The organism is Edwardsiella sp. A.80236 (genome assembly GCF_044540725.1).
In the GTDB taxonomy this organism is placed as follows: domain Bacteria; phylum Pseudomonadota; class Gammaproteobacteria; order Enterobacterales; family Enterobacteriaceae; genus Edwardsiella; species Edwardsiella tarda.
The window spans coordinates 1-57,671 of record NZ_JBIUCY010000003.1 but is presented as its reverse complement, the minus strand read 5'-3'; the positions used below and the strand labels follow the sequence as shown (position 1 = coordinate 57,671).

General features: G+C 59.7%; 46 protein-coding genes (1 of these 46 running past the window's edge). 22 read left to right on the top strand and 24 right to left on the bottom strand.

Translation table 11 applies throughout. The features are described from left to right. From pdxH to anmK, 3 genes are all read right to left on the bottom strand, one after another. Positions 1-126: the beginning of a pyridoxamine 5'-phosphate oxidase gene (pdxH, locus tag ACEQFP_RS04210; RefSeq protein ID WP_097364652.1), read on the bottom strand. It extends 528 nt beyond the left edge of the window; only the first 126 of its 654 coding nucleotides appear in the window; it begins with the start codon at positions 124-126; its stop codon lies beyond the left edge, outside the window. A gap of 233 nt (positions 127-359) precedes the next feature. Then, positions 360-680 (bottom strand): MliC family protein, encoded by a 321-nt coding sequence (locus ACEQFP_RS04205; RefSeq protein WP_370547504.1) that lies wholly within the window; start codon positions 678-680, stop codon positions 360-362. Between the two features lie 3 nt (positions 681-683). Next, entirely contained in the window at positions 684-1,820 is a 1,137-nt protein-coding gene (gene anmK / locus ACEQFP_RS04200) for an anhydro-N-acetylmuramic acid kinase (RefSeq protein ID WP_005286137.1), read from the bottom strand. A 385-nt stretch (positions 1,821-2,205) separates the two neighbouring features. Between anmK and ACEQFP_RS04195 the strand changes: the two genes are divergently transcribed. Continuing rightward, positions 2,206-2,673 (top strand): glycine zipper 2TM domain-containing protein, encoded by a 468-nt coding sequence (locus ACEQFP_RS04195; RefSeq protein ID WP_005294289.1) that lies wholly within the window; start codon positions 2,206-2,208, stop codon positions 2,671-2,673. Between the two features lie 73 nt (positions 2,674-2,746). Here ACEQFP_RS04195 and slyA read toward each other — a convergent pair whose 3' ends face one another. Next, positions 2,747-3,178: a transcriptional regulator SlyA gene (gene slyA, locus ACEQFP_RS04190; RefSeq protein WP_035600831.1), complete on the bottom strand. Its 432-nt coding sequence runs from the start codon at positions 3,176-3,178 to the stop codon at positions 2,747-2,749. A 761-nt stretch (positions 3,179-3,939) separates the two neighbouring features. Between slyA and gloA the strand changes: the two genes are divergently transcribed. From gloA to ACEQFP_RS04175, 3 genes are all read left to right on the top strand, one after another. Further along, positions 3,940-4,347, top strand: coding sequence for a lactoylglutathione lyase (gene gloA, locus ACEQFP_RS04185; RefSeq protein ID WP_370547503.1), 408 nt, complete (start codon positions 3,940-3,942; stop codon positions 4,345-4,347). A gap of 129 nt (positions 4,348-4,476) precedes the next feature. Further along, positions 4,477-5,142 carry a ribonuclease T gene (rnt, locus tag ACEQFP_RS04180; RefSeq protein WP_337977886.1) on the top strand — a complete coding sequence of 222 codons (666 nt, stop codon included), beginning with the start codon at positions 4,477-4,479 and terminating at the stop codon, positions 5,140-5,142. A 191-nt stretch (positions 5,143-5,333) separates the two neighbouring features. Then, positions 5,334-6,656: a Na+/H+ antiporter family protein gene (locus ACEQFP_RS04175; protein ID WP_035600834.1), complete on the top strand. Its 1,323-nt coding sequence runs from the start codon at positions 5,334-5,336 to the stop codon at positions 6,654-6,656. Positions 6,657-6,736: 80 nt separating this feature from the next. Here the strand turns inward: ACEQFP_RS04175 and ACEQFP_RS04170 are convergent, their stop codons facing one another. Beyond that, positions 6,737-7,087 (bottom strand): Grx4 family monothiol glutaredoxin, encoded by a 351-nt coding sequence (locus ACEQFP_RS04170; RefSeq protein ID WP_005286163.1) that lies wholly within the window; start codon positions 7,085-7,087, stop codon positions 6,737-6,739. A gap of 450 nt (positions 7,088-7,537) precedes the next feature. Here ACEQFP_RS04170 and ACEQFP_RS04165 point away from each other — a divergent pair, with 450 nt between their 5' ends. Both ACEQFP_RS04165 and sodB read left to right on the top strand, forming a co-directional pair. Then, on the top strand, positions 7,538-8,389 hold the full coding sequence (locus tag ACEQFP_RS04165) for a C40 family peptidase (RefSeq protein ID WP_109610402.1): 852 nt from the start codon (positions 7,538-7,540) through the stop codon (positions 8,387-8,389). 267 nt (positions 8,390-8,656) lie between these two features. Then, on the top strand, positions 8,657-9,235 hold the full coding sequence (gene sodB, locus ACEQFP_RS04160) for a superoxide dismutase [Fe] (RefSeq protein WP_005286175.1): 579 nt from the start codon (positions 8,657-8,659) through the stop codon (positions 9,233-9,235). 86 nt (positions 9,236-9,321) lie between these two features. On the opposite strand, the gene ACEQFP_RS04155 is transcribed toward sodB, so the two are convergent. After that, a complete protein-coding gene (locus ACEQFP_RS04155) occupies positions 9,322-9,411 on the bottom strand; it encodes a YnhF family membrane protein (RefSeq protein WP_097364649.1) in 90 nt (29 codons plus the stop codon). Positions 9,412-9,765: 354 nt separating this feature from the next. On the opposite strand from ACEQFP_RS04155, the gene purR reads away from it, so the two are divergent. Genes purR through ACEQFP_RS04140 form a run of 3 tightly spaced genes read left to right on the top strand, consistent with a single transcriptional unit; the run spans position 9,766 to position 13,023 of the window. Further along, on the top strand, positions 9,766-10,791 hold the full coding sequence (gene purR / locus ACEQFP_RS04150; protein WP_005286181.1) for an HTH-type transcriptional repressor PurR: 1,026 nt from the start codon (positions 9,766-9,768) through the stop codon (positions 10,789-10,791). A gap of 2 nt (positions 10,792-10,793) precedes the next feature. Then, positions 10,794-12,413 (top strand): ABC transporter permease, encoded by a 1,620-nt coding sequence (locus ACEQFP_RS04145; RefSeq protein WP_396463914.1) that lies wholly within the window; start codon positions 10,794-10,796, stop codon positions 12,411-12,413. Then, positions 12,400-13,023 (top strand): ATP-binding cassette domain-containing protein, encoded by a 624-nt coding sequence (locus tag ACEQFP_RS04140; protein ID WP_068871656.1) that lies wholly within the window; start codon positions 12,400-12,402, stop codon positions 13,021-13,023. Before ACEQFP_RS04145 ends, ACEQFP_RS04140 begins: the two co-directional genes overlap by 14 nt. On the opposite strand, the gene punR is transcribed toward ACEQFP_RS04140, so the two are convergent. Then, the gene (punR, locus tag ACEQFP_RS04135) at positions 13,004-13,918 is read right to left on the bottom strand and encodes a DNA-binding transcriptional activator PunR (RefSeq protein ID WP_035598702.1); all 915 of its coding nucleotides are present in this window, start codon (positions 13,916-13,918) and stop codon (positions 13,004-13,006) included. The two genes, ACEQFP_RS04140 and punR, sit on opposite strands and share 20 nt — an antisense overlap. 139 nt (positions 13,919-14,057) lie before the next feature. On the opposite strand from punR, the gene punC reads away from it, so the two are divergent. Together punC and cfa are read left to right on the top strand one after the other, a co-directional pair. Then, complete coding sequence (gene punC / locus ACEQFP_RS04130) at positions 14,058-15,275, top strand: purine nucleoside transporter PunC (protein WP_005294279.1); 1,218 nt, start codon at positions 14,058-14,060, stop codon at positions 15,273-15,275. Between the two features lie 293 nt (positions 15,276-15,568). Beyond that, complete coding sequence (cfa, locus tag ACEQFP_RS04125; protein ID WP_005286194.1) at positions 15,569-16,720, top strand: cyclopropane fatty acyl phospholipid synthase; 1,152 nt, start codon at positions 15,569-15,571, stop codon at positions 16,718-16,720. Positions 16,721-16,778: 58 nt separating this feature from the next. Here cfa and ACEQFP_RS04120 read toward each other — a convergent pair whose 3' ends face one another. The 4 genes from ACEQFP_RS04120 to ACEQFP_RS04105 form a co-directional block, all read right to left on the bottom strand. Beyond that, positions 16,779-19,937 (bottom strand): CusA/CzcA family heavy metal efflux RND transporter, encoded by a 3,159-nt coding sequence (locus ACEQFP_RS04120; protein ID WP_370547499.1) that lies wholly within the window; start codon positions 19,935-19,937, stop codon positions 16,779-16,781. Next, entirely contained in the window at positions 19,930-21,234 is a 1,305-nt protein-coding gene (locus ACEQFP_RS04115) for an efflux RND transporter periplasmic adaptor subunit (RefSeq protein WP_370547498.1), read from the bottom strand. The genes ACEQFP_RS04120 and ACEQFP_RS04115 overlap by 8 nt, the downstream gene beginning before the upstream one ends. Positions 21,235-21,340: 106 nt before the next feature. Continuing rightward, positions 21,341-21,688 carry a copper-binding protein gene (locus ACEQFP_RS04110; RefSeq protein ID WP_005286201.1) on the bottom strand — a complete coding sequence of 116 codons (348 nt, stop codon included), beginning with the start codon at positions 21,686-21,688 and terminating at the stop codon, positions 21,341-21,343. 31 nt (positions 21,689-21,719) lie between these two features. Continuing rightward, positions 21,720-23,102, bottom strand: coding sequence for a Cu(I)/Ag(I) efflux RND transporter outer membrane protein (locus ACEQFP_RS04105; protein ID WP_047059870.1), 1,383 nt, complete (start codon positions 23,100-23,102; stop codon positions 21,720-21,722). Positions 23,103-23,294: 192 nt separating this feature from the next. On the opposite strand from ACEQFP_RS04105, the gene ACEQFP_RS04100 reads away from it, so the two are divergent. From ACEQFP_RS04100 to ACEQFP_RS04090, 3 genes are all read left to right on the top strand, one after another. After that, positions 23,295-23,978, top strand: coding sequence for a copper/silver response regulator transcription factor (locus tag ACEQFP_RS04100; RefSeq protein ID WP_005294272.1), 684 nt, complete (start codon positions 23,295-23,297; stop codon positions 23,976-23,978). Beyond that, positions 23,968-25,419, top strand: a complete 1,452-nt coding sequence (locus ACEQFP_RS04095; protein WP_370547497.1) for a Cu(+)/Ag(+) sensor histidine kinase — start codon at positions 23,968-23,970, stop codon at positions 25,417-25,419. The genes ACEQFP_RS04100 and ACEQFP_RS04095 overlap by 11 nt, the downstream gene beginning before the upstream one ends. A 454-nt stretch (positions 25,420-25,873) precedes the next feature. Further along, positions 25,874-26,176, top strand: coding sequence for a hypothetical protein (locus ACEQFP_RS04090; RefSeq protein ID WP_005286217.1), 303 nt, complete (start codon positions 25,874-25,876; stop codon positions 26,174-26,176). A 77-nt stretch (positions 26,177-26,253) separates the two neighbouring features. Here ACEQFP_RS04090 and putP read toward each other — a convergent pair whose 3' ends face one another. After that, a complete protein-coding gene (gene putP, locus ACEQFP_RS04085) occupies positions 26,254-27,768 on the bottom strand; it encodes a sodium/proline symporter PutP (protein WP_005286219.1) in 1,515 nt (504 codons plus the stop codon). 537 nt (positions 27,769-28,305) lie between these two features. On the opposite strand from putP, the gene putA reads away from it, so the two are divergent. Further along, positions 28,306-32,253: a trifunctional transcriptional regulator/proline dehydrogenase/L-glutamate gamma-semialdehyde dehydrogenase gene (gene putA / locus ACEQFP_RS04080; protein ID WP_370547496.1), complete on the top strand. Its 3,948-nt coding sequence runs from the start codon at positions 28,306-28,308 to the stop codon at positions 32,251-32,253. Positions 32,254-32,621: 368 nt separating this feature from the next. Here putA and htpX read toward each other — a convergent pair whose 3' ends face one another. From htpX to ACEQFP_RS04055, 5 genes are all read right to left on the bottom strand, one after another. Further along, positions 32,622-33,509 carry a protease HtpX gene (htpX, locus tag ACEQFP_RS04075; protein ID WP_005294266.1) on the bottom strand — a complete coding sequence of 296 codons (888 nt, stop codon included), beginning with the start codon at positions 33,507-33,509 and terminating at the stop codon, positions 32,622-32,624. A gap of 225 nt (positions 33,510-33,734) precedes the next feature. Continuing rightward, positions 33,735-35,762, bottom strand: a complete 2,028-nt coding sequence (locus tag ACEQFP_RS04070; protein ID WP_370558348.1) for an alpha-amylase — start codon at positions 35,760-35,762, stop codon at positions 33,735-33,737. A gap of 512 nt (positions 35,763-36,274) precedes the next feature. Further along, positions 36,275-38,317, bottom strand: a complete 2,043-nt coding sequence (gene prc, locus ACEQFP_RS04065; RefSeq protein ID WP_005286247.1) for a carboxy terminal-processing peptidase — start codon at positions 38,315-38,317, stop codon at positions 36,275-36,277. A gap of 19 nt (positions 38,318-38,336) precedes the next feature. Further along, positions 38,337-39,041 (bottom strand): RNA chaperone ProQ, encoded by a 705-nt coding sequence (gene proQ / locus ACEQFP_RS04060; protein WP_005286251.1) that lies wholly within the window; start codon positions 39,039-39,041, stop codon positions 38,337-38,339. Between the two features lie 101 nt (positions 39,042-39,142). Then, positions 39,143-39,634, bottom strand: coding sequence for a GAF domain-containing protein (locus ACEQFP_RS04055; protein WP_005286254.1), 492 nt, complete (start codon positions 39,632-39,634; stop codon positions 39,143-39,145). A 238-nt stretch (positions 39,635-39,872) separates the two neighbouring features. On the opposite strand from ACEQFP_RS04055, the gene yebS reads away from it, so the two are divergent. Together yebS and ACEQFP_RS04045 are read left to right on the top strand one after the other, a co-directional pair. Further along, positions 39,873-41,129, top strand: a complete 1,257-nt coding sequence (gene yebS, locus ACEQFP_RS04050) for a membrane integrity lipid transport subunit YebS (protein WP_035596451.1) — start codon at positions 39,873-39,875, stop codon at positions 41,127-41,129. Then, positions 41,089-43,728, top strand: coding sequence for an MlaD family protein (locus tag ACEQFP_RS04045; RefSeq protein WP_370547495.1), 2,640 nt, complete (start codon positions 41,089-41,091; stop codon positions 43,726-43,728). Before yebS ends, ACEQFP_RS04045 begins: the two co-directional genes overlap by 41 nt. 34 nt (positions 43,729-43,762) lie before the next feature. Here ACEQFP_RS04045 and ACEQFP_RS04040 read toward each other — a convergent pair whose 3' ends face one another. The 3 genes from ACEQFP_RS04040 to dsrO are packed head-to-tail and all read right to left on the bottom strand — an operon-like array spanning position 43,763 to position 48,658. Further along, on the bottom strand, positions 43,763-46,849 hold the full coding sequence (locus tag ACEQFP_RS04040; RefSeq protein WP_370547494.1) for a tetrathionate reductase subunit A: 3,087 nt from the start codon (positions 46,847-46,849) through the stop codon (positions 43,763-43,765). A 1-nt stretch (position 46,850) separates the two neighbouring features. Further along, the gene (nrfD, locus tag ACEQFP_RS04035; RefSeq protein ID WP_370547493.1) at positions 46,851-47,894 is read right to left on the bottom strand and encodes an NrfD/PsrC family molybdoenzyme membrane anchor subunit; all 1,044 of its coding nucleotides are present in this window, start codon (positions 47,892-47,894) and stop codon (positions 46,851-46,853) included. Next, positions 47,891-48,658 (bottom strand): sulfate reduction electron transfer complex DsrMKJOP subunit DsrO, encoded by a 768-nt coding sequence (gene dsrO / locus ACEQFP_RS04030; RefSeq protein WP_370547492.1) that lies wholly within the window; start codon positions 48,656-48,658, stop codon positions 47,891-47,893. The genes nrfD and dsrO overlap by 4 nt, the downstream gene beginning before the upstream one ends. A gap of 191 nt (positions 48,659-48,849) precedes the next feature. On the opposite strand from dsrO, the gene ACEQFP_RS04025 reads away from it, so the two are divergent. The 5 genes from ACEQFP_RS04025 to ACEQFP_RS04005 all read left to right on the top strand — a co-directional run bounded on the left by ACEQFP_RS04025 (position 48,850) and on the right by ACEQFP_RS04005 (position 52,982). Further along, positions 48,850-50,622, top strand: coding sequence for a PhnD/SsuA/transferrin family substrate-binding protein (locus tag ACEQFP_RS04025; RefSeq protein WP_370547491.1), 1,773 nt, complete (start codon positions 48,850-48,852; stop codon positions 50,620-50,622). Continuing rightward, on the top strand, positions 50,619-51,245 hold the full coding sequence (locus ACEQFP_RS04020) for a response regulator transcription factor (RefSeq protein WP_005286281.1): 627 nt from the start codon (positions 50,619-50,621) through the stop codon (positions 51,243-51,245). Before ACEQFP_RS04025 ends, ACEQFP_RS04020 begins: the two co-directional genes overlap by 4 nt. A gap of 68 nt (positions 51,246-51,313) precedes the next feature. Next, positions 51,314-51,592, top strand: a complete 279-nt coding sequence (locus tag ACEQFP_RS04015) for a DUF134 domain-containing protein (protein WP_005286287.1) — start codon at positions 51,314-51,316, stop codon at positions 51,590-51,592. Positions 51,593-51,604: 12 nt separating this feature from the next. Further along, positions 51,605-52,069 carry a NifB/NifX family molybdenum-iron cluster-binding protein gene (locus tag ACEQFP_RS04010; protein ID WP_005294255.1) on the top strand — a complete coding sequence of 155 codons (465 nt, stop codon included), beginning with the start codon at positions 51,605-51,607 and terminating at the stop codon, positions 52,067-52,069. A gap of 187 nt (positions 52,070-52,256) precedes the next feature. Beyond that, positions 52,257-52,982, top strand: coding sequence for a hypothetical protein (locus ACEQFP_RS04005; RefSeq protein ID WP_370547490.1), 726 nt, complete (start codon positions 52,257-52,259; stop codon positions 52,980-52,982). Positions 52,983-53,089: 107 nt separating this feature from the next. Here the strand turns inward: ACEQFP_RS04005 and ACEQFP_RS04000 are convergent, their stop codons facing one another. The 4 genes from ACEQFP_RS04000 to ACEQFP_RS03985 all read right to left on the bottom strand — a co-directional run. Further along, entirely contained in the window at positions 53,090-53,536 is a 447-nt protein-coding gene (locus ACEQFP_RS04000; protein WP_242431436.1) for a YcgJ family protein, read from the bottom strand. Positions 53,537-53,663: 127 nt separating this feature from the next. Then, positions 53,664-55,235 (bottom strand): EAL domain-containing protein, encoded by a 1,572-nt coding sequence (locus ACEQFP_RS03995; protein ID WP_370547488.1) that lies wholly within the window; start codon positions 55,233-55,235, stop codon positions 53,664-53,666. Positions 55,236-56,086: 851 nt separating this feature from the next. Then, positions 56,087-56,704: a tail fiber assembly protein gene (locus tag ACEQFP_RS03990; protein WP_370547487.1), complete on the bottom strand. Its 618-nt coding sequence runs from the start codon at positions 56,702-56,704 to the stop codon at positions 56,087-56,089. Continuing rightward, positions 56,705-57,671 (bottom strand): tail fiber protein (locus ACEQFP_RS03985; protein ID WP_396463908.1); only part of this gene is annotated, 967 nt, incomplete at its 5' end.

The following is a 57,671-nucleotide window of genomic DNA, read 5'->3' as shown; positions in this document are numbered from 1 at the left end:
GCATGCCTGGCGCAGCCAACGCTCGAACAGATCCAGCGGATTGGCGGTTAAATCCTGGCGACGCAGGCCACCACGCATATACTCGCGGCGCAAGTCGGCAATATCAAACTCGTTGTTTTCACTCATATTCAACCTCCCGACAGCGTAACTATCTTTATTCTGCCCCTTGATCGTCACGATCTCAATCGTCGCCCATCGTGACGCCGGCGCATCCGGCCTCACCGCGTGTTATTTGCCTGACAAATGACACCGTCCCACACACTTATCAGGTGCATAAAGTATTTTATTCTATTGATTTATATAGAGATAAAAACACCGTCCTCCCGAAGCCCGGGAGGACGGTGACAGCGGAGGGGAAACTATAGGGACAGTACTGGCGCGGGCTGGAGGAGACAATCATTCACGATGATGTGACCATCGCGCTCCACAAAAGCCCCATCGCCCTTCGACCAGAAGGTATACTGCCCATCGCTGTAACGCCCCCCCGAGGCCGACACGGTTTGGCGCAGGGTCAGTGCCCGACCATCCAGTACCATGCGTACCTGGCGCTGGGCATTATCCTGTTGCACCGTCAATGGCAGGGTGCCACACCGGTAGTGCAAGGTCTGCGGCGCGCCCACGCCAAACAACTGACAACCGCCGAGCAACAGCGCCGCGCCGACTAGCATCATAATACGCATCACTCACCTCCCGCTCGCCAGATGGTCATCATCGGGGTTAGCCGGATAAATCGCGCCTAACAGGGTTGCGCGATCGGCACCCGTCACCGATGGCAGATTCCCCGGTAAGCCGGAGAGCGTCCGGTAGGCCAACCAGGCGAAGGCCAAGGCCTCCATATCATCCGCGCTGACGCCATACTTGTCGCTGCGTGCCACCTCGGTGCCGGGTAACAACGCGGCTAGCCGTGCCATCACCAGTGGATTATGAGCACCGCCACCACAGACCAATAGACGCTCACAGCCACCGGCCAACTCGACCTGATCGGCGATGCTACGCGCCGTCAGCTCGGCTAGCGTCGCCTGCACATCCTGCGGCGCAATCGCCGGCCAGCGCTGCAATTGACGCTCCAGCCACCCCAGATTAAACCACTCGCGTCCGGTACTCTTCGGCGCCGGACGCGCAAAATAGGGATCGGCCAGCATCTGCGCCAGTAATGCCGCATGCACTCGCCCCTCTCGTCCCCACGCGGCGTCAGCATCATAGGGGCGGCCGCATTGGCGCCAGATCCAGGCATCCATCAACATGTTACCCGGCCCGGTGTCAAAGCCACGTACCGCTTGCCCCGGCAGCAACAGCGACAGATTGGCAATCCCGCCAATATTCAGCACCATGCGCCGTTCCTCGGGATGCGCCAGCAACGCCTGGTGAAAAGCGGGCACCAGCGGCGCCCCCTGGCCACCGTAGGCCATGTCGCGCCGCCGAAAATCCCCCACGGTGGTGATCCCGGTCAATGCCGCAACACGGTTATTGTCGCCCAATTGCAGGGTAAACGGCGCCGCGCCATCGGGTTGATGCCAGACCGTCTGGCCATGACAGCCGATAGCCACGATCTCCCTGGCCGTTAAACGTTGTTGCTCCAACAGGTGGTTCACCGCCTCGGCATACAGGGTTCCCAGGGTACGATCCAACTCGCCCACCGCCGCCAGTGTGGTCGCCTGCCCCTGGCACATCGCCAGGATCGCCGCCTTCACCGCCGCGGGGATCGGGTGTGTGTAGTGCCCCTGACGCGCCACGAACGTCTCGTCGATGGCGGCCAATACCACATCGATGCCATCCAGACTGGTGCCCGACATGATGCCAATATAGCGTCCCGTTTTCATTTCCCCTTCCCCCTACTCGATCTCTTCGCCCGCCATACCTTGACCAGAGCCTAACACTCAACCTATGGATTGCCTTAAGTTTTCGCAGGATCGCTGCCCGATTTACGCCAATTGCAGACAAATCCGACGCTCGCAAAAAGCTGCAACATAATTTCCATTTTCCAGCTTCTTAACCCACCGATTTATCACTAGAATATCATCATACCTGTCAGAAGACTGGGCTGCCCGGTACGAAGATCGCCGGTTTAACCACGGTTCAGCCATTTTGACATACACTGAAACTATCACGATGCAATCACCGGCGCTCTGCCCCGCCACACCGTACGCCTAGCGCGACGGCCGCACGGGGAGGAACACAGGTAATGGTAATAAAAGGAACCCAATCATGATGAAGCGTCTTATTATTGTCGCCATTGCTAGCGCAACTCTGGCTGGCTGCGCCAACACCAGTACCCTCTCTGGGGATGTGTACAGCGCCAATCAGGCTAAACAGGTGCAACAGGTGAGTTACGGGACTATCGTCTCCATAGAGCCGGTGCGCATTCAGGCGGGCAACGAGGCCAATATGATCGGTACCATCGGCGGCGCCGTCATCGGTGGGCTGTTGGGGAATACCATCGGGGGAGGAACCGGTCGTAGCTTGGCGACCGCCGCAGGGGCTGTCGCGGGTGGCGTCGCGGGCAACAGCATCGAAGGCGCGGTCAACCGTACCGATGGGGTGCAGTTGGTGATCAAGATGGATAGTGGTAAGACCATCGCCGTGGTACAGAAGGCCGACAAACAAGCCTTCCGCGTCAATCAACGCGTCATGTTGCTCAGCAACGGCAGCAGCGTCAACGTCTCGCCGATGTAATCGGCACATCAGCAACAAAAAAAACCGGAGGGATACCTTCCGGTTTTTTTGTTAGCGATGGAATAAAACTGAGTTATTTATTCTGTAAGTGAATAATATTCTGTTCCAATCGCTCTACCAAATTGGTCAGCAACGCGATTTCATCCGTTGAGATGCCATCCAGGATCTCACTGCGCGTCAGCGAAATCACACCCGTCACTTCTTTAATCACAGGCTCGGCGTCGTCCGTCAGCTTAATACGCTTAGCTCGACGATCATTCGCACAGATATGGCGGGTAATCAGCCCCTTATCTTCTAGCTGATCCAGCGTCCTGACTAAGGATGGTTGTTCGATACCGATCGCCTTGGCCAGTTGGATCTGAGATTGATCCGGAGGTAAGCGGTGAATGTTATACAACGTCACCCAATGAGTCTGCGTCAGCTCTAACGGCTTCAAACGCTGATCGATCAACGCACGCCACACTCGTACCAACCGTGATAAATCCGAGCCCAATGTCGATTCCAATTTAATCTCCTTATAATGAGTGTGCTAATCCATAACCCCGATACACCTGCTCCAGATGCTCGTCGAGCGGCCGAACCTATTTGGCTGACTGCTACGGCGCGCGACTCGGTGTTCACGAGGTATCGCAGAGACGGCAAACTCACACTATACGCGTAGGCTAAACGGCGTAAGACGCCGACGCGCTACCGCCTCACCCTCGTGCCGGGTACATATCGGCCTATTCCTTTTGTTGCACTCTCGTTAGTCCCTTGCACACCCACTAATGGTGTGAATAAACCAACGATTGCATGCGAATAATATTAACCAGTTAGCTAAACAATATAAAGCGAAATAATAAAAAAAGTCTTATTTATTTGCGTGGTTCACCCATTAAAAAACATACATATTGCAAATAAAGCCTGCATTCTGTGCATAACATGATGAAAACATCGCCATGCAGGCCAGAAGGCGCCTGGGCTCGCTGACCACAGTGACGGTTCCCTCAGCAATAATCGCAATGATTTATTGCTTTAATATACAATATAAACAATCAACATATATATTTATCACATAAATTTGCGATGCATATAAAGGAATCGCCGAATGCTATTTAAAGCGACATTATAATGATTAACAAATATAACTAATAAAGATACGCTTATCAGTCCCCTCGTAATCACTCCCTCGACGGAATGGCCGAACAGTGCTTAGCCCATTGCCAAGACAGCAGGCGCTATGACACTATTGAAACGTCTTTTTAATCAGCCAGTGTTGAGGATACTATGCGCGTACTTCATACCATGCTGCGGGTCGGTGATCTGAAGCGTTCCGTCGATTTTTATACTCAGGTACTGGGCATGCGCCTGTTGCGTACCAGCGAAAACGAAGCCTACAAATACTCTCTGGCCTTCGTCGGCTATGGCGATGAAAGCCAGGGCGCGGTGATCGAACTGACCTATAACTGGGGCGTCGACAGTTATGAGATGGGCACGGCCTTCGGCCACATCGCACTAGGCGTGGATGACGTCGCGGCCACCGTCAAACAGATCCGCCTGGCTGGCGGCAAAGTGACCCGTGAGGCCGGCCCGGTCAAAGGGGGTCACACGGTCATCGCCTTCGTTGAAGACCCCGATGGCTACAAGATCGAATTGATCGAGAATCGCTCTGCCAGTCAGGGGTTAGGCCGCTAACCGCCGGATGTGAGATGGGCGGCCCCTATCGGTCGTCCATTCGCGCTCTCCCCCGCTCACCCCGTGTAAATCCCCGTAAAATTTGCCATAATAGGCGCTGCACTCAAAAATAAAGACACCAACGAACTCATGGCTGACACCTCTAACCTCAACGCGCTAAGCGCGCGTTTCCGTGGCTTTTATCCCGTGGTTATCGATGTAGAAACTGCAGGCTTCGACGCCAACCGCAACGCCTTACTCGAAATCGCCGCCGTTACCCTGCGGATGAACGACGCCGGCTGGTTGGAAACCGATCAATGTTTACACTTCCATATCGAACCCTTTGAGGGCGCCATCCTCTCTCCCGAGGCATTAGCCTTCAATGGCATCGATCCGCACAACCCGCTACGTGGCGCAGTCAGCGAGTATGAGGCGCTACACGCCATCTTTAAGGTTGTGCGTAAAGGGATCAAGGATCAGGAGTGCAATCGTGCCGTCATCGTGGCCCATAATGCCCACTTTGATCACTCCTTCCTGATGGCAGCCGCCGAACGCGCCAAGCTGAAACGCAACCCCTTCCACCCCTTCGCCACCTTTGACACCGCCGCACTCAGCGGACTGGTATTGGGGCAGACGGTATTGGCCAAGGCCTGCATCAGCGCCGAGATCCCCTTCGACAGTAGCCAAGCGCATTCCGCATTGTATGACACACAGCAGACGGCGCTCCTGTTCTGCGAGTTGGTCAATCGCTGGAAACGACTGGGCGGCTGGCCGCCGGATCATCTCACGGATGCCGTGGCGGAGAACGAGGCTTAACTCGACGCCACCTCCTCTTCACCGCGCTTCTCGATGCCCGCCTACGCGGGCATTTTTCTCCCCTCGCCTTATTGCCGCGCCAGCGGAAGGGCACAAAACGTCACGACAGTGTATTTTTTTGTCGTAGCACGCACAGAAACATGCTAATAATCGTGCTACCGCCTTGATTGATTTTTAGGACATTGACGTCTATGAATGCTGTTGTTATTGCCGTTGTCGTAATGCTGGCGCTCAGTCTGCTGCGGATCAATGTGGTGATCGCCCTGATCGTCGCCGCATTGGTCGCCGGGTTAAGCGGAGGACTCCCATTAGAAACCACCATTACTACCTTTAGTGGGGGACTAGGCGGCGGCGCCGAGATCGCCCTAAGCTACGCCATGCTAGGAACCTTCGCCGTGGCAATCTCTCGCTCTGGGATCACCGATGTATTAGCTCAAGGCGTGATCCGACGCATGGGGCTAACGCCTAGCAGTAACCGTCTCTTCTGGTTCAAGTATGGCCTGTTACTGATCCTGACCCTGATCGCCATCTCGTCGCAGAACCTCATTCCGATTCACATCGCCTTTATTCCGATCCTTATTCCCCCGCTGTTGCACGTTTTCTCTCGCCTGCAACTCGACCGCCGCGCGGTGGCCTGTGTGCTGACCTTTGGTCTAATCACCCCCTATATGGTGCTGCCGATCGGCTTCGGTGGCATCTTTCTGAACAACATCCTACTGAAAAATCTTAACGATAATGGATTGCACGTCAGCGCCTCACAGGTACCGACCGCGATGTTGTTACCGGGACTGGGCATGTTATTTGGCCTGTTGCTGGCGCTGTTTTTTAGCTACCGCAAGCCACGACGCTATAACGAGGGGCGTATTTTATCGGCCGAACCGGAGCATAAACGCATCAACCTACGTTCCGTCTGGGTTGCTGTGTTGGCGATCATCGCCGCGCTCAGCGTACAGTTGGCGACAAACTCCATCGTACTCGGTGCCTTGATGGGCTTTGTGGTCTTTATCCTCGGCGGAGTGATCCATTGGCGCGAGACGCAGGATGTCTTTACTCGCGGCGTCCACATGATGGCCATGATCGGCTTCATCATGATCACCGCCTCCGGTTTCGCCGCCGTCATCAAGGCCACCGGCAGCGTCGATACCTTGGTCAACGCCATCGAGGGCGCCATCGGTGACAACCGTGGGCTGGCAGCCTTATTAATGCTGGTGGTCGGCCTGATCATCACCATGGGCATCGGCTCCTCCTTTTCTACCATCCCCATCATCGCCGCCATCTACGTCCCCTTGTGTATCGCCTTCGGCTTCTCACCGATGGCCACCATCGCTATCGTCGGTGTCTCCGGCGCCTTGGGTGATGCCGGTTCACCGGCCTCCGACTCCACCTTGGGGCCCACCTCCGGGCTCAATATGGATGGTCAGCATGATCATATCTGGGACTCGGTCGTGCCGACTTTCCTGCACTACAACTTACCACTGCTCGCCTTCGGTTGGGCGGCCGCGATGATCCTTTAACGAGGATGGGACAGTCGCGCATGCTCTAGATACCATAAAGGCGCCCACCGGCGCCTTTATGATGTCACCCACAACGGGTATTACGCATTATCTTGATCTTGGCTATCCGCACTATGGCGGGCCGCCGCTTCCTTAATCAGGCTCTGCAACTCACCGCGTTGATACATTTCCATCATGATATCGCAGCCGCCGATTAACTCGCCCTCGACCCACAGTTGCGGGAAGGTCGGCCAGTTAGCGAACTTCGGTAATTCGGCACGAATGTCCGGGTTTTGCAGGATATCCACATAGGCAAAACGCTCGCCACAGGCCGACAACGCCTGCACCGCCTGCGCAGAGAAACCGCAACTCGGCAGCTTCGGTGAACCTTTCATATATAGCAGGATCGGGTTCTCGGCGATCTGACGCTGGATCTTTTCGATGGTGGTCATTGTCTCTACTTCCTTTATTCAGTGTTATACCTGTTAGGCTGCCATTATCACCCAAGCGTATCCTCGGGGACAAGGCGCTCGATGCTGAGCCCCATCCCCCTATCCACGCTCCCTACACGACGCAAGAGATCGCCCGCGACAAGGCCGGGTGTCGCTATTGTAGCGGTGACGGGCAGCGGAAAAAAACACCCTATTTTGTGTGGTCTCTTCAGCGCATCACGCTAACCCCCAGCGCGCTCGCCAACTCGATATCCCCAGCGATTTATCGGGGAAAATAGACGCTATTTTCCCCAGAAAAAATAGGGGATGACGCGAAATGCACCAATTGAAATATTTGCTCACAATTAGACGCTAATACGTAAACATCAGTACTGTTATCTTCGGCATTATTGAATTAATACTGTAGTTTCTAGGTTTTTATTTTAGTGTTTGGCTCGGAAGCGATTGATGATGCGTCTATTCGTTGCGCTCTTTGTACTGCTGTTTACCCAATGGTTTACCACCTCGGCGGCGGCCGCACCGGCCCACAAGATTAGCGCCGATCAGCGGAAGTCTGCGGCGTCTCACAGCCAGCATGCCGAGCGTAAGAAGCGTAAAAGCGAGCACGGCAGCGCCAAACAACGCAGCGCCACGCATCAGGCCAGCGCACACGTTCAGCGTACCTCCCATTCCGCTTCCCGTCCCGTCACCGCCACGCATGCTAGCCACCCCCCCCGGCGCAGCGCAAATACTCACACGGAGCATAGTCGTCATTCATCGGCCGCACGCAAGCAGAGCGCGCCAAAGAAACACTATGGCCGCCCTTCCGCGCGGCAAGTGGCGCATCATGTCACTCGGCGCCACCCACAGGAAGATAGACACCCCCTGCGTCTCAGCCCGCAGCACAAAAAACGCTATCAGCATGCCAAACAGACGGCGATGAATAAGCTGATGCGCCAGATCGGGAAACCCTATCGCTGGGGAGGCAGCTCGCCCCACACCGGTTTCGACTGTAGCGGTCTGATCTACTACGCCTACCAGGATCTGCTGAATATCAAAATGCCGCGCACGGCAAACGAGATGTATCACCTGCGCGATGCCGCGCCGGTCAAACGCAACGAATTACAACGCGGCGATCTGGTCTTTTTCCAGATCAATGGCCGTGGCGCGGCCGATCATGTTGGGGTCTACCTGGGGAACGGTAAGTTCATCCAGTCACCGCGCACCGGCGAGGAGATCCGCATCAGCTACCTCGGCGATGACTATTGGCAGGATCACTATCTTGGCGCTCGTCGTGTGATGACGCCGAAAACCATTCGCTGATCGCCCGTCATCACCCTGCGGCGGTCTGCACATGATCGCCGCGTCTCTCCCTTGCTGGCTCCACCGACGCCCCCGCTGCTGCACATTTCACCATTCGATCGACTAAAATACAGCTACCCCCTGTCTTTAATGGTAAAACTTGCTAGAATCACAAACCATAACAAGCGGACAACAAGATTTTTTCATTTTTATCTCACCGCTGGCGTACGCTCCGGCGTCGCGTCTACGGTTCAACCGGCTTGTCACAAAAGCATTAAGGAGAGAGCTATGTCATTTGAATTACCTGCATTACCGTACGCCAAGAATGCGCTGGAGCCGCATATCTCCGCCGAAACCCTGGAATACCATTACGGTAAGCACCACAACACCTATGTGGTTAACCTGAACAACCTGATCAAGGGGAGCGAGTTCGAAGGTAAGTCTCTGGAAGAGATCATCAAGACCTCCAGCGGCGGTATCTTCAACAACGCCGCTCAGGTATGGAACCACACCTTCTACTGGCACTGCCTCTCTCCGAACGGCGGTGGCGAGCCGACCGGCGCGTTGGCCGACGCGATCAACGCGGCCTTTGGCTCCTTCGCCGCCTTCCAGGAAGCGCTGACCAAGTCTGCCGTCGCCAACTTCGGCTCCGGCTGGACCTGGCTGGTGAAAAAGGCGGATGGCAGCCTGGCCATCGTCAACACCTCTAATGCCGCCACCCCGCTGACGGGTGAAGACAAGCCGCTGCTGACCGTCGACGTATGGGAACACGCCTACTACATCGACTATCGTAACGCCCGTCCGAAATACCTGGAAAACTTCTGGGCGCTGGTTAACTGGGAATTCGTCGCGCAGAACCTGGCCTGATCCCGATCATCCGGTGATAAAAAAGGCGCTCTTTGAGCGCCTTTTCTCTTTGCCTCCGGCTCTGTCCCCGCCGCCTTGGCTCACTCTCAATGTAGTGCGACAATCAGGCCTGCGACGACGATCAGCGACAGGGCTACCACCGTGGTCACCAAGGAATATTTCAGATCGCTTTCCATTTTGACACCTCTTGTTTTACGTTCTATATCAATTTTTGCCCATAAAGCAAACACGCTAAATCTGTGTTAAATCATTTTTACATAAATCACTCATTAAAACACGCAGAAAATCTTATGATTACATCCTGCGCAAATCGCTAATTAGTGCTTCCCCTTTTGCGTAAGATCAGCCAGAATTTGCGGTTTACTGCCGCGTGGCGACGTTATAATTTTAAACAAGAAACGACACACGTCACCCTATTTGCGCAACCGCAGCGATGCTGTACTACCGAGATTTGCGCGGGCGTCGTTACACGCAGGCAAACGATTAACAAACCGGCGACGCACCGCGTACGCCTAGGAGTCATTTGTTTCATGGCAACGATTAAAGATGTGGCAAAACGCGCAGGCGTGTCGACCACCACGGTGTCTCACGTCATCAATAAAACTCGCTTTGTCGCCGACGAAACCAAAGCCGCCGTGTGGGAGGCCATCAAAGAGCTACACTACTCGCCCAGCGCCGTTGCCCGTAGTCTGAAGGTTAACCATACCAAGTCCATCGGCCTGTTGGCGACCTCCAGCGAGGCGCCTTACTTCGCCGAGGTCATCGAGTCGGTCGAGAACAGCTGTTACAGCCAGGGCTATACCCTGATCCTGTGCAACTCCCACAACAATCTGGAGAAGCAAAAGGCCTATTTGGCCATGTTGGCGCAGAAACGCGTCGATGGTCTGCTGGTCATGTGCTCCGAGTACCCCGAGAATCTGCTGGAGATCCTGGAGGATTACCGCCATATCCCGATGGTGGTCATGGACTGGGGTACACGGCGTAGCGACTTCACCGATGCGATCCAGGACAACGCCTTCGAGGGTGGCTATCTGGCTGGCCGCTACCTGATCGAACGCGGCCATCGCGATATTGGCGCCATCACCGGCCCGGGATCGCGCAACACCGGCGGCGGCCGTCTGCGTGGCTTCATCAAGGCGCTGCAAGAGGCTAACATTACTCCGCAACCCGAGTGGCTCGTCGAGGGTGATTTCGAGCCGGAGTCCGGTTACGCAGCGATGCAAAACATCCTGGCTCAGAAACAGCGCCCGACCGCCGTGTTCGTCGGCGGGGATATCATGGCGATGGGGGCCATCTGTGCGGCAGATGAGATGGGCTTGCGCGTGCCGCAAGATATTTCCGTCATCGGCTACGATAACGTGCGCAACGCGCGCTACTTTACCCCGGCGTTGACCACCATTCACCAGCCGAAGGAGCGTCTCGGCGCCATGGCGTTTGACATGCTGCTCGATCGCATCACCAGTAAGCGTGAAGACGCCAAGACCATCGAGGTGCATCCCAAACTGGTCGAGCGACGCTCCGTCGCCGATGGGCCGTTCATCGATTACCGTCGCTAAGCGTGTCACGGCTGGCGATCTTCCCGCTACTGGTACTGCTAGCTGGGTTATTGCCGCTGGCGGCGATGCTGCCCGCCACCCTGCTGCCGCTGCAACAGGGGGATCTCGCGAGCACCTGGCAACAACTGCTGCACTGGCCCGCGCTGGGCGGCAGTCTACTGCTCTCGCTGCTCAGTAGCCTCGGCGCCTCATTGGGGGCGCTAACGCTCGGGTTAGCGCTGGCCGGGCGGACGCTACAACAGCGGCGCCGCCATCGCCTGACGCCGGCCCTACTACTCGCCGCCCCCCATATCGCCCTGGCCACCGGCCTATTGATGCTCGTGGCTCCCACCGGCCTCGTGTGGCGCCTGTTGGCACCACTGTTCGGCTGGCAGCACCCCCCCGATTTGCCGCTGCCCAACGATCCCTATGCCCTGAGCCTGATGCTGCTGCTCCTGCTCAAGGAGACCCCCTTCTTCTATCTGCTGGTGCTGGCTCAGGCCGAACGCTGCGCGGCGGCGCAACAACTTAGTGCCGCCACCGCGCTCGGCTATCCACCGAGCCAGGGATGGTGGCGTATCGTGGTGCCGCAGTTATTGCCCGGCTTACGCCTGCCGATGTTCTGCGTGCTGGCCTTCTCGCTCTCGGCGCTGGATCTGGCCCTGTTGCTTGGCCCGCAACGTCCCTATCTGTTTGCGCAACTCTTATGGCAATGGATCAGCGACGGTGAGCAGGGCGCGCTGGCGGCGCTCGGTGCGCTGGTGTTGCTGTTACTCAACGCCCTGGCGCTGCTGATCTGGTTCGCTATCGAACGCGTCTGGATCCACTATTGCCGCCGGCCGCCGCGCCGCCATCAGCGGCAGATAAGAGGCCGAATCGCAATCTATTGGCCCATCGCCTTAGGCCTCACGGCAAGCGCCTACCTGATGTTACTGCTGATCTCCCTGGCACAGCGTTGGCCGTTTCCCTTGCGCTGGCCGCAACAGTGGCGCTATGACAGTTGGCTGTACAGCCTCAATGACTGGAGCGGCCCACTGTGGCACACCCTATGGATCGCCCTGGCGGTCAATCTGTTGGCGTTGCCCTTGGCGCTGGGCACCCTGGAGTGGTATGCCGCGCGTCGACACCAACCCGGAGCCTGGCTGCTCTTACCCCTACTGCTACCGCAGATGGGGCTGATCTTCGGCCTACAGCTCTTCGCCGCCCATTATCACTGGCTGGGTCGCTATCCAGTGGTGATCTATGGTCAATTGCTGTTCGTCACCCCCTATTATTTGTTGACGCTCTCCGGCCCCTGGCTGCGTTTCGATCAGCGCCAGATACGCGTCGCGCTGGCGCTGGGGCAGACACCCTGGCGGGCCTTCTACCGCGTCAAGCTGCCGCAACTCATGCCGGCACTCCTGCTCGCCCTCGCCTTTGGTGTGGCGGTCAGCGTCGGCCTGTATCTCCCAACCCTAGGGCTGGGCGCCGGGCGCTTGCCCACCCTGGCCACCGAAACCGTCGCCTACGCCAGTGGCATCGATCGCCGTCTGGCGGCCATCGGCGCCCTATGGCAAACGCTGCTGCCGTTACCCGCCTTCCTGTTAGCGCTCTGGCTGCCGTTGCGTGGCGTGCGAGGATCTTCCCGTCATGACTTCCCTTAAACTCGAAAACTTCTGCGTGACGTTGTCACATAAGCCACTGCTGCCCGCACTCTCCCTGACGGTAGCACCCGGAGAGATCCTCACGCTGATGGGGCCGAGCGGCTGCGGTAAATCGACGCTCTTAGCCGGGATCGCGGGCCAGCTCCCCCCGCCACTGCGTGCCGAAGGCGCACTGTGGCTGGGTCAGCGCGAACTCAGCCAAACGCCCCCTTGGCGTAGGGGGATCGGGCTGTTGTTCCAGGACGATCTGCTCTTCCCTCACCTCACGGTCGAGCAGAATCTCCGCTTCGCTCTCTCCCCGCAGGCGGCACCGGATGCCGTCGCTCAGGCGTTATGCCAAGCGGAGATGGCGGAAATGGCCGCCGTTTATCCGGCAACCCTCTCCGGCGGGCAACGGGCTCGCATCAGCGTGCTGCGCACGCTGCTCGCCGCCCCACAGGCGCTACTGCTCGATGAACCCTTCTCTCGCCTGGACACGCCATTGCGCCGGCGCTTCCGCCACTGGATCTATCAGCAGATCGCCCAGCGCGCCATCCCCGCCATCCTGGTCACACACGATGAGGCCGATGTCCCCCGCGCGGGACGGATCATCACACTGGCTGCGGCATGAGCCACTCCTGATTCATGGTGCGCGTATCGCCGAGGTAATCGAGTAACCAGTCGAGCGCCGGCGAACGACTGTGGTCTTGCCAGGTCACGCAGCACGCGCTATCGGGAAAGGATTGACTCAAACGCAAGGCGTGCAGACGCCCGGCGGCGATCAAGGGATCGGCGGCATGTGCCGGCATCAGGCCGACACATAACCCGGCCTCCAGACAGTCGATGGCGCACGGCCAATCCGGCGCCACCAGGCGCCGCTGGTTATCCAACAACCAGGTATCCCGCTTGGGAAGAGTGCGCGAGGTATCCTCGATACTCAGCGCCGGAAACGGTCGCAGACGATCGTCATCCAACTCACCGTCGAAGCCCGCCAAGGGGTGATCGGGGCTGACCACGCAGCGCCAGTGGAGAAAGCCCATGTCGCGGAAGGCGTAGCGCCCCCCGGCTGGCACCGCTCGCGTGGCGCCGATCGCCACCTCGACCCGACCGTTGATCAGCGCGTCCCATACGCCATTAAATACTTCGCTGTGGATCATCAACTCCATGTCGGGGAAGTGGCGGTAAAAATCCACCACCAATTGCTGGCAACGCTGCGGACGGACGATTCGGTCGACCGCCACATGGAATTGGCCGCGCCAACCGTTGGCGACCTGCTGGCACTGGCGCCGGGTGGCATGCATTTTTTTGATAATAGCGCGCGCCTCATCGACGAAAAACGCCCCAGCCTCCGTCAACTCCACATCGCGGTGACGCCGCTCGAACAGCGTGACCGCCAACCAATTCTCTAACTGCCGTACGGTGTAGCTCACCGCAGAGGGCACCCGGTGCAGCTCCTGTGCCGCCGCGCTAAAGCTACCGGTACGTGCCACGGCATCGACCACCTCCAGCGAATACTCCGACCACATAGCTAACCCCCTCTCACACTGCTTTCAAAATTTTTCACTCATAATGCCAAATAATAGCGTTTCACAAGCGCGATGCCAGCCAATAAACTCTCAGCCGTCACATTCTCCGCCTGCAAAATATTCATAACGAGTCAAAATAATGAGAAGTAAATCAGGTTTCATGTTCTATCTGGCCGGCCTCAGTATGCTGGGATACCTGGCCACCGATATGTATCTGCCCGCCTTCGGCGCGATGCGCCAGGATCTGGGCGCCTCCGCCGGTGCCATCAGCGCCAGTCTGAGTATCTTCCTGGCCGGTTTTGCCTTTGCACAACTGCTGTGGGGACCGCTCTCCGATCGCATCGGACGCAAGCCGGTGCTGGTGTTGGGCCTGAGCATGTTTGCGTTGGCCTGTCTGGGCATGCTGTGGATCGAGAACACCAGCCAGCTGCTGGTACTGCGTTTCGTGCAGGCGGTCGGCGTCTGTTCCGCCGCCGTCACCTGGCAGGCCTTGGTTATCGACCGCTACAGCAAAGGGGTTGCCAACCGCGTCTTCGCCACGGTGATGCCGCTGGTCGCCCTGTCACCGGCATTAGCCCCGCTGCTCGGCGCTTGGTTACTCAACCACTTCGAGTGGCAGGCGATCTTCGCCATGCTGTTCCTGATCACCCTGCTGCTGCTGATCCCCACACTGCGGCTGAAAGAGCATCGAGCCGCCGCCGCGAATACCCGCGCGCCGAACATCGGCTTCCTGCATCTGATGCGCTCCAATATTTTTAGCGGCAACGTGCTGATCTACGCCGCCTGCTCCGCCGGTTTCTTCGCCTGGCTGACCGGCTCGCCCTTTATCCTCGGCGAGATGGGCTATAGCCCGAACGATATCGGCCTGAGCTATGTGCCGCAAACTATCGCCTTCCTGTTGGGTGGCTACGGTTGTCGCGCCCTGCTGAGCCGCATCGGTGGATCCCTGCTGTTGCCTTGGTTGTTGGTGATCTATTCACTGAGCATGCTGGCGATGCTGGTGATGGCGCTCAGCTATCAACCCGGCCTGCTGGCGTTGCTGGTCCCGTTCTGCATCATGGCGATGATGAACGGTGCCATCTACCCCATCGTGGTGGCCAGTGCCCTGACCCCCTTCCCGCATAACAGCGGCAAGGCGGCAGCCTTGCAGAACACCCTACAACTGGGGGTCTGCTTCCTGGCCAGCCTGCTGGTTTCGGCGCTGATCCACCTGCCACTGTTGGCGACCACCGCCATCATGGCCGCGACGATCCCGCTGGTAGTCCTGGGTTACTGGCTCAAGAGTGACAGCGTCACGACCATGCTCGAGAAACGCCGCGAACAGCAACGCGGCCAGCACGCCCTCACTCGCCATTAATCGCCCCGCCCACCTTCTGCGGTGAAAAAGACGGCACTTGAGCCGCTTTTCACCGCAGCCTATACTGGATGAGATATGACCTGGTTCATATTTCTTCCCTCCAGGTCGTTATCATTTGCGTGTTCTGTGGATGGCATCACATTAGCCTGAGCCCTATCGGGCCGTCAGAGACGCTTTTTCACCCTGATTCATGGTGTTGATTGGGCAGACGCCCCATCCGTTGGCATAGTTTTCGTAGCGGTCGCGACGTGCGCCTCGGCACGCCGTTCGTCAGATTTGGCTAGGGAGCAACGATGAGTTCATCATGTGTAGAAGAGGTCAGCGAACAGAATGATAGCTGGCAACGCATCGCCAGCGAGATGTTAGGACGGGCCGGTATCACACTCAACGGTGATCAACCCTATGATATCCAGGTTATCCATCCCGGCTTTTACCGCCGGGTACTGCAACAGGGATCGCTGGGCCTGGGTGAAAGCTATATGGATGGCTGGTGGCGATGCGAGCGATTAGATATCTTCTTTCATCAGGTATTACGCGCCGGCCTGGAGCGCCAACTGCCGCATCACTGGCGCGACACCCTACGCGTCGCCAGCGCTCGCCTGACCAATCTCCAGTCCCGCCGCCGCGCCTGGATGGTCGGACGCGAACACTACGATCTGGGCAACGATCTCTTCAGCCTGATGCTCGACCCCTATATGCAATACTCCTGCGCCTACTGGAAACAGGCCGAGACCCTGGAACAGGCGCAACAAGATAAGCTGCGCTTGATCTGTGAGAAACTCCAATTGCGTCCCGGCATGACCTTACTGGACATCGGCTGTGGCTGGGGGGGATTGGCGGCCTACGCCGCCCGCCACTATGGGGTTCGGGTCGATGGGGTAACCATCTCGGCCGAACAGCAGAAGCTGGCAGTCGAACGCTGCCACGGGTTGGATGTGCGCATCCTGTTGCAAGACTACCGCGATCTGAACGCGCGCTACGATCGGATCGTCTCCGTCGGCATGTTCGAACACGTTGGTCCAAAGAACTACGCCACCTATTTCGCCGTCGCTCGGCGCAATCTTAAGGATGATGGGCTCTTTCTGCTGCATACCATCGGCGCGAACCACACCACGCCGGATGTCGATCCCTGGATCAATAAGTATATTTTCCCCAACGGATGCCTCCCCTCGCAGCGCCATATCGCCCAGGCCAGCGAACCGTACTTCGTGATGGAGGATTGGCATAACATCGGTGCCGACTACGACCGCACCCTGATGGCTTGGCAACAACGCTTCCTCGCCGCCTGGCCGACGCTACAAGAACGCTACTCCGAACGCTTCTTCCGTATGTTCAACTACTATCTGTGCGCCTGCGCCGGTGCGTTCCGTGCCCGCGATATCCAACTCTGGCAGGTTCTGTTCTCCCCGCAAGGGATCGCCGGGGGGATACGGGTCGCGCGCTAAAGGGCATCAGGGGCCAGACGGGCGGCACACCCAGGATGGGCCGCCCGCTCTCCTGCGTTTAGCGAGTCACCCGATGCAGAGCGCGGCGTTGACGATGCAACCAGATCAGCTTATAGGCCGCCGGGATAATAAACAGCGATAGCAGCGGCGCGGTGATCATCCCACCGATCATCGGCGCAGCGATACGGCTCATCACCTCCGAGCCGGCGCCGCTTCCCCACAGGATCGGCAGCAGACCGGCGATGATCACCGCCACGGTCATCGCCTTGGGGCGTACCCGCAGCACCGCACCATGATACAACGCCTCATCCAACGCCGCCGGGGTAAAACGTTCACGCTGGCATAACGCCGGATCTTGCTCGATAGCCTGGCGTAAATACATCAACATCACCACGCCAAACTCGGCGGCCACACCGGCCAGAGCGATGAAGCCGGTGCCGGTGGCGACCGACAGATGAAAGCCCTGCCAGTAGAGGAACCAGATGCCCCCTACCAGGGCGAAGGGCAGGCTCATCAGGATCAGCAGTGCCTCTTCGACCCGCCGGAAAGCCAGATAGAGCAGGATGAAGATGATCACCAGCGTCATCGGCACCATCAGCATCAGCTTGCGATTGGCATGCTCCAGCAGCTCGAATTGGCCGGAGAAGCTGACGCTGGTGCCCGGTGCCAGGGTGACCTGCTGCCGGATCGCCGTCTTCAGATCCTCAACCACCGACACCATATCGCGGCCACGCGCATCAATGTAGATCCAGCTGGCCGGACGCGCATTCTCGGTCTTCAGCATCGAAGGCCCAGAGGCCACGCGCACCTCCGCCACGTCGCCCAGGGTGATCTGTTGCTGTAACGGCGTCAGGATCGGTAATTGGCGTAGCGCCTCGGGCGACTCTCGCCAGGCCTGAGGGTAACGTAGCGTGATGGGATAACGCGCCACCCCCTCGACGGTCTCTCCGACCATCGCCCCGCCGATGGCGGAGGAAACGAACAACTGCACATCGGCGACCGTCATGCCGTAACGCGCCGCCTTCTGGCGCTGGATCTGAATGTCGAGGTAACGCCCCCCTTCCAAGCGCTCCGCCAGCGCCGAGACCACGCCGGGCACCCCCTTCGCCACCGCCTCGATACGCTGGGCCGTGACGTCGATGTCGCCCAGCACGGTACCCGATACCTTGATGCCGATCGGACTCTTGATCCCGGTCGAGAGCATGTCGATGCGGTTGCGGATCGGCGGAACCCACAGGTTCGCCAACCCCGGCAGACGTACCGTGGCGTCGAGTTCGGCGATGATCTTGTCCATCGTCATCCCTGGACGCCACTGATCCTGCGGTTTCAACTGAATGGTGGTCTCGATCATCTCCAACGGCGCCGAGTCAGTCGCCGTCTCCGCCTTGCCGCTCTTACCAAAGACACTGGCCACCTCCGGCACCTGCTTGATCAGTTTGTCCGTGGTCTGCAACAGTTGCGCCGCCAAGGCGGGCGAGATCCCCGGTAGCGTCGAGGGCATATACAACAGATCGCCCTCGTTGATGGTCGGCAGAAACTCGCCGCCGATACGCTGCAACGGCCAGATCACCGTCACGATGGACAACGCCGCCACCAGCAGGGTGAGTCGCGGCCAACGCAGCACGGCGAGCAACAGCGGATGATAGATCCTGATCAGAAAGCGATTCAGTGGGTTACGACTCTCTGGTGGGATGTTGCCTCGGATCCAGAACCCCATCAGGATGGGGATCACGACGATAGCCAACGCCGCCGCCCCGGCCATGGCGTAGGTCTTGGTGAACGCTAACGGGCCGAACAGCCGCCCCTCCTGCCCCTCGAGGGTAAAGATGGGGATAAATGAGAGCGTGATGATCAGCAGGCTGATGAACAAGGCCGGTCCCACCTCGACCGCCGCATCCGTGATCACCCGCCAGCGTGTCGCGTTGTCGATAGGGCTGTCGGGATGACGATGCGCCCACTCCTCCAGGCGTTTATGGGCGTTCTCGATCATCACGATCGCCGCATCGACCATCGCCCCGACCGCGATGGCGATGCCGCCCAATGACATGATGTTGGCGTTAATCCCCTGATAGCGCATGATGATAAAGGCGATGCACAGCCCCAGCGGCAAGGAGACGATGGCCACCAGCGCCGAACGCACATGCCAGAGGAACAGGGCGCAGACCAGCGCCACCACGATAAACTCCTCCAGCAGTTTGAGGCTCAGGTTGTCGATCGCCCGATCGATCAGCTGGCTGCGGTCATAGGTCGTCACCACCTCCACGCCGGGTGGTAGGCTGCTTTGTAGCGTGGCGAGCTTCGCCTTCACCGCGCTGATCACCTGGCGCGCGTTCTCGCCCGAACGCAGGATCACCACGCCCCCGGCCACCTCACCCTCGCCATCCAGCTCGGCGCTCCCCCGACGCATCTCCGGCCCAATCTGGACGCGAGCGACATCGTGCAGGGTGATCGGCACGCCCTGCTGGTCGCTCTTCAGAACGATGTGGTTAAAGTCGTCGAGGGTGCGCAGATAGCCGTTGGCGCGTACCATATACTCCGCCTCGCCCAGCTCCAGCGACGCGCCGCCCGCCTCCTGATTGGATGCCCCGACGGCCTGCTTCACCGCCGCCAGGCTGATGCCATACTGTGTCAGCTTCAACGGGTCGACCTGGATCTGATACTGTTTCACCACCCCGCCGACCGAGGCCACCTCCGAGACGTTAGGAATAGTCTTCAACTCATACTTTAGAAACCAATCCTGGAGTGAGCGTAGCTCGGCCAGATCGTGCCGTCCGCTCCTATCCAGCAGCGCATACTCGAAAATCCAACCGACGCCGGTGGCATCGGGTCCGATCTCCGCGCTCACCCCCGCCGGGAGCTTACCCTGTACCTGATTCAAATACTCCAGCACCCGCGAACGCGCCCAATAGAGGTCGGTGCCATCGGCGAAGATGACATAGACATAGGAGGTGCCGAACTGGGAGAAACCGCGCACCGTCTTGGCCCCCGGCACCGACAACATGGTGGTGGTCAGCGGATAGGTCACCTGATCCTCCACCAACTGTGGTGCCTGCCCGGGGTAGCTGGTCTTGATAATCACTTGCACATCGGAGAGGTCGGGTAACGCATCCACCGGCGTGTTGGCGATGGTCCACGCGCCCCAGAGGCTAAGGAACAGCACTCCCATCATCACCAGGAAACGGTTGGCCACCGAGCGGCGAATGATCCATTCAATCATGACCCACTCCTCCCTGCTCGTGAGACGCCGTAGACGAACCCGTACGGGCAGATGACGATGGCGCCTCCCCCTCATTCGCCTGGCGCATACGCGCCAACGCGCCGCTGATGCTGGCCTCCGAGTCGATCAGGAACAGGCCATTGGTCACCACCGACTCGCTCTCCGTCAACCCGGCGGCGATGGCTGCCTGCTGCTGCGCCTCTTGCGCCACCGTGACGCGCTTCGGCAGGAAGCGCCCCTCCGGCGTCACGGTGATCACATGCTGCTCGGCGCCGTTATCGACGATCGCCTGGGCGGGGATCAATAACATCGGCGGGCTCTGCGTCTCGAGGCGTAGCGTGGCGTTCATCCCGGGTCTCAGCCGACCGTCGGGATTCGCCAGCGAGAGACGGATCTGTAGGGTGCGTGTCGTCGCATCGGCGCGGGGCAGCGTGCGCCAGTCGAGTAGCGAAAAGCGCTGCTGAGGATAGGCGGGCACCGTCAGCTCGAAGCGGCTGTCCGCATTCAACTGCGCCGCCATCGTCTCAGGCAGTGCGGCAGTGACCCAGACCGGATCGATGCCCTGGATCTGGGCGACCACCTTATCCTTGGAGAAGTTCATTCCGGCGCGCAGATCGAAGGCGGTGATCACCCCGTCGATCGGTGCACGCAGGGTGAAACGGGTCTGGATGCGACGCGTGGTACGCAGACGCTGGATGTCTGCCTCCGGCATCCCGCTTAGACGCAGGCGCTCCAGTACCCCCTGGCGCTGCGCTTCTTGGCTCGCACCCTGAGTGAGGAGTAGATATTCGCTCTGTGCCTCAACCCAGGCGGGAATAGTCATGTCGACCAGTGGCGTGCCCCGCGTGATCCGATCGCCGTTGGTCAACGGATAGACCTTTTCGACAAAGCCCTCCGCGCGCGCCTGCACGATCACATATTGGTATTCGTTAAAGCCGATGGTCGCGGGCAAGGTGATGCTGTCGCGTAATCGCCCTTGGCGTACCGTGACCGTCTTTAAGCCCAGGTTCTGTTGTTGGGCGGGATCGATGCGTATCCCTGCCGCCTGATCCTGTTCCGCCCCCTCATCGGCGTATTTCGGCACCAGATCCATGTCCATAAAGGGGGATGGACCCGGCTGGTCGAATTTGACATCGGGTTTCATCGGATCATACCAAAACAGGACGCGGCGTTCGGCGGGAGCCGAGGCCGTCGAGGCTGACGGCGTCAGATAAGCATACAGGCCGACGCTGATCAGCCCTCCCAGAATTAAGCCACAGGCAAGCGCTGTGGCATATTTTATGTGTAGAGCGGGCATGACAATCCCCATTCGCTAGCCGGTCATTCACGACGGACGTAGAGTCGAGCAGCCGGTGATGGCTTAAGAAATAACCGGCATAAATTTCATCGGAGAGATCACCCGATCAGAGGGGGTGAATCGTGACCAGCCGGGCGGTCGTGCCTTGCTGAACGAACGAGAACGTCACCTGATCGCCCGGTTTTATCCCCGCCACTTGGCTCGCCTCGCTGAAGGTAAAGCGCATCGTCATCGCTGGCCACGCTAGCTCGGGGATCGCCGGGTGGCTGAGGGTGATCTTCTTCGCCGCCAGATCGATCGCTTTCACCTCTCCACGCGTCGTGATCTGTGGGGCTTGCGCCTGATCACTGGCCGCCGGCTGAGCGTGTTGATGAGCACGCTCCGCCGCCAGCGCCGGGACGCTACCCGCCATGATGAATAGCGTGCATAACGCCAGGTTGATTGCCGTTTTCATAAGGTTCACTCCATTGGATTAAGGGCAGGCGTTATGCCTGCCAGCCACCGCCTAACGCGGCGAAAAGGGTTATTTCATTCGCTTGTTGTGCATAGCGCAGATCGAGCAGCGTCTGTCGCGTCGTAAATAACGCGCGCTCGGCATCCAACACCTCGAGATAACTCAGCGCGCCATGCGCATATAAGCCACGGGCGCGCTGCAAGGTGGCCTGGAGGGCGTCGAGGTAACGTTGTTGCGCCATGAGTTGATCGGCGAGGCTATCGCGTGTCGAGAGAGCATCATCCACCTCCTTAAACGCTGCCTGGATCTTGTTTTCATAGTTCACGATGGATTGTTGCTGACGTAATTCGGCGAGTTGCAGATTGGCGCGATTGCGCCCGCCATTAAAGATCGGCAGGGTTACCTTGGGCACGAAGCTCCACATCCCCCCGGCGGCACTAAATAGCCCGGCTAAATCAGAGCCACTGCTGTTCACACCACCACTCAGCGAGATCGAGGGAAAGAAGGCGGCGCGCGCCGCGCCGATATTGGCATCCGCCGCTTGCAGCAGATGCTCCGCCTCCATAATGTCGGGGCGTTGCAACAGGATCGTCGACGGCAGCGGCACCGGCAGCGCCAGCGGCTCAACGCCACGCGCTAAGCCCCCCTGATCGCCGGGCAGATCGCCATACATACCGACCAGGCGTTGGATGGCATGGTTGGCCTGTGCCAGCTCCCCCTCGCGCCGTGCCAGCGTCGCCTGAGTACTCTCGATCTGTCCGCGAGCCTGCTCCAACGCCAGCAGGTTGTTACTGCCCGCCCGTACCTGTTGTTCGATCAGGGAGTAGGACTGACGATAGTTTTGCAACGTCTCTTCGGCGATACGCAACTGAGCATAAGCCAATTGCTGAGTAAAATAGGCCTGGGCGACGTTGGCGACCACCAGGATCTGCACCGCGCGTTGCGCCTGCTGGCTCGCGAGAAAATTCTGCCGCTCCTGCTCGCTCATCGACTGCAACCGACCGAACAGATCCAGCTCAAATCCCAACGCCCCGCCCAGTTGATACTCCCGGCTACTCGCGCCCCCCGCAAACGGATCTCGGTAGTTGGCCTGCGCGCTGGCATCGAGTTGGGGATAACGCTCCGCCTGCTGCAACGCCAGTTGCGTACGCGCCAGACGCACATTGAGCACCGCCTGGCGCAGGTCACGATTGTTGCGCAATGCCTGCTCGATCAGCCGCTGAACCTGCGTCTCGTGAAAGAATTGGCGCCAGCCGTGATCCTGGTAGTGCGATGGCGCCTCGACACTGGCCGCCTGCGACGAGGAGAACCGTGCCGCTACCGGGGATGGCGGGCGCTGATACTCTGGCGCGAGGGAGACGCACCCCGTCAGGGCCAATACCATACTGACGCCTAATTGCTTTATCTTAACCATAACGCTGATAGCCCAAACACGTCGATGAAGGGGCCCCATCAGGCCGCCAAAGGATGTGGGCAACCTTAACAAACCCATACGCTTTGTCCGGTGACGGGAAAATGACAAAGCTGTCATTTTCCCGTTCATCGATTGATCTCACTCGCGTGCGCCCTACAATAGCCGAGACGTCACGAGATAACGGAGCATAGGGTGAAGATACTGATCGTCGAAGATGAGGTAAAAACCGGGAAATACCTGAGTAAAGGGTTAACCGAGGCGGGATTTGTCGTCGATCTCACCGACAACGGTTTGACGGGATATCATTTGGCGATGACCGCCGGCTATGATCTGATCATCCTCGACATCCTGCTGCCCGACGTCAATGGCTGGGATGTGGTGCGCATGCTGCGCAACGCCAACCAAGGGGTGCCGATCCTACTGCTCAGCGCCCTGGGTACCATCGAGCAACGGGTGAAGGGATTAGAACTCGGGGCCGACGATTATCTGGTCAAGCCCTTTGCCTTCGCCGAACTCCTGGCTCGGGTGAGAACCCTGTTGCGTCGCGGCAACAGCCACATACCGGAGCGTCAGTTTCAGGTGGCCGATCTCACCCTCGATCTCCTCTCGCGGAAGGTGACACGTAGCGGCAAGCGTCTCACCCTGACCGGTAAGGAGTTCACCCTGCTGGAGTTTTTCATCCGCCATCAGGGGGAGGTTCTGCCCCGCTCGTTGATCGCCTCCCAGGTCTGGGACATGAACTTCGACAGCGATACCAATGCCATCGATGTGGCCGTCAAGCGCCTGCGCGCCAAAATCGATCTCGACTTCGAGCCTAAGCTGATCCAGACGGTGCGCGGTGTAGGCTACATGCTTGAGGTGCCCGATGCGCCGTAACCCCCTACGACGCCCCATCTCGCTGGCAGCACGCCTGACCCTGACCATCTCCCTGGCGACCAGTCTCGCCTTCGCCGTGTTCACCTGGATCATGATCTACTCCGTCGAGCGTCACTTCGCCGAGCTGGATAACGGCACGCTCCAACAGGTGCGTAGCAGCATCCTGCGCGTCTTGCAAGAGCCACCCCGTCCCGACGTCCCTCGCCAGGAGATACTGAACCGCGTACTGGCTGGCTATCAGAACATCAGCGTCGCGATCCGCGCCGATGACCAGCGCTTCCTCTACCGCTCAGACTCCGCCGCCCACCTCAACGCCGTCTGGCAATTACCCGCCTTGCCGCATTACCTACAAAGCGGCCAAGTCTTCCGCTGGTCGAATACCCGGCACGCGTCCCCGCACGATGCGGCGCACCCCGAGGCGTACCGTCTGATCGCCACGACCGTCTACCCGGCGGGCGAGCCACCGGCCCCCTACACCCTGCTGATCGCCCTCTCGATCAACGTACACCTGCACTATCTCGATCAGCTCAAGCGGGATCTGACGATCTGCGCGGCCTTTATCAGCCTGCTGATCATTTTCATCGTGCTGCTCGCCGTGTACAACGGACACCAACCGCTACGCCAACTCAGCGGCACGATCAAGAGCATCACCGCAGAGAACCTCGATACCCGCCTCGAACCGGGCGCGGTGCCGATCGAGCTGCAACAACTCGTCCTCTCCTTCAACCAGATGCTCGCCCGCATCGAGGATGTTTTTACCCGCCAGGCAAACTTCTCTGCCGACATCGCCCATGAGATGCGTACCCCCATCACTAACCTGATCACCCAAAGCGAGATCGTGTTAAGCCAGGCGCGTACCCAACACGAGTTGGAGGAGGTCATCTATTCGAATCTCGAAGAGTACCAGCGTATGGCGAAGATGGTGAATGACATGCTCTTTCTGGCGCAAGCGGACAATCAACGCCTCGGCCTAAACTGCCTCCCGTTCGATCTCCGCGAGGAGACCCTGAAGGTCTTCGACTTCTTCGAAGCCTGGGCAGAGGAGTGCCGGGTAACCCTGCGCTTCGACGGCCAGGCCGCAGCCGCCTGGGGCGATCCCTTGATGGTGCGACGGGTCATCAGCAATCTGTTGTCTAACGCCATCCGCCATACGCCGGCAGGCCAATGCATACATGTACGACTCAGCGAGACAAAGGACAGGGTACAACTCTGCGTCGCTAACCCCGGCACGCCGATCGCGGCGCAGCATCTGCCCCGGTTGTTTGACCGCTTCTATCGGGTCGATCCCGCACGCCAGCGTAAGGGGGAAGGAAGCGGCATCGGCCTGGCCATCGTCAAGTCGATCATCACGGCACATCAAGGCCAAGTCTGGGTCAGCTCCGATAGCGAGGCCACCCGCTTTCACTTTTCCCTCGTACGCGCCGAGCGCGGCAAGGCGTAATCTCTGCCTCAACTACCGGCCCCTTGAGGCACGCGTTGCCCTCTGGCGCAGCGCGCCTCAGGGCAACGCCAGCGGAGGCTCAACGACTCGTGCCGCACGATCCACACGCTTCGCGCCCTCGCGCGACAAACGCTCACACACCACCGATACCGACGCGCAGGCTCGATGCTTCGCCGTCCTCGACCTCGTCCACGCTCACGTTCACCCACCCGACAAACGAGGTGAATAATAGTGATAAATCAATATGATGATAGATGACAGTCTCGTCACGCTCCCGTCACGCGCGGCTGCGGATCGCTTCGTTATACTGGCCCCCATCGGCAGGGAGTGAGCCCACTTAAACACGGGCCACCCCACCGAATGACGGGGCGGCTTCCCGCCGCCTTCCCCCTTTGTTCGCCTGAACGATGCCGTGGGCATCATAGGCTAACCTGACTGACCTGGAGCCATACCGATGAAACTCGTGATCTACACCACCCTCTTCATGCTAAGCATCAGCGGCGCCAGCTGGGCCAACGGCACAGTGGATATCCATCAACAGGTGGATAACGCCCAAGCGGCGGCGCATCAACGCCTCTCCTCCGTGCCAACGGCGACAGCGCCCGCGACCGGGGATGACATCAACGCCCTAGATGCGCATCAACGCGCGATGATCGCCCATCAGGCGATGGATAACGGCAGCGCCAGCGCACATCAGCAGATCATTCAGCACCATCAGAAACTGCATGATGCCGAAGCACTGCGCAGTCGCGAGTAAGCGCGAGGGCGCGCTTCCCTCACGCGCCCTCGCGTCGACCTCAGCACCCGGTATCGACCGGGCGCTGAGGGGGGACGTTACTCCCACTCCGGGCGTAACGCAGGGGGTTCCGCCGAGCGGTAGTAGGCGTCGGCCTCGGCGAAACGCCGCTGTACCGCCGCCGACGGCGCGCGATCCAACAGGCTAACCAGCACGATCCCCACGCCCGCAAAGAAGAAGCCGGGGATAATCTCATACAGTCCCAACCAGGCGTACTGCTTCCAGACGATCACCGTGAGGGCACCGATAATCATCCCGGCCAGTGCGCCGTTTCGCGTCATGCGCGACCAGAGCACCGAACAGATCACCACCGGCCCGAAGGCCGCCCCAAAACCGGCCCAGGCATAACTCACCAACCCCAGCACCCGGTTTTCCGGGTTAGCCGCCAGCGCGATAGCGACCAGCGCCACCACCAGCACCATCGCCCGCCCGACCCATACCAGCTCCTGCTGTCCGGCCTGCTTACGCAGAAAGGCCTTATACAGATCCTCGGTAATCGCGCTGGAGCATACCAACAGCTGACAGCTTAAGGTCGACATCACCGCTGCCAGGATGGCCGAGAGCAAAATACCGGCGATCCACGGGTTAAACAGCAACTGAGCCAACGCAATGAAGACCCGTTCGGCGTTGCCCTCCACCGCGCCAGCCAGCTCAGGATGGTTATTGAAGTAGGCGATGCCGAAGAAACCGACGGCGACCGCACCGAGTAGGCAGAGGATCATCCAGGTCATGCTAATGCGACGCGCATTGACCAGACTATAGTGTGAGTCGGCGGCCATAAAGCGCGCCAGGATATGGGGCTGACCAAAGTAGCCCAGCCCCCAACCGAGCAACGAGAGGATGGCGACCAGATTCAACCCCTTCAACATATCGACGTTCTCGATGCTTTTCTGTTGGATCACCGCCAGGGACTCATCGAAACCGCCAACGGCGATGACCACCATCACCGGTGTCAGGATCAGGGCAAAGATCATCAGACTCGCCTGCACCGTGTCGGTCCAACTGACCGCCAGGAAACCACCGATGAAGGTATAGATGATGGTCGCCGCCGCGCCGGCCCATAGCGCCGTCTGGTAACTCATGCCGAAGGTGCTCTCAAACAGACGCGCACCGGCCACGATCCCGGAGGCGCAGTAGATGGTGAAAAAGAGCAGGATCACCAGGGCGGAGATGATACGCAACAGACGACTGTTGTCGGCGAAACGGGCGGTAAAGTAATCCGGCAGTGTCAACGCATTATTATTCGCCTCGGTATGTACCCGCAGGCGCCCGGCCACCAGCCGCCAGTTCAACCATGCCCCGAGCGTCAGGCCGATGGCGATCCAGCTCTCCGAGATGCCGGCGATGAATACCGCGCCGGGCAGTCCCATCAGCAACCACCCGCTCATATCTGAGGCGCCAGCCGATAGCGCAGTGACGAAGGGGCCGAGGCTACGCCCACCGAGAATGTAGTCATCGAAGTTCTTCGTCGATCGCCATGCCAAAAAGCCGATCAGGATCATGCCCAAGATGTAGATACAAAATGTCACCAACATGGGTGTGCTCATAGCCATTAACGTACTCCTGAAACTATCGTCTGGCACTCGAGGCCAGTCCTGGATGCCACCGTCGGAGTCTAGCCTGCGCAATCTTACGCGTCGCCGCCCCACGCCGCGAGGTATAGGCAATAACCATCGCTTAACACATCATTTACACAGAATCCCTTCGACGCAGAGAGAAAAGTGAGCACAAGCCGTACCAGATCACATTTATCTCGGTTGCACTTTTTTATTTTGGGATTGTGCGCACGGAAAATCGGCGCAACTTATTATCCACATTTTCTATAATGACATTATTGCCATGGGAAATTTCATTTTCAAACTTGCAAGCCAGGTCGCACTTAACAAGGTTGCACAAAGTTGCAACATAATAGATATTTTCGCGAAACAAATTGGCGCAATAAACCATCCGCGCCGAATGATGGCCACGATCCTCGCTATCCAGCGTTAACGGCGGCCTATCCCGCGAACACTGACGCGAGGCACCCACCCCTGCGGTTGGCTTCCCGCATATGATGAACGCGACAGACTGAGCGAAAAGGAGTGAATGAGATGGCAACGACAACCATGGGAGTCAAGCTCGATGACGCCGCCCGCGAACGTATCAAGGCGGCGGCCAAGCAGATTGACCGTACGCCGCACTGGCTGATCAAGCAGGCCATCTTCAGCTATTTGGATCGTCTGGAGCAGGGTGAGCTACCAGCGGAGCTCCCGACCACCGGCCTCGAGCCCCTCTCGTCAGGCGAGACGGCGACGTCATCGCCGGAGGCGTATCAGCCTTTCCTGAGCTTCGCCGAACAGATCCTGCCGCAGTCGGTGTTACGAGCCAACATCACCGCCGCCTACCGCCGTGCAGAAACCGATGCCGTACCGATGCTGCTCGAACAAGCCCGGCTAGCGGCCCCGCTCGCCGAGCGGGCCTATCAACTGGCCTACCGCCTCGCGCAGCAACTGCGTAACCAGAAGAACATTGGCGGACGGGCGGGTATGGTACAGAGCCTGCTGCAAGAGTTCTCGCTCTCCTCACAGGAGGGCGTTGCGTTGATGTGCCTGGCCGAGGCGCTGTTGCGCATCCCCGATAAGGCGACGCGTGATGCGTTGATCCGCGACAAGATCAGCGGCGGGAACTGGCAGGCCCACCTCGGCCGTAGCCCCTCACTCTTCGTCAATGCCGCCACCTGGGGGCTCCTGTTTACCGGCAAGTTGGTCGCCACGCATAACGAGACCCATCTCGCCCACGCCCTGAGTCGTATCATCGGCAAGAGCGGCGAGCCGCTGATCCGCAAGGGCGTCGACATGGCGATGCGCCTGATGGGTGAGCAGTTTGTCACCGGTGAAACCATCGCCGAGGCCTTGGCGAACGCAGAACGCTTAGAGGCCAAAGGCTTTAGCTACTCCTACGACATGCTGGGTGAAGCGGCGCTGACCCACGCCGATGCACAGGCCTACCTCCTCGCCTATCAACAGGCGATCCATGCCATCGGCAAGGCCGCTAATGGGCGGGGCATCTATGAGGGGCCGGGGATCTCGATCAAACTCTCCGCCCTACACCCACGCTACTGCCGTGCCCAGTATGAGCGCGTGATGAGCGAGCTCTACCCCACCCTCAAGTCGCTCACCCTACTGGCACGCCAATATGACATCGCGATCAACATCGATGCCGAGGAGGCCGACCGTCTGGAGCTCTCCCTCGATCTGTTGGAGCGCTTGTGCCATGAGCCCGAGTTAGCCGGCTGGAACGGAATCGGCTTTGTGATCCAGGCCTATCAGAAGCGTTGTCCCTGGGTGATCGACTACCTGATCGATCTCGCCACGCGTAGCCAACACCGCCTGATGATCCGCCTGGTGAAGGGGGCCTACTGGGACAGCGAGATCAAGCGCGCCCAGGTCGACGGGCTGGAGGGCTACCCGGTTTACACCCGTAAGGTCTATACCGACGTCTCCTACCTGGCCTGCGCCAAGAAACTCTTGAGCGTACCCAATCTGATCTACCCGCAGTTCGCCACCCACAATGCCCACACCCTGGCCGCCATCTACCAACTGGCCGGTCAGAACTACTACCCCGGGCAATATGAATTCCAGTGTCTGCACGGTATGGGCGAGCCGTTATACCAGCAAGTGGTCGGCAAAGTCGCCGATGGCAAGCTCAATCGCCCCTGCCGCATCTACGCCCCCGTCGGTACCCATGAGACACTATTGGCCTACCTGGTGCGCCGCCTGCTGGAGAATGGCGCCAACACCTCCTTCGTCAACCGCATCGCCGATGCCAGCTTGCCATTAGAGGAATTGGTTGCCGATCCGGTCGCCGCCGTGGATGCCCTGACGACGCAAGAGGGGCGTCCCGGGCTTCCCCATCCGAAGATCCCGTTGCCCCGCGATCTGTATGCGCCGGAAAGGGTTAACGCCGCGGGACTGGATCTGAGCAATGAGCAGCGTCTCGCGTCGCTCTCCTGCGCCCTATTGAACACGGCCCATCAGCGACTCGTGGCGCTGCCCCTGTTGGAACAACCTTGCAGCGAAGGCGAGCTACGCCCCCTGCCGAATCCCGCCGATCCGAGCGACATCGTCGGCTATACCCGTGATGCCAGTGAGCAGGAGGTTGAGCAGGCCTTAGCGAATGCACAGCGTCATACCCCTATCTGGAGTGCCACACCGCCACAGGCGCGGGCCGCTATCCTGGAGCGAGCCGCCACCCTGATGGAACGCCAGATGCCGACGCTGATGGGGATCCTGATCCGTGAGGCGGGCAAGACCTTCGCCAACGCCATCGCCGAGGTCCGTGAGGCCGTCGACTTCCTCCACTACTACGCCGCACACATCCGCGCCAACTTCGATAACCAGACCCATCGCCCCTTGGGATGCGTCGTCTGTATCAGCCCGTGGAACTTTCCACTGGCCATCTTTAGCGGTCAGATCGCCGCCGCCTTGGCCGCCGGCAACAGCGTGCTGGCCAAGCCCGCCGAACAGACACCGCTGATCGCCGCCCAGGCCATCGCCATCCTACGTCAGGCTGGCGTTCCGGCGGGCGTGGTGCAACTCCTTCCGGGACGCGGTGAAACCGTGGGCAGCCAATTGGTCAACGATCCGCGGGTGCGCGGCGTCATGTTTACCGGGTCGACGGCGGTGGCCAAACTATTACAACGCGCCATCGCCGATCGCCTCGATGCTCAGGGGCGGCCAATACCACTCATCGCCGAAACCGGCGGTATCAACGCGATGATCGTCGACTCATCGGCGCTCACCGAACAGGTCGTAAGTGACGTTGTCACCTCTGCATTCGACAGCGCCGGACAACGTTGCTCCGCCCTACGCATTCTCTGCCTGCAAGAGGAGATCGCCGACCCTACCCTGACCATGCTGCGCGGCGCCATGGCCGAATACCGCCTGGGCAACCCGGAGCGCTTGAGCTGCGACATCGGCCCGCTGATCGACGCCGAGGCGCAGGCCGGTATCGAACAACATATTCATACCATGCAGGCTAAGGGGTTTCCGGTATTCCAGGCGGCATATAACTCACCTGACGATGCCCCACCTCGTGCCCGGGGCACCTTCGTGCCCCCCACGCTAATCGAATTGGATAGCCTCGATGCATTGCAGCAGGAGATCTTCGGCCCGGTACTGCACGTGGTGCGCTACCGCCGCGAGCAGTTGGATGCCTTGCTGGCTCAGATCAACGCCTCGGGCTATGGTCTGACCCTCGGGGTGCATTCGCGTATCGACGAGACCATTGCCCACGTCAGCAGCAATGCCCATGTCGGCAATATCTACGTCAACCGTAACATCGTCGGCGCCGTCGTCGGTGTGCAACCCTTCGGCGGCGAGGGCTTATCCGGTACCGGCCCCAAGGCGGGGGGGCCGCTATATCTCTACCGCCTCCTGGCCCGCAGCCCAGAAAACGTGTTGGCCTGCGCTGCCGCTCCCACCACGGCTCAACCGGACGACGACCGAGCCGAGGTAGCGTCGCCGTTGCAAGCCCTGAGCGACTGGGCGGCCGATCGCCCGGCGCTGCAGATCCTTTGTCAGCGCTACGCCGATCAATGTCTGACCGCCCCTCGCCTGCTGAGCGGACCGACCGGTGAACGCAACACCCTGATCTTCGTCCCACGCGAACGTGTGTTATGTATGGCCAGCAACGAGGGCGACGCGCTGATCCAACTAGCGGCGGTGATGGCGGTCGGCTGTCAGGTCATCTGGCCAGACACGCCGCTGCATAGTGCGCTACTGCGGGATCTCCCGCCGACGGTTGCAGCACGCATCACACTCAGCGCACCGGACACGCTGATGGCACAGCCATTCGACGCGGCGATCTACCATGGCGACAGCGATCAACTGCGTACCCTCAACGGGCAGATTGCCGCCCGGAGTGGCGCCATCGTCTCGCTGCAAGGCTGGGCCCACGGTGAAACCCAACTGCGGCTGGAACTACTGCTTCATGAACGTGCCGTGAGTATCAATACCGCGGCGGCCGGCGGCAACGCCAGCCTGATGACCCTGAGTTAACCCCGCCCTACGCGCCATCTTGGCGCGCCCCAGGCCCGACGTCGCGACCACTGGCGTCGGGCCATAGCGCGGCGAAGTCATCCCCATCGCCTCCCTAAGCCCCCCGCTCACGTTAGCGCCCCCCGCCGAGGAGACGCTCACACTCACGCTAGCGCCTCCCGCCTAGCGATACTTCATCCGACCAGTGCACTGCAGCCCATCCGGTAAACGTCTGCCCCGATGACGCACCTTTAGGGGCGCCACTCACGGATGGCATCTCACCCCACACGCGACCTGACCTTGCACGCAAAAAAATACCGCCCCCATGCGGTGAGCGGTACTTTTGCCTTAGCTCGTCACGTCACGCCGAAGCGGGACACGCGTGCGCATTACTTCAGATACTGGCCGCTGCGCAACGCCTCGATACGCTTATCCAATGGCGGATGCGACAGGAACAGCTCACCAAAGGAACGGCTGCCGCGCCCGTTGATGCAAAACGCCATCATGCTGCCCGCTTCCTGCGGCTCGTAGCTGGTCTTCAGGCGTTGCAACGCCGCGATCATCTTCTCACGCCCAACCAGATTGGCCGAGCCGGCATCGGCGCGGAACTCGCGATAACGCGAGAACCACATGGTGATGATGCTTGCCAGAATACCGAACACCAGCTCCAGTACCATCGAGACCGCGAAGTAGATCATCGGGTTGCCACTGCTCTCACCTTCCCCTTCATCACGGTTGCCGGAGAGGAACCCCGCCGCCACCTGAGCGATCAGACGCGAGATGAAGATAACGAAGGTGTTCACCACCCCCTGCACCAGGGTCATGGTCACCATGTCCCCATTCGCCACGTGGCTGATCTCATGGGCCAACACCGCCTCGGCCTCGTCACGGCTCATGCTCTGTAGCAGACCGGTACTCACCGCGACCAAGGATGCATCGCGCCGCGCGCCGGTCGCGAAGGCGTTGATATCCGGCGCATGATAGATGGCCACCTGCGGCATGCCGATGCCCGCCTGTTGGGCCTGACGGCGCACCGTCTCCATCAGCCAGCGTTCGGTTTCGTTACGCGGCTGTTCAATCACCTCGCCCCCGACGGAGCGCAGCGCCATCCATTTAGACATTAGCAGCGAGACAATAGAGCCGCCAAAGCCAAACAGCAGCGCCATGATCATCAGTCCCTGCACGCTGCTGGACTGAATGCCGGTCAGGCTCAGTACCAGACCGAACACCAGCATCACTGCCAGGTTAGTCAACAGGAACAAAGCAATACGCATCATATCGTTGTCAATCCTCTCAAACATCTCGCCCTATGCGATGATCAGATGGTAAGGCCATCTACGCGGGTTTCAAGGGTTATGGCTCGATAAGACGGCAAAGAAACAAAACTTTACATTTTCGCCACCTTAACAGGTTAAGTTTTACACACCATCCGAAGAAATCAACTAGTTGCCCGCCAAGTCGGCGGGCAACATCGGGAAAGTTTTGTAACAAATTGGCGGGCTCTACTCCCGTTTCCCGGCCCAGACCACCATCACGCGATCTCGCCCATCATCGCGGATAAACGCATAGCCCTGCGGCCATGGCACGGCGATCTGGCGCCCCTTGCCGATAGCCGGATGACGGGCCCGAAATTGGCCAAGCTTCTGCCAGTGCGCGAGCGTCACCGCCGCTTTGCCATCGAGGTCCGCCCAGTTCATGTCTGAGCGGGTACCCTGCAACGGATCCGAGCCACTCGGCCCTAACGGACGCTCGCTCTCATCACCGTAGAAGATTTGTACCGCCCCCGGCGTCAACAGTAACAACTCGGCGGCCCGACTGCCCGCGCCGCGAAAGAGACGGGTATCATGCGACGACAGGTAGCTGAGCACGTTGAACGCCTGTAACTTCTGCGCCATCTGCTGCCACAGCGGATCGATGTTGGATAGGCAGTCCGCCGCCTGCTCAGCCTGCTCCTGGTAGTCGAAGTTGATCATCGCATCGAAGCCGTGACGGTAGTAATCGCTGCGCATCACGCCATGCCCCCAGGCCTCACCGGTCATCCAGAAAGGCGCATCGTCCAGCGCCTGTTGCGGATGGGCCTGTTTCCACGCCGCCAACGCGGCGCTGGCCTGGTTTTTCAACTGCTGCCACGCCGCCGGCTCGACATGCTTTGCCGTGTCGACCCGGAAACCATCGATGCCATATTCACGGACCCATTGACTGAGCCAATGCGTCAAGTAGTCACGCGGGGTATAGCCGGGAATGGCCACGGCACGCGTATCGGCCTTATTGCGGTAGAAATTCGGTAACCCAACCGCCTGCGTCGACTCGGTCTTGACATCCGGCAGGAAGGAGAGCGACAGGGTGAAATCCGTGAAACCGGGAGCGTCGTAGTCGCCGATATCGCTACGTACCCAGCCCTTGCCCCACCACCGTTCCCAGGCGGCACTATCACCGAAATCGATGTAATCGTTAAAGCTATGCCAATTCTGCCCCGCGCCTGGGCGCCAATCCCCCCAGTGCTGACCCAAGGTCTGCTGTAGCGCCGCCCCCTTAAGATAGAGCGCGCCAAACTGATACTGCTGCATATCGGCCAGGGTGGCGTAGCCGGTATGGTTCATCACCACATCGAACAAGACCCGGATACCGCGTTGGTGCGCCCCATCCACCAGGGCACGCAGATCCTGTTCGCTGCCCATGTTCGCGTCCAAACGGGTCCAATCCAGGGGGTAATAGCCGTGATAGGCATAGTGCGGAAAGTCCCCTTTCGCACCACCACCGACCCAGCCATGGATCTGCTCCAGCGGGGAGCTGATCCATAATGCATTGACCCCCAGGCGCTGGAGATAGTCGAGCTTCGCGGTCAACCCCCGCAAGTCGCCGCCATGAAAGGTGCCAATCTCCTGCAGGCCATCCCGATGGCGACCATAGCTATTATCGTTACTCGGATCACCGTTGGCGAAACGGTCGACGAGCACGAAATAGACCGTCGCATTGTGCCAGTCGAATGCCGCCGGCCCACGCGTCTCGGCGGACTCGAGCAATAGCAGGCCGTTGCTACCCGCCGCCGGCTGCAAGGTGACCGTCCCTTGCTTGACAGGCACGATCTGGCCGCTGTAGAAATCCCGGACCGACGTCCCATCGGCAAAGGCACCCGCGACGGGCACCGTCAGCGCATCGCCATTCCAACGCGGACAACGGCGCACGGCGAGTTTCGTCGTCGCCTGGGGGTGTACCGAAAGTGTCAGCGTCGGTGTGCCGGAGCGCGTATCGATGCGCGCCTGATACAGCCCGGCGCGATAACGATGCCAGTCCGGCGCCTCCCCCTGGCAGGGTGCCAACGAAAGCGTCTGATTCAGGCGGATAGCCTCGGCGGGTTGCCAGCAACGATCGCCCTGATAGAGGCGTAGCGCGGCATGCCCCTTCTCCAGGGTGTGCTCGGCGCTGAACACCCCCTCCGCGGAAGAGGTAAACAGCGGGAAATCGGGGGCGTGCCAATCGGCCCACACCGCCCCCGGGATCAGTAATGCACAGAGGAAGGGATATTTCATCGTCGGCTCCTATGACAGGGATGCGTCACAGTGTGCCAGTCGCCGCCGCGGCTGTGCTCCTCCCCATGCAGGGAGGACAACGGGGGTGGAGAGCGCGTGCGCGTCATCCGGCCATCGGCCAGATGTGAGGCCTTCTCGCGATATTGCGTAAGCGCTCTGGGACGCATAACCAGGCGGGAATGGCTGCGCAGGCGATCGCCGAGCCTATCAACGCAGAAGAGAGCGAGGGTGCGCCCCGCTAACCGCCCGACGTGCTAGCGCGATGACGGCCCCCTAACCTCGCAGGAAGAACTCAAAAGGTAAAAAAAAACCGACTATACAGGTGGTATTGATAACGCCCCATAGGGGCCTCACACAACGTCTTTGCCTGTTCTGAGCGCGTTAACGTCCAAGACAATAAGCACAGCCCAAAACGGTTGCTGTCCTCCTCCATCGGTGGGGATGTTAATGCCGGCATAAAAAAGCGCGGCCTTGGCCGCGCTTTCGGTAGATGACATCATGGATGCCGTCGCTTACCCCTGGGACGCCTTCGCGTTCTGCTGCTCCAACTGGGCCAAGTCTTCGGCGATCTTCACCGTCTCGTTCAGGTAGGGATCCGGCTCCTGATAATCCTTCGGAATATCATCCAGCGAGCTGATCGGCTTCTTACCCGCCAGCTTCAGACGCGCATTGATGCGCTGGAGCCGAACGGCATCGTCCTCTTTATTCTCTTTCTCACGCTGTGCGTAGTTAAGCGAGACGATGTTACGTCGGGCCTTCAACGCCTTGTAGTGCGCAATATCCTGTTCGATATACTGGAACTCGGGATCCTTGGCGATGCGTGCATCGTGCAACACCAACAGTTGCGGGTCGAAACGTTGCACATCCCCGGCCTTGGTATACTCGGCGGCACGAATGCTATCCCACGGCAAGGCATTGTCTTCGAAGCTCTCACCGGTATCCGCCGGGTCAACGCCGGTCGGCATCACGATATCCGGGGTGACGCCCTTACGCTGAGTACTGCCACCGTTGATACGGTAGAACTTCTGGATGGTGTATTGCACCGATCCCAGCTCCGGCCACTCCGGACGCAGCATCTGATCGTAGATACGGTTCAGCGAGCGATACTGCTGCACCGTGCCCTTGCCAAAGGTCGGCTCGCCCACGATCAACGCCCGATCATAATCCTGCATCGCGGCGGCGAAGATCTCCGAGGCGGAGGCGCTGAAGCGGTCAACCAACACCACCAGTGGCCCCTTGTAGTACACCACGCCGTCGTTGTCGGCATCCTCACGCACCTTACCGATGTTATCGCGCACCTGCACCACCGGCCCGCTCGGGATGAACAGCCCAGAGAGGGAGACCGCTTCGGTCAGGGCACCGCCGCCATTGCCACGCAGATCGATGACGATGGCGCTAACGTGCTGTTTCTCCAACTTCTGTAGTTGCACCTTCACATCGTCCGTCAGGCCGACGTAGAAGCCAGGAATGTCCAACACCCCAATCTTATGGCCGTCGACCGTCTTCACGCTCATCTTCACCGCCCGATCTTCCAGGCGAATACGTTCACGCGTCAGGGTGACGATACGGGTCTTGGTGCCTTTACCGGCGGGCAGGATCTCCAGGCGAACCTTGCTGCCCTTCGGCCCCTTGATCAGGGCCACCACGTCATCCAGGCGCCAACCGATCACGTCGACCATTGGCTTCCCAGGCTGGCCGACCGCCACGATGCGATCGCCGACCTTCAAGACCTTGCTCTTAGCCGCCGGTCCCCCGGCCACCATCGAGTTAATCTGGGTGTAATCATCTTCCGTCTGCTGCAATACCGCACCGATGCCTTCCAACGACAGGCTCATGTCGGTGTTAAACTGCTCGGTATTCCGCGGTGACAGATAGCTGGTATGCGGATCGATCTCGCGCGCGAAGGCATTCATAAACAGCTGGAAGACATCCTCGCTGTTGCTCTGGGTCAGACGCTTGATGGCGAACTGGTAGCGTTTGGTCAGGATCTTCTGGATCTCCGGCCAATCTTTCCCCGCCAACTTCAGATTCAGCGCGTCATACTTCACCTTGGCGTACCAGAGTTTATCCAGCTCGGCCACGCTGGTCGGCCACGCTGCCTTACTACGATCGATATCGATGGTGTCGCTGCCATCGAAGCTCATCGGCTTCTTCAACAGGCTCAGGGCGTATTCATAACGCTCCAGGCGGCGCTGTTGCGACAGGTTAAACAGCGCATAGGCCGTATCCAATTGGCCGCTACGCAGTTGATCGCCCAGTTTGCCTTCATCGTCGCGAAAACGCGCGATATCCGAGGCCAAAAACACGTTGTGGTTGTAGTCCAACATGTTGAGGTAGCGATTAAAGATCTTCTTCGAGAAGTCTGCGTTGAGATCAAACTGGCGATAATGAGAGCGGGTAAAGCGAGCGGTGACCCGCTCGCTGACCGTTGCATGCTGAGGCTCTTGATGCAACTGGGGCAGATGGACGGCGTCATTGACCGCCTCGTCCGCTGCAAAAACGGTACCCGCAACCAGCGAGAGCGCGATTGCCGATACCCGGAAAAAATTGTTCATGCCTGGGTTGGCCTCCGTATCAGAACTGCAAGTGTTCTGTGCGTACAATCATTGCCAGACCGTTGGACAGCTGGACGCGGACACCGTCTTTGGTGATTTCGAGTACGGATGCCTCCATGGCATTTTTCCCGGCGCTCACCTTCACGGTTTGCCCCAGATGCAGCTGCTCCAACGACGTTACTGGCGTGGCGCGCTGTTCTGCGGCCTCGTGAGCCACGCGCGGCTTACGCTCTTGCGCGCTCTTGGCGCTGCGCGGTTTACGCGGCTCTTTATTACCCTGCTCGGCGTCGCGGCGCATAGCCGGCTTCTTACCGGCCGGACGAGGACGGCGCGGTTCGCGCTTCTCGCCATTCTCGGCGGCTTCACGCTTACGCGCTTCACGCTGAGCCTGGACGCGAGCCTTAGCCTCTTCCAGCTGCTGGCGCGCATGTTCGACATGCTGCTCATCCAGCACGCCACAGGCGTTGCCATCCAGATCGACACGCTCTGCACCCAGTTTTACCCCGTGCAGATAGCGCCAGCTGGATGTGTAAAGACGGAGTGCTGAACGTAGCTGAGTCTTGCTCAGGCCGTTTTCTTCCCCCTGCATACGCGCGACCAGGTCCTGAAAGATACCGATCTTCAGCGGGCGGGCTTCACCCTCGGCACTAAAGCACTGAGGGAAACGTTGAGCCAAAAAGGCGATGACTTCTTTACTACTGTTCAACTTTGGTTGATTTTCCATGAAATTTCCTGATTACAACGGGTTTGCCAACCAGCGATGGCATGAACAGGCGTCATTATAATGAGGCTACCGCCAAATGCCATGCCATCCGCACCACAACCTTACGCAAAAGTCACAAATTTTGCCCAGTCGCAGTGCGCCAGGTGCTGGCAGAGCGCCTCCACCACGGCTTTCAGCCCCGTTTCATCCTCGTCGTCGAAGCGCTCAAACTGTGTGCTGTCGAGATCGAGCACCCCGATCGTACGTCCGGCGACCACTAACGGCAGCACGATTTCCGCGTTGCTCGCTGCATCACAGGCGATATGACCGTCGAAGGCATGCACATCGCCGACACGCACCACCTGGCTGCTGGCGCAGGCATGACCGCAGACGCCGCGCCCGAGGGGGATACGGACACAGGCCAGCTTGCCTTGGAACGGCCCCAATACCAATGTCTGCCCATCCACAAAATAAAAACCGGCCCAATTCACCGCCGGTAGACGCTCGAACAATAACGCACTGACGTTGGACAAGGTCGCGATGGTGTTAAATTCGCCGCTGCACAGCGCGCTGAGATCGCGGGTTAGCTCGGCATAAAACGTGTGTTTACTCATGATCCTCTCTATCACTACCGGGGAATGATTAAATAGCGCGGCGAACCTTGCATAAAGTAAGCATTAAATGCGACAACACACAAGCGAAAAGCCGAATGGCTTCGTCTTAAGCGGTAACACAATGTATATTTATTTACGGTTCGCGTCACAGTTGTATACCAGCTTCTCGGTCAACCAAGGGACGATAGATGCGCTGCTCATTTCTCCGCCATCCCCATATCGCGTCGGCGTCCGGGCAATGAATGCCCTCAGGCAACACCCCACAACGGCAACGCCGCGGCGGCTACGCTGCCCGCAATGCGATGCGCTGTGCCATCTCCCCCCCGTCGCCGCCGACCAGTCGGCCTTCTGCCCACGCTGTCAGGCGCGACTGTATGAGGGACGAGACTGGTCATTGACCCGCCTCAGCGCCCTCTCCCTCACCCTCCTGATCCTGCTGCCTTTGGCGCTGTTCGAACCGCTATTACAGATTCGATTATTAGGTGTCGGCGTCCAGAGTAGTCTGTGGCAAGGTATCGTTCAGATGGCGAGCCAGGGGGATCGGCTGACGGCCGCCATGGTCGCCTGGTGCGTCGTGATCACCCCGCTCCTGCTTCCGCTAACCCTGCTGGCCCTGCATCTCGGCCAGCGCTGGCGCTATAACCGACGTCCCCTGTTACGATTACTCACTCGGGTGCGCGCGTGGATCATGCTCGATATCTATCTGGTGGGGCTGGCCGTCGCCTGCATTAAGGTGCGCGAGTACGCCGCCATCGCCCCCGGCCCGGCGCTCCTGGCCTACATCGTCGCCACCCTGCTGTTATTGCTGATGCTGATCCACCTCAACATGGAACAACTGTGGCGCCGCTGCTATCCCCAGCCACACTGCCACGCGCCCGATGAGGCCCTGCTGCTCTGTGACGTCTGCCAACACAGCGCGCCGCCCAATGCCCAGGGATGTTGCCAACGCTGCCACCATCCGCTGCATCTACGCCGCCCCCATAGCCTGCAAAAAAGCTGGGCCGCCCTGCTGGCCGCCATGGTGATGCTACTGCCCGCCAACCTGTTGCCGATCTCCATCCTCTACGTCAATGGCACACGCATCGAGGACACCATCCTCTCCGGCGTCGCTAGCCTGGCACAGAGTGGCAACCTGCCGATCGCCGCCATCGTGTTTATCGCCAGTATCGTCGTTCCCTTCGTCAAGGTGGCGGTATTGTTATTCCTATTATTAGGGATTCAGTTTCGTCAGGTTCACCACCTGGTGGTTCGCATGCGCCTACTGCGGCTAGTCACCTGGATCGGCCGCTGGTCGATGCTGGATCTGTTCGTCATCGCACTGATGATGTCGCTGATCGATCGTGATCAGTTGCTCTCGTTTACCATGGGACCCGCGGCGCTCTACTTCGGCGCGGCGGTCTTTCTTACCATTCTGGCCGTGGAGTGGCTGGACAGTCGACTGATATGGGACGCCTATGCAACCAACGACGCCAACGCGCGCGAATACGCAGAATAATGCCCTGATCCGCCATAAGCGCCGCCTATCCCCTTTCTGGCTGCTGCCCTTCGTCGCCCTGCTGATCGCCGGCTGGATGGGCTACAGCGCCCTACAGGCGCGCGGCGAGACGGTGGTGGTCAGCTTCCACACCGCCCCCGGTTTAGTGGCCGGGCGCACGCCGGTACGCTTCCAGGGCGTCGAGGTCGGCACGGTGAGCAAGGTCAGCGTCACCCCCGACCTGCGCGCCGTCGAGGTCACACTCAACATCCAGCGCAGTATGCAACATACCCTGCGCCAGGGAACCCAGTTCTGGCTGGTCAATCCCCAAGTCTCGCTGGCAGGCGTCTCTGGGCTGGATGCGTTAGTCGGCGGCAACTACATCGCCATGTTACCGGGCGATGGCGCCCCACAGAAACACTTCACCGCCCTGGCGGAGCCACCGACCCGACAACCGAGCGGCGACGAGCTGCTATTACACCTGAATGCCGCCGATCTCGGCTCCCTCAGTATTGGCTCCCCCCTCTATTATCGGAAGATCCCCGTCGGGCGAGTCTACAACTATGCCATCGCCGAGCAGCAACAGGGGGTGCGCATCGACGTGCTCATCGAGCCGCGCTTCGCCTCCTTGGTCAAGGAGAACAGTCGCTTCTGGAATGTCTCCGGCATTCGTGGCGACGTCAGTCTGTCGGGCATCTCGCTGCAGGTCGATGGGCTAACGGCCCTGGTCAACGGCGCCATCGCCTTCGACTCCCCGCCGCAGACGCCAGCGGCACAGGCTGGCAGCCGCTTCACCCTCTATCCCGATCTCGCCAGTAGCCAGCGCGGCGTCACGGTTCATCTGACGCTGCCGAGCGGCGAGGGGCTGCAAGCTAAGCGTACCCCATTGATGTATCAAGGGATTCAGGTCGGGTTGCTCACAACGCTCACCCTGACGGCGGATGGCCATGTCGATGGGACGCTGGCCGTCGATCCCAGCATCGTCGATCTGTTACGCGACGAGAGCCGTATCACCCTCAGCGCGCCACGCCTCAACCTCAACCAACTCAATCTGAGTCAACTGGTGAGCGGCAGCGTACTCGAGTTACACCCCGGTAGCGGTACTGCGCGCCGAGACTTTCAGGTACTGCCCGCAGATCAAGCCTTAACTCAGGAGGCGGGTGCCCTGCAGCTGACGCTCGACGCCGATCAAAGCTATGGTATCGAGGTCGGCCAACCGGTGCGCCTAAAGGGCATCCGTGTCGGTCAAATCAGCGGACGCGAGTTGCAGGATGATGGCGTGCGCTTCACGGCCCTCATCGCCGCCCCTTACCGCACCGCCATCCACGGCGACAGCCGCTTCGTGGTCAACAGTCGCCTCGCCGTGCGCGTCGGACTCGATGGCGTGGCGCTGACCGGTGCCGCCCCTCAAGAGTGGCTAGAGGGCGGCGTCACTATTCTACCCGGGACGCAGGGTGCCGTACGCAGCCACTACCCGTTATACCGCGACGCCGAGGCGGCCCGGGACGGCATCCGTGGCGATCAACCGCCCACCACCCTCACCCTGCAAGCCGCGACGCTGCCCGACGTTCAGCCCGGTTCGCCGGTGCTCTACCGCAAGTTCCGTATCGGCGAAATCGCCACCATCACGCCGCGGCGCGACGGCTTCGAGATCGCCCTGTATATTCAACCCGCCTATCGCCACCTGGTGGGCAACGAGAGCGTCTTCTGGGCCGAGGGCGGCGCCAAGGTCCAGCTCAACGGGGCGGGGTTGACGGTGCAGGCCGCGCCCCTAGCGCGCGCCCTGAAAGGGGCCATCAGTCTCGATAACCTGAGCGGGGTACAGACTGCGCGTGGCGCGCCGCGTCCACTCTATGCTAACGAGAGCGCCGCCCGCGCCGTCGGCGGGCATATCACCCTCTCCACCTATGACGGCGCCCGTCTGGCGCCCGGCATGCCGATCCGCTATCTCGGCCTCGACATCGGCCAGTTGGCCTCCCTCGGCCTGAGCGCCGATCGCCGCCAAGTCCTGGCGCAGGCGGTGCTTTATCCCGAGTATGTCGACGCCTTCGCCCGCAGCGGCACGCGCTTCTCGCTGGTCACGCCACGCATCTCGGCGGCGGGCGTCAACAATCTGGAAGCGCTGCTACAGCCCTATATCAACCTGGAACCGGGCGCTGGCAAGGCGACGCGTCACTTCACGCTGCAAGAGGCCACCCTGAGCGACGCACGTTATCTCGATGGGATCCAGATCGTGGTGGATACGCCGGATGCCGGCGCATTGCAGGTTGGTACGCCGGTCCTATACCGCGGGATAGAGGTGGGCACCGTCACCGGCTTGACGCTCGGCAGCCTGGGCGATCGCGTGCAGGTGGCGCTACGCATCGGGCGTGAATACCAACGCCTGGTGCGTAGCAATAGCGTCTTCTGGCAAGCCTCCGGCTACAGCCTGGCGTTTGGCCTGACAGGCGGAGTAGTGAAAAGCGGGACCTTCCAACAGTTCATCCGAGGCGGCATCGCCTTCGCCACCCCGCCCAGCACACCGTTAGCGCCCTCGGCGGCGGCGGGGACGCACTTCTTGCTCCACGATGTACCGCCAAGCGGTTGGCAAGATTGGGGCACCGCCATCCCGCTACGCTGAGGGCCACGCCCCGCCTAATGATGGCGGGGCGCGCTTAGGCCGTCACTCGGCGAATGCGCGCCGGCAACCCCTGACGCGCGGCGGCACCGACCACCCAATCGAGCACCACCCCCGGACTCTGGCGTGTCGGATCGACCAGGCCCAGTTGGTTCAGGCTAACCCCCGCCAGACGCGCGGCGGGTTCGGGTTGCGCCACCCCGTCGATGATGTGCGATCGGGCACCCAGCTCCCAATGCCCATAGCCATGCTCGATGGCGATCACCCCCGGCATCGCGCTCTCCAGCAACATGGCGCGTGCGCGTAACGTGCCGCCGGGCGTCGTCACCTCGACCCAATCACCGTTGGCGATCCCCCAGCGAGCGCCATCCTGCGGATGGAGGTAGAGCGGGTTATCACGCTTCACGCTACACAGGCGCGGCGATAGCGCCGATAGCGCACTGTGAATGTTAGACTTGTAGCTGGTCAGCTCGAACGGCCACTGATCTTGCGGCCAGCGCTCACGCAACGGCGTACCGTCGGCCAGACGCGGTGCCATCCAGGTCGGACAGCCGCAATACCGTTCCCCGGTCATGCTATTACGCGCCGCCGCCAGTTGCGCATTCCACACCGCGAACGGGCGACGATAACGATGCGTCATCCACTCGCCCTGGTAGCGGCGATCGGCGTCTTCGAAACGGCCACCACGCGCCAGTACGCTGGCGACCGGCCCGATCTCCTGCGCCGGCAGCGTCGCCTGCAACGTCGGCAACAGACGATCGACCCCACTCAGCGCCATATCCTCCGCCGTCGCCGGCGCGACCGCCGTCTCCACAAAGGCCAAGTTAGCGACGGCACGCAAGTAGTACTGATCGCCACTGTCGATCGCTAGCCACTCCCCCTGCGCATTCTGTTGCGCCCGCGGACCGAAACCGGGCAAGGAGAGGCGCTTCGCCACATCGATCAAAAAATTCTCCAAGCAGAGTGGGCGGCCATCCGCCGTCTTCGCACTCAGCGGCGTTACCGCCGGCCAGCGAGCCGTGGCGGCACGCGTCGGCACCCCTTGCCAAATCCCGGCGATCCCCCAGCTCTCATAGGTCACCGTATCCGGCACCAAATAGTCGGCCAAGGCGGTCGTCTCGTTAAGGAAGGCATCTACCGCCACGATCAGCGGCAACTGCGCCGGATCGCGCAGGCGCGACTCCAACAGGGCTCGCAGTCCCGGTACGCCATACAATGGGTTCGCCAGGTGATTGATCCACGCCTTCAAACGGTAGGGGTATCCTGCCAAGGCCGCACTCAACTGCTCCGTCAACAACGGCGAGGAGAGCGGATACCAGGGCGCACGCGCCGGATAGGGTGACTGTCCCGCCGCCACCTTCTCTTGGTACTCACGGCTTTGCTCATACGACGCCTTGCTGCGTGATAACATCAGGCCGCGAGGTTTCACCTTCCCCGGGAAGGCGTCGAAGTTATAGCACGGCCCCTTGCCGAAGGCGGGATAAGCCGGCGGCTTGGCCATCATCCCCCCTTTCAGATTGATATTCCCGATCATCACATTCAACATCAGGATGGCGTAGGCGGTATAGAAGCCGTTGGCATGCATGGTGCCCCCGTGCGTATCGACCGCCGCGCGGGTGCCGTGGGACGTCAACTGCCGCGCCAAGGCGACGATCTCCGCCTCGGGGACGCCACAGATCGCGCTGTATTGCGCCAACGTCAGCTTCTGCGCCTCGTCGCGCAGGCAGGTCAAGGCACTCTTGACCCGGATCGGCCCCTGCGCCCCCGTCAGCTCACTATCCACCCACAGACGGGCGGGGGCGGCGATGTCAGCATCCGCCAACGCCCCATCGGCGGCGGCCAACACCAACGCCCCAGTGGAGAGCGCATCACTCGGCGTCTCCGCCAGATCGGCCCGCGTCAGGAACTGCCCTTCGCGTGGATGACCCGGCTGACAGATCACCAAATGGGTGGCGTTACACCAGTGCGCCTGACCGGCCTGCTGCATCGCCGCCTCGCTCGGTTGGCTGAGGTAGTCGGCGTTATAACGCTGCTGCTCAATGATCCAGCGGATCATCGCCAACGCCAGCGCCGCATCGCTCCCCGGACGGATCGGGATCCAGCGGTTGTTGGCGCCCGCCGCCAGGCTGGTACTCAACGGCTGCGACGGCGCAACCACCACATAGCTGAATCCGGGTTGACTCCGCGCCGCCGCCAACTGGCGCGCCTGGCGTTTAAAGGGGTTACCGGATTGGGCCGGCGAGCTACCGATATACAGCACGAACTCCACCGCCTCCAGATCCGGCTTCATGTGCGCGTTCTTTTCCAGATCCTGCATCAGCGCGCCGGAGCCCGCGCGAAACGCGTAGCCACAATACGATCCATGATGACCAAAGTTACGCGAGCCGAAACTGTTCATGGCAAAACGCTTGATGATGTGATCGCGCCCCTCGTCGCCGGCGTTGGTCACCAGTAACTGGTTGGCACGCGGACCGAACTCAGGGTGCGCCGGATCTAACGGCGTCTGTAGATCGCGCAGCGCGCGCAGTCCCTCGACCGGCCCTTCGCCAAACAGATCGCCGCCCTCACAGATCTCATGCAATAGCTGTTCGTAACTAATCGTCTGCCACCGCCCCTCACCGCGCTTGCCGACACGCTTCATCGGCTGCGTGATGCGGTAGGGGCTCTCGCGGATCTCCAACATGGCGTTACCGCGCGCGCAGGCGGTCGAACGGCCCGCCAGTCCCGCCTCGCCCGCCAACGAACGCCAGGCCTCCGCCAGCGGCGTCGCATAGGGCAATTGTTGCTGCTGAGAGAGCGGATGATACGGGTTACCGGCGATGCGCAGGATACGCTCACTGCGATTGTCGATGCGCATACGTATCCCGCACAGGGTCCAGCAACCAAAGCACATCCCATTGGCGAGGCGCTGCTGAGGATTGACCTGCAAACGGCCGTCGGCATCGATGCGCATCTCCGGTTGCAATGCATTGCCAAACTGGGCACTGCGCGTCGGTTCGCCCGCCGTCCCTTGCGTGACCTCGCGCGCCATATGACGCGCCGTCGCGGCGTAGCCTGCCGCGAATACCGCGCCCCCACCGGCGGCCAAGCCGAGTTTCAATAGCTGTCGTCTACGTTTGTCCATGTTATCGCTCCGCCGCGTCACTGCGCGTCTCAATCAATTCCGTCAATAGCGCCGCCAAACAGATCCACAGTCCTGCCATCGCGGCGATACCGAGCCAACCTTCACTGCCGGCGGGGACGCTGTAGGGATAAATCCCGGCGTCATAACGCGCCACCCGTTGCACATCGATCAGCGTCAACCAGCGCAAGGCCGCCGCCGACGCCAGGGTCAGGATCGCCAGTAGCCAGCGTAAGCGTAATAGCCACGTCGCCGCCAACAGGGTCATCGCCAGTAAACTCAGCGTGGGCCAGGCCTGGAGGCGCATAAAGTGGCGACCAACTTGGGTCACCGACGCCAGCGGCCAATAGAGCCACAGCGCGAGCAGGATCAGGCTACTCAGGGCACTGATCCACAAGGTCAGCCGTAGCAGACGCCCATCCCCCGCCGTCAGGCGCTGTCCCAACAAACCGGCGATCAGCAGCCCTAACCCCACGCTGGCCAGCGGCGCGCTACACAGCCATAGCCACGGCAGCATCCACTGATGCCACAGCGGACGCGCGGCCAAGACCCACACCTCGCTACCGGTATACAACGCGATGCTGGCCCCGGAGAGTAATGTCAGCAGGGCGCAGCGACGCAACGCGGTCGGTGAGATCTGCCACTGGCCCAACGCCAAGCGCCGCCAGAAGCGCGCACCGCGCACCGTCGTCGTTAAGAGCGCGGGACGCAGACAGAGCCAGGCCGTCACGACCGCCAGCGCCGAAAAGATCGGCAGCAACAACGCACCACGTGACATCCAAGAGCCGGGGGTCAAGTAAGCGAAGAAATGCCAGGCCCGTCCCGGCTGATGCAGATCGGCGGTGAGCGCCAACGGGCCGACAATGGCCGAGATCAGCAACACCAGCGCCAGACTATGTACGAGCGTGACACTGTAACGATCGCCACCACGCAAGGCTAACCACAACAACAACGCCGCGCCATAGGCACTCCCGATGTAGAAGAAGTACTGTACCGCCCAGGGCAACCAGGCTACCGCCTGGGGCGTAACCAAGATCTCACTAATCATGGGTGTTGCTCCTCATCGCCATACAGCGCGGGCTGACCACCGACCTGGCTGACGAAGGCCGAGTCCAACCCCAGATAGAACACGCGCGGCTCGGTGTGTTGCTCCGGCTTCAGTTGATAAATTTCGCCCGAGTGGGCAGCCAATAAACGGCTGAGCGTACTCTGCGGATCGTGCAGATCGCCGATGATGCGTGCCCCGCCGACACAAGAATCGACACAGGCGGGTAATAACCCGGCCTCCAGACGATGGGCGCAGAAGGTGCATTTATCTGCCGTCAGGGTCTCGTGGTTAATAAAGCGGGCATCGTAGGGACAAGCCTGCACGCAATAGGCGCAACCGACACAACGCGTGTTATCGACCATGACGATGCCGTCTTCACGTTGATAGGTGGCCTGTACCGGGCAGACCGGTATGCAGGGCGGCGCCTCGCAGTGATTACACAGGCGCGGCAAGGTAAACATTTGGCTGACCCCATGGGCGGCGGCGCCACTCACCTCATACTGCTTGACCGTGGTACGAAACTGACCGATGGGCGGCAGGTTCTCCATACAACAGGCCACCGTGCAGGCCTGGCAGCCGACACACTTACGCAAATCGATCAGCATCGCCCAGCGCGGAGTCTGGCGCCCTTGCCGCGCCCCCGCCTCCTGGCTTGACGCCGTGCCCTGCGCCTGCCAGGGCAATAGCGCCAGGCCGGCGCTTAGGCTGCCGATACCCAGCAACAGTCGGCGCCGTTGCTGTTGTTCGTTATCCTGCTCCCGCATCACTCTCCTCCCACGTCGATGGCGCTGTCTGTAACATCACAGATCCGCCTTTCTTGATTCGCTTATTGATTGGCGTGATTTATTATGTGCAGGAGAGAAAAGGCCTTCCTATTGTGGAAAACCACAATAGCGATCGATTGCTGACCTATATCAAAATTAACCATCTCGCAAAAATACGAATCCGATCTCCGATGAATGTGCTGTTACGCCTCTGCTGGCTGTTATCGCTCCTCGTTTGCCTGGCGCCCGCTCGGGCGACACCGCCCTCGCCGCAACCGGTCACCATCGGCGTACTGGCGACGCGTGGCACCCAGATGGCGAACAGCCAATGGCAACCGCTGATCGGTTGGCTCAATCAACGCTTGCCGGCCTATCATTTTCAGCTGCAACCCTACGATATCAGCGCCTTAGATAGTGCCGTGCGCCAACGCCGACTCGACTTTGTCATCACCAACCCCGGGCAAGCCGTCACGCTGGGGCGTCATGCGCCGCTCTCCTGGCTGGCGACCCTCAAGAGCCCGCTACGCCCAGGGAATAACAACGTCATCGGATCTGCGTTAATCGTGCGGCGCGCGAGCACGCTGCACCATCTGGCCGATCTGCGCGGCAAGCGCATCAGCGCCGTCGCCCCCCAAGCGTTCGGTGGATACCAGACGCTGCTGTATCGTCTGGCGCGCGAGGGCTACGACTACCGCCACTTCTTCGCTCAAACTCGCTTTGCCGGCTTTCCGCTGGATGCCTTGATCTATCGCCTGCGCGATGGGGAAACCGACGCGGTCATCGTCCCGGTCTGTCAGTTGGAAACCATGGCCAGCGAGGGGCTGATCGACGCCCAGGACTTTCGGGTGATCGACAATATCGCCCCGGCCGACTTCCAGTGCCAAAGCTCGACGCAGCTCTATCCCAACTGGTCCTTCGCCCGAACCGACCGCGCCAGCGCGGCGCTAGCCAAACAGGTGGCCGCCGCCCTGTTGGCATTACCGGAAACGCATCCGGCGGCCCGCGCCGCCTCTTCGCTCGGTTGGAGCGCGCCGGAGAGTAGCTACAGCATCGAACAGTTCTACCGCCAGTTGGAGGAGACGCTCCCGGTCAGCCTGACCCTACAAGTCCTACGCTGGCTGCAAGAAAACCAAGCCTGGCTCTGGGGCGCATTAGGTATGCTGCTACTGTTGACGCTGTATCACCTGTGGCTGGAGTGGCGTTTTCAACGCACCCAGCGTCGCCTGCTTGATGCCGAGGCCGATCTGAATCGCAAACGCCTGGCGCTGGAGCATGCGCAACGCGTCGCCATCGTCGGTGAATTGGGCACCAGCCTGGCTCATGAGCTCAATCAACCGCTGGAGGCGATCAAAAATTATGCCGACGGCTGCCTACATCGCGCGCACCGCCAGGCCGAGATCACCACCCTAATCCCCGCCTTGGGACACATCAGTCAACAGGTCACACGGGCCGATGCCATCGTCAAGCGGCTACGCCGCCTGATCCGCCGCGCCCCACAACCTGACGTCGAGCTGGCGCCACATAACGTGATGGACGATACCCTGGCGCTGCTCGCGTATGAGTTCCGCCGCCACGCCATCGTCTTGACGCGCCGCTTAGACGGCGTTCCACGTTACGACCGCTACGACGCCATCGGCCTACAGCAACTGCTACTTAATCTGTTAAAAAACGCCATCGAGGCGCTGGCGAGCCAACCTGAACCGCGCCACATCACCCTGAGCCAGCACTACCTGGCAGACGCCTACCAAGTCATCATCGCCGACAATGGTCCCGGCCTGCCCCAAGAGAGCCAGTGCGTGCAACAGGCCTTCTTTACCACCAAGCCCGACGGACTCGGCCTCGGCCTCTCCATCTGCCAACAAGTCACCGAGGCGCTCGCGGGCACCCTGACGCTAGAAAACCGTCCCGAGGGCGGCTGCCAGGCGACGCTGACCCTTCCCTACCCCAGCAAGGAGGTGACATGACCATCCCGATCTCGATCCATATCGTCGATGACGACGCATCGGTGCGCGACTCGCTCGGATTTATCCTGGAAGGATATGGTATGACGGTGAACGCCTTCACCGATGGCGAACGTTTCCTGGCCGCGGTGGACGCCAGTCAGCCCGGCTGCGTCATCCTGGATCTCCGTATGCCTGGGCTCTCTGGGATGCAAGTTCACCAAGCCCTATTGGCACGCGAGAGCGTGCTGGGCGTGATCTTCCTCACCGGGCACGGCGATGTGCCACAGGCCGTCGAGGCGCTGCAACGCGGCGCCTGCCACTTCCTGGAGAAACCGGTGGAAAGCCGTAGCCTATTGGCCGCCATCGAGGCCGCCTGGCTCGTCTCGCGCCAACGCCTGTGTGAGCAACAACATCGTCAACGCCTTGCCCGGCTAACGGCACGTGAACGGCAGACCTTCGATCTACTCTGCCAAGGATTAAAGAATCAGGCCGTCGCCGAACGGCTACATGTTTCGCTGCGTACGGTGGAGGTGCATCGCGCCAACATCAGCCGCAAGCTGGAAAGCGCCTCGCTGCTCGCCTTCCTCAGCCAACGCGACACGCTACAGACAGCGCACGACGATGATGACCATCGCGAACGTTAACCCAACAATCAATATTGCATATGCTATTTACAAGGTGTATATATTGCATATGCCATTTAGGAGCCGCCATGCCCAGACCCAAGATCCCACGCCGCATCTGTAGTCATCCGCAGCACCGTTGCTTCAAGCCCAACGGCATTCCCTTGCCGCAACTCGAACAGGTGATGCTGGCGCGCGACGAGTTTGAGGCCCTGCGTCTGGTCGACCGTGAGGGATTGCAACAGCAACAGGCCGCCGCCGAGATGGGGGTATCGCGCCAGACGCTGGCTAACATCCTCAAACGGGCACGCTTTAAGCTGTTGGACTGCCTCAGTAATGGCAAGGCACTGATGATTGATGAGTCATAAGGAAGGTTCACGATGTTAACCGCAATACCGATGCACGGCGCACGCATCGCCGGCCACCTGGCCCGTGCGCCACAACTGGCCTTTTTCAACGCCAACGGGGAGGAGGTCGCTCGCTACGCGAATCCCGCCGCCAGCGAACAATGTTCAGGAAAGAAACAGCTACTGGCGCTACTGCGCCAAGGGCAGATCCGCCGCCTGGTGGTGCGTAATGTCGGCCAGCACATGGCCCAACGCCTGCTCGCGCTGGGGATCGAGATCCGCCTGGCGCACGGCGGTGAATGGCAGGCGGACTATTGCCAAGAGGAGTGTAACCTCGCCCAACTGACCGATGCGAGCCAGGCGCGCCCCCCGCGTAAACCGCACCACGCCGGCCACGCCTGTGGTTGTGGGGGGAGTGCGAAGCAGGTGACGACGCCTACGCGCTTGCAACCGCGTCCAAGCGGCGTCCCCCACATCATTCGCTGCCGTCAAGGGTAGCCCAGCGTCGGCCCACGCTCAACGCGCGGGCCCCCCTCGGCTCCGCGTTGCGCTCCATACTCCGCCGCCACGATCCATTCACAATGGGTAACAATAATCATCCGTGATGATTCGCGTATTCACCACTCGCGATACTATCCTTACAGACTCTGGCCTACGCTATTCTTTCGCCACCAAGAGGTCCCCCATGAAACGCTACTCATGTATCGCGCTGGCACTCCTGAGCTGCGCCACCCTCGCTCCCGCCTATGCGGCGGCGGACGACGGCATCATCCGTCATACGGTACAGTTTCCCAAAGGGCAATCAGGAACAACCCTCCATGGCAGTATCCAGGGGAATGACACCCTCGACTACACCTTAGTCGCCGCGCAAGGACAGCAGATGAGTGTGACGCTCAATGGGAAACGCTCCACCTATTTCAACCTGTTAGCCCCAGGTAATCACGGCGAAGCACTATTCAATGGTTCGATCGAGGGTGATCACTACCAGGGGATCTTGCCGACCAAGGGGCAATATACGGTGCGCCTTTACCAGATGGGGGCCGCCAAAGACTCCTCGACAGCCCATCCTTTCACGCTGACGATCCGTATCCAGGGCACCTCGGCCAGCCGCCCCACGTCGCAGCACAGCGCCAGCGGCACGCTACCCTGCGCCCAGCACAGTGGTCAGCCGATGGGGCAATGCCCGTTCAGCGTCACGCGTCAAGCTAACGGTGATGCCACCCTGACGCTTACCTTGCCCGACCAGCGCCAACGCACGCTGTTCTTTGCGCACGGCAAGCCGCTGAATGCCGATCTCAGCCAGGCCGATGGCGATATGACCTTTACCTGGCAGCAGCAGGACGATCTGTTTCTTATTCGCTGCGGCCACGAACGCTATGAGGTTCCTGCCGCCGCCATCACCGGAGGCTAACGAAGGGCGATGACGCACGGCGCCGAGAGACACCTCTTAGCGCCTCGCCGGATATGCAATTCATGACGCACGGCGAGTGACGCCGGACCCAAGATAGGGCCTGCGCGTCACTTTCCTGCTATGCCTGGCGTAGCGTCGTTAGCATCACCTGCGGATCCCTTGATCTGTGGCGACTCCGAGGCAGGCGGAAATAATAACGCCGTATAGTGGGCCGAGATCGCTCCACTGTGTTTACCATCGCTACCGTAATAACGATCTTCGCGGCACAGACGCTCGTGAGTATCGCAAAAAATACCGTTCGCGAAGGTGAACGCCGTCCGGTCGAAGTCACCCTGCGAGAACACCCGCTGCGCGACACGCGCCCCCAAATAACGCTCCGTCAAGGTGCGCGAAACACCCTGCGCATCGGCGCAAATATAGCTATCACACAGAACCCCCGCTTGCGGTGAATGCAACGCCGTCTTATCGGCGGCATGCACCTGTGTCAGTGACGATAGCGCCCACAATACGCCGATAAATAAACCCCGGCTCACCGTCATCGTTGCATTACTCACGTTAACCCTCATCATCATGTCTCAACTTGTGGATATCACACGCCATCTGCGCCAGTCGCCATGGCTGGGTATCTCCCCCCGCCCGCGATAATGGGCACAGCAAGCCACACACTGCGCTCTGTACCGATTAGAGATAACGCCGGATAAACGCCTGTAAGGGAATCGGCTGGCTATAACGATACCCCTGCAAGTACAGCACATCGTGCGCCTTCAGATAGGCTTCTTGCTGCTCCGTCTCGACCCCCTCGGCGATAATCTTTAAATGTAGGCTCCCCGCCAACTCGATAACGTTGTTCACAATATGGCTGGAGATTTCATCCAGGCCGATCATCTGAATAAAACTCTTATCGATCTTAATATAATCGACATGAAATTTTTGCAGATAAGAATAGGTCGAATAACCGGTACCGAAGTCGTCGAGGGCAAAGGTCACGCCCAACCCCTTTAAGCGCTCGAAGTTCTCCTTGACCTCACTCTTCGAGGCAATCTCATCGCGTTCAACCAACTCTAGCGTGAGTTCTAACTGGCGCGTATCGAATGCCTGTAAGAAATGGTCACAATCTGCGACGATGCTCCGATGCTGAAGATATTTCTGGCTAATATTAAAACCGATATGTATCCGCTTCGACACTCTGCCACGTAATGCCTCCCGCGTATCCAAGATCAACTGCCGGGTCATCGGCACGATCAATCCAGAGTCCTCTGCCGCCGGGATAAATTGATTCGGCGGAATCATGCCGATCCCTGGACGGAGCCAGCGGATTAAAATTTCACCGCCGGTGACGCTGTTGGTTTTCAGATCAACGATCGGCTGAATATAAGGGACAAACTCGTTATTTTTAATACCGTTGCGAATTAACTCGGTAATCGATAAGGGTCGATTCAAACGTAGAAATACCGCTAGCATGGCGAATAGCCCAAGCAGTAGGCTTAAATATATCCCCAGCAAGTAGTTATCTATCAGGTTGGTTAATATGGTGCGCTTGGTAATAATATAAATTATCGTGTAGCCGTAATCAGAGGTGATAACATGATAGCCCTGCGGCATCCGCGAAAACTTAGGGGTCACTCGCCCCTCAGCCGATAAAATCTCACCACTCACCCCAAAGTAGACGCGAGGAAAGGTATTGATCACACGTAGCGTATTAGCGATGAAATAGCCATCCACCCCCACTAGTACCGTGCCTTGCGCCGTCTTATAGCTATAGAATAACACCGGTAGCGAAGGGGTCGCCGCATCCCCGGCCAAGAGATAGAGGCCATTGACCTGTTCTATTTTTTTACGCTCGACTCCCGACACCTCTTTATACAATGAAGTACAGTAACCTCCCGCCTTTGAGAATAACTCGAGGGAGCGGACATTCGGCGTTAAGGTCACTTGATGAATCAACGCATTCATCACCGACTCAGAGCAAGTGCGTCCCAACAAATGACTGGTCGATTGCGCCGCCGTTTTGGCATGACCCAGGATACCATCGATATGTTGGCGGGCGAAATCGACCTTGAGATTTGTGTCTTTATACAGCGCCTTAATCGAAAAAATAAGCAAGCAAAGCATCAAGATAACGAATACACCGAATCCAGAGACAAACGCAATGAGTAATTTTTTAGCAATAACTTTTTTTACCCTTTCCTGACTCATATCGCTCCCAGTCTTACCCCACTTATGGCATGTGTATGATGAAACAGTGGCGAACATTCCACACAACAACCCCCTCTGCGTGATCCTAGACGATTATAGCAAAGCGCCATTAACCGCCCTCACTCTAGGGACTTTATCTCACCGACTTTGTCGAAACGACCCCACGGCACCATCGGCTCCGACGGCCATCGACCCTCCCGATATCGTCGATCCCCTAACCCGACGTGCTACCTCCCCCAACTCATCCGACTGGGCCTCACTGGCAAAACGCCACAGATGCACTACGATTAATAGGCAAGGCGATCCATGCCTGCATAATGCCAACTTTTAGCGCACGGCTCTCCACAAGAGCCATTCCCCTAGACCTGATACAGGAATCGTGTCAGGTCTTTTTTTATCCACTTCAAAATCAATCAGTTGCAGATTTTTCGATCGCCTGCGCATCCCCACTTCCTCCCTATCCTACACTAGCCACCTTCCGGCTAATATCTTGAACACACAGGAATATTCTGAAAAATTCCATTAAGTGATAATAGTCCATTTGGCCGAGTATCGCCCCTCAGCTGCACAGCCCGTCAACCACCTCCTGGGCATGATAGGCAGAAGAAGACGCTGCGTAGCCCTCATTTCTCCCCCCTGAGCAGCGGTTTATTTGTAACCAGATGAAACTACCTCTCCCCTCGATATGAGCTACTCCAACGCGTTGTCGTGCGTTGTCGTGTGTTGTCGAGCATTACCCCACTGTTGTCGGTTACAACAGGGGGCATGATCTAAGGTTATATGTGTTGCTGTGGGGGGCGATTTCATGGCAGAGCAAGCGCGTTAGAGATACTGGAGGCGAGCTACCGAAGGTCCGCACCTGCTGGCGGTTGTGTGAGTTATGGTACAAGCAGCCGCGCATCGCCCCCTTATTCAGGCGGCGCGGGCCAGATGAGTGCCTCTCCCGTCGGGATGATGTCATCCACTTGTAACCGGTATCTTCGCCAGTCATTCAGGCGTTGACTTAGCGTAGTGCTATCTTGCGTCTCATTCAGTTCGAGTTTGTCCGTCAATAACTGAATTCGCTGCGAGGCCAGCGCCAACAGATGTGCCTTGTGCTGTTGATCCTGCTCCAGCTGCGCGCGTTGCTCGGCCTGCTTATCCTTTACCCATGCCTCACCCGTCCAAACATCAAAGGCGGTAGTGGGCGACAACGTAGTAAAGCGTGGTGGGATCTCTCCCAATTCCTGAATCGTGCTGCTTTGGCGGGTCTCGGTGTCCCAGACCTCCTCGCCTCGGTGGTCGGCTACCTCCTCCCAGCGCTGGCCATCCGGCGAGCGAACCAAGGCGAACCCAGCTTTCGGTTGAGTTGGGGCATCCAGGTAGCTATAGGCGGGGATACCGACCCCTTCCATCACATAGTCATAGTCGGCACCGCAGTATTCGCGAGTAGTTTCATTGGCATGGTATAGCAGCACCCAGCCAGCTGTTTTAGCTAACCGCTTTTTGGTGAATTCAGCCTGAGATGGTGTAAGTTGATATTCCATTTATGCAGCCCTCACGATATAGAGAAAGGCGACGTTACGTGGGCGAGTTTCCTCGGCCGTTCGTGCGACACGGGCAGCATTAAAATCCAGCGTACCCGCATTCGACCAGTCAACAGATCTCGGAGTGCCATCCGCCCCGGGACCTGACGATGTCCGTTGAAATGCCCCGGAACCAGAGCCGGAATAAGAGAATGTTTCAGATATTCCCGTGACACTACCAGTAATGTTTTGCAAAGCGTCCGCTTGGTGAGTCAAAATAACACGGAATCGATCCACGCCTCGGTCATTGTCATAGCCACAAATAAACTCCCCGCGTAAGTCGGGCAAAATCCCAAGGGGATAGACCATTGCGAGTTGTGGATAAACAGATAGCGAAAAAGTCTGCCCAGCACAGATTACCCACCCTCGGGGAGGAAATATCAAGGGCCAAGGAATTGGCACTCCCACAGGGAGTGAGTCCAACGCTTGACTGACCAATTGCTCGACACGCTCATTCACACGTCGTATTGCATTGGGTGTCGCCGCTTGATTGGTTTGATAGCTATTGAGATTGTCGTTAAGCTGCACCCGGCCAGCCTGGCTGGTACTGGCGAGGCGGGTGGCTATGTCATAAGCGCGTCTCACCGCATTAGCCGTCGCTGCCTCGGTGGTACTGAAGTTGTCGGTGCGGTCGTTGAGCTGCACCCGTCCAGCCTGGCTGGTGCTAGCGCGGCGGGTGGCCTCGTCATAGGTGCGTTTGACCGCATTAGCCGTCGCTGCCTGAGTGGTGCTGATGCTGTTGATGCTGTCGTTAAGCCGAACTTGTCCGGCCAGGTAGGTACTAGCGGCCTGGACGGCCTTGTCATAGGTGCGTTTGACCGCATTAGCCGTCGCTGCCTGAGTGGTGCTGGTGCTGTTGATGCTGTCGTTAAGCCGAACTTGTCCGGCCAGGTAGGTACTAGCGGCCTGGACGGCCTTGTCATAGGTG

Bases quoted from the DNA above. Each gene is read 5' to 3' on its own strand.
- ACEQFP_RS04105 (WP_047059870.1), bottom strand. From the start codon at position 23,102: ATGGTTAAGATAAAGCAATTAGGCGTCAGTATGGTATTGGCCCTGACG.
- prc (WP_005286247.1), bottom strand. From the start codon at position 38,317: ATGAACAATTTTTTCCGGGTATCGGCAATCGCGCTCTCGCTGGTTGCG.
- putP (WP_005286219.1), bottom strand. From the start codon at position 27,768: ATGGCTATGAGCACACCCATGTTGGTGACATTTTGTATCTACATCTTG.
- anmK (WP_005286137.1), bottom strand. From the start codon at position 1,820: ATGAAAACGGGACGCTATATTGGCATCATGTCGGGCACCAGTCTGGAT.
- gloA (WP_370547503.1), top strand. From the start codon at position 3,940: ATGCGCGTACTTCATACCATGCTGCGGGTCGGTGATCTGAAGCGTTCC.
- ACEQFP_RS04040 (WP_370547494.1), bottom strand. From the start codon at position 46,849: ATGGACAAACGTAGACGACAGCTATTGAAACTCGGCTTGGCCGCCGGT.
- ACEQFP_RS04155 (WP_097364649.1), bottom strand. From the start codon at position 9,411: ATGGAAAGCGATCTGAAATATTCCTTGGTGACCACGGTGGTAGCCCTG.
- proQ (WP_005286251.1), bottom strand. From the start codon at position 39,041: ATGGAAAATCAACCAAAGTTGAACAGTAGTAAAGAAGTCATCGCCTTT.
- dsrO (WP_370547492.1), bottom strand. From the start codon at position 48,658: ATGCGGGAGCAGGATAACGAACAACAGCAACGGCGCCGACTGTTGCTG.
- ACEQFP_RS04055 (WP_005286254.1), bottom strand. From the start codon at position 39,634: ATGAGTAAACACACGTTTTATGCCGAGCTAACCCGCGATCTCAGCGCG.
- ACEQFP_RS04090 (WP_005286217.1), top strand. From the start codon at position 25,874: ATGAAACTCGTGATCTACACCACCCTCTTCATGCTAAGCATCAGCGGC.
- ACEQFP_RS04165 (WP_109610402.1), top strand. From the start codon at position 7,538: ATGCGTCTATTCGTTGCGCTCTTTGTACTGCTGTTTACCCAATGGTTT.
- yebS (WP_035596451.1), top strand. From the start codon at position 39,873: ATGAATGCCCTCAGGCAACACCCCACAACGGCAACGCCGCGGCGGCTA.
- ACEQFP_RS03990 (WP_370547487.1), bottom strand. From the start codon at position 56,704: ATGGAATATCAACTTACACCATCTCAGGCTGAATTCACCAAAAAGCGG.
- ACEQFP_RS04025 (WP_370547491.1), top strand. From the start codon at position 48,850: ATGAATGTGCTGTTACGCCTCTGCTGGCTGTTATCGCTCCTCGTTTGC.
- ACEQFP_RS04115 (WP_370547498.1), bottom strand. From the start codon at position 21,234: ATGCCCGCTCTACACATAAAATATGCCACAGCGCTTGCCTGTGGCTTA.
- ACEQFP_RS04110 (WP_005286201.1), bottom strand. From the start codon at position 21,688: ATGAAAACGGCAATCAACCTGGCGTTATGCACGCTATTCATCATGGCG.
- ACEQFP_RS04140 (WP_068871656.1), top strand. From the start codon at position 12,400: ATGACTTCCCTTAAACTCGAAAACTTCTGCGTGACGTTGTCACATAAG.
- punR (WP_035598702.1), bottom strand. From the start codon at position 13,918: ATGTGGTCGGAGTATTCGCTGGAGGTGGTCGATGCCGTGGCACGTACC.
- punC (WP_005294279.1), top strand. From the start codon at position 14,058: ATGAGAAGTAAATCAGGTTTCATGTTCTATCTGGCCGGCCTCAGTATG.
- sodB (WP_005286175.1), top strand. From the start codon at position 8,657: ATGTCATTTGAATTACCTGCATTACCGTACGCCAAGAATGCGCTGGAG.
- ACEQFP_RS04015 (WP_005286287.1), top strand. From the start codon at position 51,314: ATGCCCAGACCCAAGATCCCACGCCGCATCTGTAGTCATCCGCAGCAC.
- ACEQFP_RS03995 (WP_370547488.1), bottom strand. From the start codon at position 55,235: ATGTTCGCCACTGTTTCATCATACACATGCCATAAGTGGGGTAAGACT.
- ACEQFP_RS04020 (WP_005286281.1), top strand. From the start codon at position 50,619: ATGACCATCCCGATCTCGATCCATATCGTCGATGACGACGCATCGGTG.
- htpX (WP_005294266.1), bottom strand. From the start codon at position 33,509: ATGATGCGTATTGCTTTGTTCCTGTTGACTAACCTGGCAGTGATGCTG.
- rnt (WP_337977886.1), top strand. From the start codon at position 4,477: ATGGCTGACACCTCTAACCTCAACGCGCTAAGCGCGCGTTTCCGTGGC.
- purR (WP_005286181.1), top strand. From the start codon at position 9,766: ATGGCAACGATTAAAGATGTGGCAAAACGCGCAGGCGTGTCGACCACC.
- ACEQFP_RS04170 (WP_005286163.1), bottom strand. From the start codon at position 7,087: ATGACCACCATCGAAAAGATCCAGCGTCAGATCGCCGAGAACCCGATC.
- ACEQFP_RS04010 (WP_005294255.1), top strand. From the start codon at position 51,605: ATGTTAACCGCAATACCGATGCACGGCGCACGCATCGCCGGCCACCTG.
- putA (WP_370547496.1), top strand. From the start codon at position 28,306: ATGGCAACGACAACCATGGGAGTCAAGCTCGATGACGCCGCCCGCGAA.
- ACEQFP_RS04120 (WP_370547499.1), bottom strand. From the start codon at position 19,937: ATGATTGAATGGATCATTCGCCGCTCGGTGGCCAACCGTTTCCTGGTG.
- ACEQFP_RS04070 (WP_370558348.1), bottom strand. From the start codon at position 35,762: ATGAAATATCCCTTCCTCTGTGCATTACTGATCCCGGGGGCGGTGTGG.
- ACEQFP_RS04005 (WP_370547490.1), top strand. From the start codon at position 52,257: ATGAAACGCTACTCATGTATCGCGCTGGCACTCCTGAGCTGCGCCACC.
- ACEQFP_RS04205 (WP_370547504.1), bottom strand. From the start codon at position 680: ATGCGTATTATGATGCTAGTCGGCGCGGCGCTGTTGCTCGGCGGTTGT.
- cfa (WP_005286194.1), top strand. From the start codon at position 15,569: ATGAGTTCATCATGTGTAGAAGAGGTCAGCGAACAGAATGATAGCTGG.
- ACEQFP_RS04045 (WP_370547495.1), top strand. From the start codon at position 41,089: ATGCAACCAACGACGCCAACGCGCGCGAATACGCAGAATAATGCCCTG.
- ACEQFP_RS04095 (WP_370547497.1), top strand. From the start codon at position 23,968: ATGCGCCGTAACCCCCTACGACGCCCCATCTCGCTGGCAGCACGCCTG.
- ACEQFP_RS04195 (WP_005294289.1), top strand. From the start codon at position 2,206: ATGATGAAGCGTCTTATTATTGTCGCCATTGCTAGCGCAACTCTGGCT.
- ACEQFP_RS04175 (WP_035600834.1), top strand. From the start codon at position 5,334: ATGAATGCTGTTGTTATTGCCGTTGTCGTAATGCTGGCGCTCAGTCTG.
- nrfD (WP_370547493.1), bottom strand. From the start codon at position 47,894: ATGATTAGTGAGATCTTGGTTACGCCCCAGGCGGTAGCCTGGTTGCCC.